This is a genomic window from Lachnoanaerobaculum gingivalis (assembly GCF_003862475.1).
Taxonomy (GTDB): Bacteria; Bacillota; Clostridia; order Lachnospirales; family Lachnospiraceae; genus Lachnoanaerobaculum; species Lachnoanaerobaculum gingivalis.
Genome location: NZ_RRCO01000006.1, coordinates 173,015 through 229,937 on the forward strand (window position 1 = coordinate 173,015; position 56,923 = coordinate 229,937).

General features: G+C 37.8%; 47 protein-coding genes, 1 tRNA gene and 1 rRNA gene (1 of these 49 only partly in view). 22 read left to right on the top strand and 27 right to left on the bottom strand.

The annotated features are described in order from the left end of the window. Both EHV10_RS12620 and EHV10_RS12625 read right to left on the bottom strand, forming a co-directional pair. On the bottom strand, window positions 1–85 hold the start of the coding sequence (locus EHV10_RS12620) for an ABC transporter permease (RefSeq protein WP_128674959.1). It extends 962 nt beyond the left edge of the window; only the first 85 of its 1,047 coding nucleotides appear in the window; its start codon is at window positions 83–85; the stop codon falls past the left edge of the window. A gap of 55 nt (window positions 86–140) precedes the next feature. Further along, on the bottom strand, window positions 141–1,058 hold the full coding sequence (locus tag EHV10_RS12625; protein ID WP_007595201.1) for an ABC transporter permease: 918 nt from the start codon (window positions 1,056–1,058) through the stop codon (window positions 141–143). Between the two features lie 438 nt (window positions 1,059–1,496). Between EHV10_RS12625 and EHV10_RS12630 the strand changes: the two genes are divergently transcribed. The 11 genes from EHV10_RS12630 to EHV10_RS12680 all read left to right on the top strand — a co-directional run bounded on the left by EHV10_RS12630 (window position 1,497) and on the right by EHV10_RS12680 (window position 12,525). After that, the gene (locus EHV10_RS12630) at window positions 1,497–1,808 is read left to right on the top strand and encodes a hypothetical protein (protein ID WP_007595200.1); all 312 of its coding nucleotides are present in this window, start codon (window positions 1,497–1,499) and stop codon (window positions 1,806–1,808) included. 2 nt (window positions 1,809–1,810) lie between these two features. Next, window positions 1,811–2,878 (top strand): V-type ATPase subunit, encoded by a 1,068-nt coding sequence (locus EHV10_RS12635; protein WP_007595199.1) that lies wholly within the window; start codon window positions 1,811–1,813, stop codon window positions 2,876–2,878. After that, the gene (locus EHV10_RS12640) at window positions 2,875–4,800 is read left to right on the top strand and encodes a V-type ATP synthase subunit I (protein WP_128674960.1); all 1,926 of its coding nucleotides are present in this window, start codon (window positions 2,875–2,877) and stop codon (window positions 4,798–4,800) included. The genes EHV10_RS12635 and EHV10_RS12640 overlap by 4 nt, the downstream gene beginning before the upstream one ends. Window positions 4,801–4,834: 34 nt before the next feature. Further along, a complete protein-coding gene (locus EHV10_RS12645) occupies window positions 4,835–5,260 on the top strand; it encodes an ATP synthase subunit C (protein WP_007595196.1) in 426 nt (141 codons plus the stop codon). 10 nt (window positions 5,261–5,270) lie between these two features. After that, a complete protein-coding gene (locus tag EHV10_RS12650) occupies window positions 5,271–5,579 on the top strand; it encodes a V-type ATP synthase subunit F (RefSeq protein WP_007595194.1) in 309 nt (102 codons plus the stop codon). Between the two features lie 65 nt (window positions 5,580–5,644). Then, window positions 5,645–6,226: a V-type ATP synthase subunit E gene (locus tag EHV10_RS12655; protein ID WP_128674961.1), complete on the top strand. Its 582-nt coding sequence runs from the start codon at window positions 5,645–5,647 to the stop codon at window positions 6,224–6,226. Then, entirely contained in the window at window positions 6,226–7,992 is a 1,767-nt protein-coding gene (locus EHV10_RS12660; protein ID WP_128674962.1) for a V-type ATP synthase subunit A, read from the top strand. The genes EHV10_RS12655 and EHV10_RS12660 overlap by 1 nt, the downstream gene beginning before the upstream one ends. Window positions 7,993–8,002: 10 nt before the next feature. Next, the gene (locus EHV10_RS12665) at window positions 8,003–9,430 is read left to right on the top strand and encodes a V-type ATP synthase subunit B (RefSeq protein WP_034214108.1); all 1,428 of its coding nucleotides are present in this window, start codon (window positions 8,003–8,005) and stop codon (window positions 9,428–9,430) included. A gap of 2 nt (window positions 9,431–9,432) precedes the next feature. Then, window positions 9,433–10,050: a V-type ATP synthase subunit D gene (locus tag EHV10_RS12670; protein WP_128674963.1), complete on the top strand. Its 618-nt coding sequence runs from the start codon at window positions 9,433–9,435 to the stop codon at window positions 10,048–10,050. Beyond that, entirely contained in the window at window positions 10,050–10,736 is a 687-nt protein-coding gene (locus EHV10_RS12675) for a TIGR01906 family membrane protein (protein ID WP_128674964.1), read from the top strand. The genes EHV10_RS12670 and EHV10_RS12675 overlap by 1 nt, the downstream gene beginning before the upstream one ends. Before the next feature lie 112 nt (window positions 10,737–10,848). Next, window positions 10,849–12,525: an alpha-glucosidase gene (locus EHV10_RS12680; protein ID WP_128674965.1), complete on the top strand. Its 1,677-nt coding sequence runs from the start codon at window positions 10,849–10,851 to the stop codon at window positions 12,523–12,525. A 65-nt stretch (window positions 12,526–12,590) separates the two neighbouring features. Here EHV10_RS12680 and EHV10_RS12685 read toward each other — a convergent pair whose 3' ends face one another. The 4 genes from EHV10_RS12685 to EHV10_RS12700 all read right to left on the bottom strand — a co-directional run bounded on the left by EHV10_RS12685 (window position 12,591) and on the right by EHV10_RS12700 (window position 15,880). Beyond that, window positions 12,591–13,460, bottom strand: a complete 870-nt coding sequence (locus EHV10_RS12685) for a type II restriction endonuclease (protein ID WP_128674966.1) — start codon at window positions 13,458–13,460, stop codon at window positions 12,591–12,593. Further along, window positions 13,450–14,250 carry a DNA-methyltransferase gene (locus tag EHV10_RS12690; RefSeq protein WP_128674967.1) on the bottom strand — a complete coding sequence of 267 codons (801 nt, stop codon included), beginning with the start codon at window positions 14,248–14,250 and terminating at the stop codon, window positions 13,450–13,452. Before EHV10_RS12690 ends, EHV10_RS12685 begins: the two co-directional genes overlap by 11 nt. Before the next feature lie 12 nt (window positions 14,251–14,262). After that, the gene (locus EHV10_RS12695; protein ID WP_128674968.1) at window positions 14,263–15,096 is read right to left on the bottom strand and encodes a DNA adenine methylase; all 834 of its coding nucleotides are present in this window, start codon (window positions 15,094–15,096) and stop codon (window positions 14,263–14,265) included. Window positions 15,097–15,184: 88 nt separating this feature from the next. After that, entirely contained in the window at window positions 15,185–15,880 is a 696-nt protein-coding gene (locus EHV10_RS12700; protein WP_330508555.1) for a TRM11 family SAM-dependent methyltransferase, read from the bottom strand. Between the two features lie 181 nt (window positions 15,881–16,061). Between EHV10_RS12700 and EHV10_RS12705 the strand changes: the two genes are divergently transcribed. Further along, complete coding sequence (locus EHV10_RS12705; RefSeq protein ID WP_128674970.1) at window positions 16,062–16,298, top strand: helix-turn-helix domain-containing protein; 237 nt, start codon at window positions 16,062–16,064, stop codon at window positions 16,296–16,298. A 3-nt stretch (window positions 16,299–16,301) separates the two neighbouring features. Further along, the gene (locus EHV10_RS12710) at window positions 16,302–16,847 is read left to right on the top strand and encodes a PD-(D/E)XK nuclease superfamily protein (protein WP_128674971.1); all 546 of its coding nucleotides are present in this window, start codon (window positions 16,302–16,304) and stop codon (window positions 16,845–16,847) included. A gap of 998 nt (window positions 16,848–17,845) precedes the next feature. Here the strand turns inward: EHV10_RS12710 and EHV10_RS12715 are convergent. The 6 genes from EHV10_RS12715 to EHV10_RS12740 all read right to left on the bottom strand — a co-directional run bounded on the left by EHV10_RS12715 (window position 17,846) and on the right by EHV10_RS12740 (window position 24,779). Beyond that, window positions 17,846–18,106, bottom strand: a complete 261-nt coding sequence (locus EHV10_RS12715) for a type II toxin-antitoxin system Phd/YefM family antitoxin (protein WP_007595179.1) — start codon at window positions 18,104–18,106, stop codon at window positions 17,846–17,848. A 6-nt stretch (window positions 18,107–18,112) separates the two neighbouring features. Then, window positions 18,113–19,606: a 4-alpha-glucanotransferase gene (malQ, locus tag EHV10_RS12720; RefSeq protein ID WP_128674972.1), complete on the bottom strand. Its 1,494-nt coding sequence runs from the start codon at window positions 19,604–19,606 to the stop codon at window positions 18,113–18,115. 76 nt (window positions 19,607–19,682) lie between these two features. Continuing rightward, complete coding sequence (locus EHV10_RS12725) at window positions 19,683–20,543, bottom strand: carbohydrate ABC transporter permease (protein WP_128674973.1); 861 nt, start codon at window positions 20,541–20,543, stop codon at window positions 19,683–19,685. Continuing rightward, on the bottom strand, window positions 20,543–21,580 hold the full coding sequence (locus EHV10_RS12730) for a carbohydrate ABC transporter permease (protein ID WP_128674974.1): 1,038 nt from the start codon (window positions 21,578–21,580) through the stop codon (window positions 20,543–20,545). Before EHV10_RS12730 ends, EHV10_RS12725 begins: the two co-directional genes overlap by 1 nt. Before the next feature lie 125 nt (window positions 21,581–21,705). Next, window positions 21,706–23,058 (bottom strand): ABC transporter substrate-binding protein, encoded by a 1,353-nt coding sequence (locus tag EHV10_RS12735; RefSeq protein WP_128674975.1) that lies wholly within the window; start codon window positions 23,056–23,058, stop codon window positions 21,706–21,708. A gap of 56 nt (window positions 23,059–23,114) precedes the next feature. Beyond that, window positions 23,115–24,779 carry a glycoside hydrolase family 13 protein gene (locus EHV10_RS12740; RefSeq protein ID WP_128674976.1) on the bottom strand — a complete coding sequence of 555 codons (1,665 nt, stop codon included), beginning with the start codon at window positions 24,777–24,779 and terminating at the stop codon, window positions 23,115–23,117. A gap of 245 nt (window positions 24,780–25,024) precedes the next feature. Between EHV10_RS12740 and EHV10_RS12745 the strand changes: the two genes are divergently transcribed. The 3 genes from EHV10_RS12745 to EHV10_RS12755 all read left to right on the top strand — a co-directional run bounded on the left by EHV10_RS12745 (window position 25,025) and on the right by EHV10_RS12755 (window position 27,567). Then, entirely contained in the window at window positions 25,025–26,137 is a 1,113-nt protein-coding gene (locus EHV10_RS12745; RefSeq protein ID WP_128674977.1) for an ABC transporter ATP-binding protein, read from the top strand. Between the two features lie 94 nt (window positions 26,138–26,231). Further along, entirely contained in the window at window positions 26,232–27,086 is an 855-nt protein-coding gene (locus tag EHV10_RS12750) for a PucR family transcriptional regulator (protein WP_128674978.1), read from the top strand. Then, window positions 27,079–27,567 carry a DUF6106 family protein gene (locus EHV10_RS12755; RefSeq protein ID WP_128674979.1) on the top strand — a complete coding sequence of 163 codons (489 nt, stop codon included), beginning with the start codon at window positions 27,079–27,081 and terminating at the stop codon, window positions 27,565–27,567. The genes EHV10_RS12750 and EHV10_RS12755 overlap by 8 nt, the downstream gene beginning before the upstream one ends. A gap of 44 nt (window positions 27,568–27,611) precedes the next feature. On the opposite strand, the gene EHV10_RS12760 is transcribed toward EHV10_RS12755, so the two are convergent. The 8 genes from EHV10_RS12760 to EHV10_RS12795 all read right to left on the bottom strand — a co-directional run bounded on the left by EHV10_RS12760 (window position 27,612) and on the right by EHV10_RS12795 (window position 38,571). Beyond that, window positions 27,612–29,561, bottom strand: coding sequence for a PTS beta-glucoside transporter subunit IIBCA (locus EHV10_RS12760; RefSeq protein ID WP_128674980.1), 1,950 nt, complete (start codon window positions 29,559–29,561; stop codon window positions 27,612–27,614). Between the two features lie 260 nt (window positions 29,562–29,821). Beyond that, on the bottom strand, window positions 29,822–30,718 hold the full coding sequence (locus EHV10_RS12765; RefSeq protein ID WP_128674981.1) for a sugar ABC transporter substrate-binding protein: 897 nt from the start codon (window positions 30,716–30,718) through the stop codon (window positions 29,822–29,824). Beyond that, the gene (locus tag EHV10_RS12770) at window positions 30,715–31,425 is read right to left on the bottom strand and encodes a response regulator transcription factor (protein WP_128674982.1); all 711 of its coding nucleotides are present in this window, start codon (window positions 31,423–31,425) and stop codon (window positions 30,715–30,717) included. The genes EHV10_RS12765 and EHV10_RS12770 overlap by 4 nt, the downstream gene beginning before the upstream one ends. A gap of 18 nt (window positions 31,426–31,443) precedes the next feature. Further along, window positions 31,444–33,168, bottom strand: coding sequence for a cache domain-containing sensor histidine kinase (locus EHV10_RS12775; protein ID WP_128674983.1), 1,725 nt, complete (start codon window positions 33,166–33,168; stop codon window positions 31,444–31,446). A gap of 161 nt (window positions 33,169–33,329) precedes the next feature. Continuing rightward, complete coding sequence (locus tag EHV10_RS12780) at window positions 33,330–34,379, bottom strand: substrate-binding domain-containing protein (protein ID WP_128674984.1); 1,050 nt, start codon at window positions 34,377–34,379, stop codon at window positions 33,330–33,332. Window positions 34,380–34,453: 74 nt separating this feature from the next. Further along, complete coding sequence (locus EHV10_RS12785) at window positions 34,454–35,449, bottom strand: ABC transporter permease (protein ID WP_128674985.1); 996 nt, start codon at window positions 35,447–35,449, stop codon at window positions 34,454–34,456. Window positions 35,450–35,451: 2 nt separating this feature from the next. After that, a complete protein-coding gene (locus EHV10_RS12790; protein WP_128674986.1) occupies window positions 35,452–36,981 on the bottom strand; it encodes a sugar ABC transporter ATP-binding protein in 1,530 nt (509 codons plus the stop codon). 231 nt (window positions 36,982–37,212) lie between these two features. Beyond that, window positions 37,213–38,571, bottom strand: coding sequence for an MATE family efflux transporter (locus EHV10_RS12795; protein WP_128674987.1), 1,359 nt, complete (start codon window positions 38,569–38,571; stop codon window positions 37,213–37,215). Between the two features lie 288 nt (window positions 38,572–38,859). On the opposite strand from EHV10_RS12795, the gene secA reads away from it, so the two are divergent. From secA to EHV10_RS12820, 5 genes are all read left to right on the top strand, one after another. Further along, entirely contained in the window at window positions 38,860–41,433 is a 2,574-nt protein-coding gene (gene secA, locus EHV10_RS12800; protein ID WP_128674988.1) for a preprotein translocase subunit SecA, read from the top strand. An 18-nt stretch (window positions 41,434–41,451) separates the two neighbouring features. After that, on the top strand, window positions 41,452–42,498 hold the full coding sequence (locus EHV10_RS12805; protein WP_128674989.1) for a hypothetical protein: 1,047 nt from the start codon (window positions 41,452–41,454) through the stop codon (window positions 42,496–42,498). Between the two features lie 151 nt (window positions 42,499–42,649). Next, a complete protein-coding gene (locus EHV10_RS12810) occupies window positions 42,650–45,007 on the top strand; it encodes an endonuclease MutS2 (protein WP_128674990.1) in 2,358 nt (785 codons plus the stop codon). Between the two features lie 14 nt (window positions 45,008–45,021). Next, window positions 45,022–45,729, top strand: coding sequence for a response regulator transcription factor (locus EHV10_RS12815; protein ID WP_128674991.1), 708 nt, complete (start codon window positions 45,022–45,024; stop codon window positions 45,727–45,729). Continuing rightward, a complete protein-coding gene (locus EHV10_RS12820) occupies window positions 45,726–47,126 on the top strand; it encodes a sensor histidine kinase (protein ID WP_128674992.1) in 1,401 nt (466 codons plus the stop codon). The genes EHV10_RS12815 and EHV10_RS12820 overlap by 4 nt, the downstream gene beginning before the upstream one ends. A gap of 51 nt (window positions 47,127–47,177) precedes the next feature. On the opposite strand, the gene EHV10_RS12825 is transcribed toward EHV10_RS12820, so the two are convergent. From EHV10_RS12825 to EHV10_RS12845, 5 genes are all read right to left on the bottom strand, one after another. Then, window positions 47,178–48,089: an SPFH domain-containing protein gene (locus EHV10_RS12825; RefSeq protein WP_128674993.1), complete on the bottom strand. Its 912-nt coding sequence runs from the start codon at window positions 48,087–48,089 to the stop codon at window positions 47,178–47,180. A 23-nt stretch (window positions 48,090–48,112) separates the two neighbouring features. Beyond that, entirely contained in the window at window positions 48,113–48,514 is a 402-nt protein-coding gene (locus EHV10_RS12830) for an NfeD family protein (RefSeq protein ID WP_128674994.1), read from the bottom strand. Between the two features lie 147 nt (window positions 48,515–48,661). Further along, window positions 48,662–49,036, bottom strand: a complete 375-nt coding sequence (locus EHV10_RS15160; RefSeq protein ID WP_128674995.1) for a choline-binding protein A — start codon at window positions 49,034–49,036, stop codon at window positions 48,662–48,664. A gap of 138 nt (window positions 49,037–49,174) precedes the next feature. Beyond that, the gene (locus EHV10_RS12840; RefSeq protein WP_128674996.1) at window positions 49,175–51,571 is read right to left on the bottom strand and encodes a clostripain-related cysteine peptidase; all 2,397 of its coding nucleotides are present in this window, start codon (window positions 51,569–51,571) and stop codon (window positions 49,175–49,177) included. Window positions 51,572–51,671: 100 nt separating this feature from the next. Further along, complete coding sequence (locus tag EHV10_RS12845) at window positions 51,672–52,469, bottom strand: class I SAM-dependent methyltransferase (protein WP_128674997.1); 798 nt, start codon at window positions 52,467–52,469, stop codon at window positions 51,672–51,674. Window positions 52,470–52,887: 418 nt separating this feature from the next. Between EHV10_RS12845 and EHV10_RS12850 the strand changes: the two genes are divergently transcribed. Further along, window positions 52,888–53,721, top strand: coding sequence for a hypothetical protein (locus EHV10_RS12850; RefSeq protein WP_128674998.1), 834 nt, complete (start codon window positions 52,888–52,890; stop codon window positions 53,719–53,721). Window positions 53,722–53,841: 120 nt separating this feature from the next. On the opposite strand, the gene EHV10_RS12855 is transcribed toward EHV10_RS12850, so the two are convergent. Further along, window positions 53,842–53,914, bottom strand: a tRNA-Gly gene (locus tag EHV10_RS12855). A 94-nt stretch (window positions 53,915–54,008) separates the two neighbouring features. Next, window positions 54,009–56,897: ribosomal RNA gene (locus tag EHV10_RS12860) — 23S ribosomal RNA — on the bottom strand. Window positions 56,898–56,923 lie beyond the last annotated feature (26 nt).

Below are 56,923 nucleotides of genomic sequence, written 5' to 3' on the forward strand. Positions count from 1 at the left end.
CCAGACTTTCTTTTTCTTCTTTGCTGGCGGGCAAAAAATCTTCAGGCGATAAATTTAAATGCCCTGAAATAATATGTTTGCTCATTATATATAGGGATGTCACAAAATACTTGTGACAACCTTCTCCTTTCTTATAGGCTTTACTTAAGTTTTATTCTAGGATCTACGATAGTATATGCAATATCTACCACTACGTTCATAAAAATAATAAGAGTTGCCAGGAATATGGTGGTTCCCATGATAACTGTATAGTCCTGATTTATAACAGAACTTACAAATTCACCTCCAAGTCCCGGAATGGTGAATATCTTCTCTACAACAAAGCTTCCTACAAGTGTATACGCTACAAGCGGACCCATATATGTAATGATAGGCAAAATAGCATTTCTGAGTGCATGCTTAAACAAAATAACATTCTCTGAAAGACCCTTTGCTCTTGCTGTTCTCATATAGTCCTGTCCAAGTACGTCAAGCATTGAAGATCTCATCTGTCTTGCAATATAAGCTGTAGGATAAAACGAAAGTGCCAGTACCGGCATGATGTAGTTTAACGGTGATGTAAGACCATATGTAGGCAAAAGTTCAAGCTTTACGCCTAAAAAGTACATTAGAATAGTACAAACAACGAAACTCGGTACCGCTATTCCCAAAGTTGCAAACATTATAATAAGTCTGTCAAGTACCTTTCCTCTGTTAAGTGCGGCAATGGAACCCAAAGGCACTCCGAATATTAATGCAAGGACTATAGATATTCCACCTACTCTGGCAGAAACAGGAAATTTTGTGGATATTATCTGAGCTACATCTCTTCCCCTTTGCTTTATACTTATTCCAAAATCACCTTTCAATGCATTTTTAAAATAATTGATATACTGCACTGTAATAGGCTTATCAAGGCCATATTTTACCTCCAATGCTTTTTGAGCCGCTTTTGAAATTGACTTATCCGCAGCGAAAGGTCCACCCGGAACTTGCTGCATCAGGAAAAAAGTCAAGGTTGATACGATGAATATTGTTGCTATTCCGAATATCAACCTTTTGATAATATACTTTAACACGATTTCCTCTCCTTTACTTTTTATTTTTTCTATAAGTTATTAAAGTATTTTGCCAATATTTTATGCTTTTAGATATTTTCACATAGAAATAAAAGCTTGTACAAAAAATAGTAGGCAAGCACCGTTGCTAAATATTGCCTACTTCCTGCACAATTATACACTATTCTACTATCTTTTTCAAGACTCTGTTCGTATAGCGTGCACTTATGTTTGTCGATAAAATACATGATATTTTTTTTGTAATTTTAGCTTTATATTTCTTTATATTTTTTTATCTTCTTTATGCAATATATCCCTTTACTTTTTTCAAAAAAGGTATATGATATTTAGACAAATGTGTTTCTTCCTATTAAATGTACCACATAAGTAGACTGAAATATATTTGAGTGGTTTGCCTTACATGGTATATCACATAATACTATTTACTAAGGAGGTTTTATGGATGATATAATAAGCAGGCTTTCTGAAATAGAAGACTCATCTCAAGCTTACGTTGATGATGCCGTTCAAAAGAAAAAGGAAATCGCTGCTGAGATTAACGCCAGGAAAGAGCTTTGGAAGCAAGATCTTGATGCTAAGACAAAGGCAAGAATTGCCGAGTTGCAGAAATCTATGAATTTGTCTAAAGAAAAAAAGATTTCAGAACTCAAACAACAGTCTGAGAAGGCCTTTAGGAATCTGCAAGACATGTATGACACTCACCATGATAAATATGTGGATATGCTATTCTCAAATATGATTAAGGAGTAGCCATGGGAAATTTATTTAAATACTCTTCCCTTACCACTAAAATTCGTTCGATGTCAAGTGATTTAATAAGTATTGACGGTTTCAAATCATTATGTGAATGTGAAACCATCACTGATGCAATGAATGAGCTTATGCATTATAAATACTACCGTGATGCATTTAAAAAAGTCGACATCAATACATTACATCGTGAGGATATCGAGCAAATATTATTGTTAAGTAGTCTGGAAGAGTTTTCAAGACTCTGCAAATTCAACTCGGGTACTCCAAGAAAATATCTGAATTTAGTATCTATGTACAATACGATCTATGTCTTAAAGCGTATACTGCGAGACATTCTCAGTCATAGACCGACATCTTTGGATTTAAAATCATATTCCAAGTATATGGGTACAAAAACAAATCTGAACATCGATGAGCTTATATCTGCACAAGATGTATCACAATTCGTTGATTCACTGAAAAATACGGAATATTATGATTGTACAAATCAGGTATTGTCTACCGGAAGTACCAATATATTTGACTATGCACTTGCTCTTGACTCTTATTATTTTGAGATTTGCTTCAAATTTGCGCAAAAAGAGCTTAAAGGTGATGAAAGCAAAGAAGTACTCTCAATCCTTGGAACAAGATGTGATTTCCTTAATATGCAATGGATATACAGAACCAAGAAGTATTATAAAGTAAGTAATACAAGGGTATATGCCACTCTCATCCCACATTATTACAAGATAAGCGTAGATGAAATAAAGCAAATGGTTGAGGCCCAAAATCTTGATGAGTTTTTTGTAATATTTGACAATTCATACTATGGGAAATTGTCTGCAAAGCTTTTCAAGTACAAACCCGGACTGGAAGAATTTTATATGAGGACATTGGAATATCTGTATAATAAACATAAGAAGGATAATCCGTATTCTTTGGCAAGCCTCAGCTACTATCTGTATTCCAGGGAACTTGAGATAAGCAGAGTTATAGAGATAATAGAATCCATAAGATATTCGCTTCCTCCGGAAGATATTGTCTCTAATATTTTAAAACTTGAAACAAGGAGGTCTTTCGCATGATTGAGAGAATGGAATTCTTGAATATCACAGGCCCGAAAGACGATATTGACAGAATCATAGAAACTTATATCAGTAAGTATGATTTTCAGTTGGAAAATGCTCTTTCAGAGCTGAAAAATGTCAAAGAATTGCATGCCTTCAATGAAAGCAATCCTTATAAGGACATCTTGGCAAGATCGCAGGAACTGAAAGAATACTTTAAAGATACCGGTTTACACACGAATCGTCACATGAGTATCGAGGAGGCCGACAAAATAACCCGGAGTATTTCAGATAAGGTCTATTCTTTATCACAAAAAAAGAGTGAACTTGAATCGGAACTTGCGGGATACGAGGAAAAGCTTAAAAATGTCCACTATTTTATAGGACTGGATTATGACACCGAAAAGATTCTGCACTTTAAGTATGTAAACTTCAGATTCGGTTCCATGCCGACGGAATATTACGAAAAGTTTATGACTTTTGTGTATGAAAGTATTGACACTATTTTTTACAAGGCAAGAGAAATAGATGATAAGGTCTGGGGTGTGTATTTTGTACCGGATGCCATTTCGGAGCAAATAGACGCTATATATGCTTCAATGCATTTTGAAAGATTTTTCCTGCCTGATGAGTACCATGGTACACCTGAATATTCAAGTGCCAAGCTTCAGGAAAAAATTAAAGAGTTACAGGATAATATACTTAATATCGACAATAAGATACTAAGTGTACTTGAAAACAGCCGTGAAGATTTTCTTTTGGCAAATCAGGTACTTTATAGATTCAACAAGGTATTTGAAGTCAGAAAGTATGCGGCAGCCACCAGAGATAACAGAAAAGATAAGAAAGTCTTCTATATCATATGCGGATGGCTTAAAAAAGATGATGCCGAAAAACTGGCAAAAGAACTTGAAAATGAGCCGAGTACTTTCTGCCTTGCGGAAAGAAACTTATCAAAAATAAGCAGTACTCCGCCTATAAAGTTAAAGAACAATGCCCTTTTCAAACCTTATGAAATGTTTGTTGAAATGTACGGCTTGCCGAATTATAAGGAATTTGATCCTACAATACTTATAGCTCTGACATATTCCGTTTTATTCGGTTTTATGTTCGGAGATGTCGGACAGGGTCTTGTGCTTTTAATCCTCGGAAGTATTATAGCCCATAAGAAGAAATCAAGGCTTGCGGCAATTATTGCCAGATGCGGATTCTTCTCTACAATCTTCGGATTCTTATTCGGTTCGATATTCGGATTTGAAGATATAATACAACCGCTTTGGGTAAGACCTGCAAAAGCAATGACTGCACTTCCCGTTATCGGAAATTTAAATACGGTCTTTGTGGTAACAATAACTCTGGGTATGTTCATAATAATACTTATGATGATCTTAAGTATTTTGACAAAGCTTAGGTTTAATGAACCCGGTGAAGCATTGTTTGATGCAAACGGTGTTGCAGGACTTGTATTCTATGCGTCGGCACTTATTACAATAATACTTTTTATGACAGGTAATCATATGCCGGCGACAATTGTACTGTTTATAATGTTTGTACTTCCTTTAATTTTAATTTTCTTAAAAGAGCCTTTATCGGCTGTATTGGAAAGGAAAAAGGTACATCTTGAAGGAGGTGTAGGCATGTTTATTCTACAGGGATTCTTTGAGCTTTTTGAAGTGCTTTTAAGCTACTTTTCAAACTCTCTTTCCTTTGTCAGAGTGGGTGCGTTTGCAGTCAGCCATGCGGCAATGATGGAAGTAGTACTTATGCTTTCAGGTGTTGAAAGCGGCAATATCAACTGGATAGTTGTTGTCCTCGGGAATATCTTTGTAATGGGTATGGAAGGTTTAATTGTAGGTATACAGGTATTACGTCTTGAGTATTATGAGTTGTTCTCAAGATTTTATACAGGTGACGGAAGAGAATTTAAACCTTATTCATAGTAAATAATTTTTATGTTTTAGTTAGGAGAAAAAAATGAATACATTAGTAAAAGTAACACTTGCAGCAGCCCTTATTTTAAGTATCGCAGTTCCTTATATCGCATTTATGATAGGCGAAAAGACAAAGGGTCGTTATAAAAAAGCCCTTGCAGGAAATGTTGTTATGTTCTTCGGTGTTATGGCAATTACATGCGTATTTTTCTTATCCGGAAATGCTTACGCAGCTTCTGAAACAGCAGCTTCATCAGCTACAGGTTTAGGATATCTCTCAGCAGCTCTTTCAGTAGGTCTTGCATGTATCGGTGGCGGTATTGCCGTATCTGCTGCAGCTTCAGCAGCACTTGGTGCTATCAGTGAGGACGGTTCAATCCTTGGTAAGTCACTTATCTTCGTAGGTCTTGCAGAAGGTGTTTGCCTTTACGGACTTGTAGTTGCATTCATGATTCTTGGTCGTTTATAAAGGCGATTTTATGAAAATGTATCTTATAAGTGATAATGTGGATACTCTTACAGGTATGAGACTTGCAGGGGTGGAAGGAGTGGTGGTTCATGAAAAACATGAACTTGCAAATGCCCTTGATTTTGTTATAAAAAGCAAAGATATCGGCATTGTGCTTCTCACGGAAAAGTTTTCAAAGGATTATCCCGAGCTTGTAAATAAATATAAGATGGAATCACATATACCACTCTTTATTGATATACCGGATCGACATGGTACCGGAAGATCCGAAAACTTCATTACAGACTATGTAAATGAGGCTATCGGCTTGAAACTGTAACAGTTTGCATGATTACAATCTTGCAAAATGAACTTTAGATTAAGATTAAAAAGGTAGGTATTATCTTGACAATAGAAGAAAAACTACAGCATTTTAAAGAGGCTTGCACTGCTGATGCCATTGCCGCCGCTGAAAAAATACTTTCAGATTATAAAAATGCTTTAGAGAAGGACTTTTTAGACTACCAAAACAGTGAGACGAGACTTGCTGATATGGAAGTCAAAACTGAAACCACAAGGATTGACAAAGAGATGAACAAAGAGCTCGCTCTTGAACAGATAAAACTACGAATGGAGCTTGGCAAAAAGGCTGCCGAGCTCAAGGAAAAGATTTTTGCACAGCTTGAGGAAAGACTCGCAAAGTATCAGGAAACTCCCGAATATGTAGCTTTGATAGATTCACAAATTGAAAGAGCATTGAAATTTGCGGGAAATGATGAGGTGAAAATATATATAGACCCTAATGATGAATCTCTCGCACATGATCTTTCTGTAAGGCATGATATTGATATAGCCATCAGTAAATATCCTTTTCATGGCGGTATGAGAGCCGTTATACCGGCAAAAAATATTCTGATTGACAATTCTTTTGAAAAAAAGATTTCAGAAGCAAAGGAAAAATTTGATGTAGATATGGAGGTACTATAATGGCAACTACAGGTATTATATTTGCAATAAACGGACCTATAGTGAAGACATCAAATGATTCCGGTTTTGAAATGCATGAGATGGTATATGTAGGAGAAGAAAATCTTGTAGGTGAGGTAATCGGACTTACTTCCGATGCAACCGTCATAGAAGTTTATGAGGAAACCGGCGGAATTAAGCCCGGTGAAATTGTAACAGGTACAGACGCTCCCGTTTCCGTAACTCTTGCGCCGGGTATCCTTAACAATATCTTTGACGGTATTGAAAGACCTTTAAGTGAAATTGCAAAGGTTGACGGAACCTATATTTCCAGAGGTGTAAGTGTGGATTCACTTGATACAAAGAAACTTTGGAAAACACATATAACCGTAAAACCGGGACAGGCTATAGACGGCGGAACCATAATTGCCGAGGTGCCTGAAACACCGGCAATATTACATAGAGTAATGCTCTCTCCAAACCTTAAGGGTTATGTTTTGGATGTGGTTGAAGACGGTGAGTATACGATAAATGACAAAATTCTCACTTTGCAGCTTGAAGACGGCAGTGAGATTCCAATCACCATGACACAACACTGGCCTATTCGTGTTCCAAGACCTATAAAAAAGAGATTCCCGGCAAGCGTTCCGCTTATTACCGGTCAGAGAATTCTTGATACCCTCTTCCCTCTTGCAAAGGGAGGTACTGCAGCTGTTCCGGGCGGTTTCGGTACAGGTAAGACTATGACACAGCACCAGATTGCAAAATGGTCCGATGCAAATATTATTATTTATATCGGTTGCGGTGAGCGTGGAAATGAGATGACTCAGGTTCTTGAGGAGTTCTCCGAACTTATCGATCCTAAGACCGGCAATCCTTTGATGGACAGAACAACTCTTATCGCAAACACTTCAAATATGCCGGTTGCAGCCAGAGAGGCATCTCTTTATTCAGGACTGACACTTGCAGAATACTACCGTGATATGGGTTATGATGTTGCAATCATGGCGGACTCAACATCAAGATGGGCTGAGGCTCTTCGTGAGATCTCAGGACGACTTGAGGAAATGCCTGCCGAGGAAGGTTTCCCGGCATATCTGGCTTCCAGACTTTCAGCATTCTATGAGAGAGCCGGCATGATGCAAAACTTAAACGGAAGTGAAGGCTCGGTATCAATTATCGGTGCGGTATCTCCACAGGGTGGTGATTTCTCCGAGCCTGTAACACAAAATACCAAGAGATTTGTACGTTGTTTCTGGGGACTTGATAAGAGACTTGCATATGCAAGACATTTCCCTGCTATACAGTGGCTTGACAGCTATTCCGAATACCTGACAGATCTTGCGCCTTGGTATGCTGAGCATGTGGATAAGAACTTTGTAGAATACAGAAACAGACTTGTATATATACTCAATCAGGAAGCATCTCTGATGGAAATAGTAAAACTTATAGGTGCGGATGTTTTGCCTGACGATCAGAAACTTGTACTTGATATAGCGAAGGTTATAAGAGTAGGTTTCCTTCAGCAAAACGCCTTCCACAAGGATGATACTTGTGTTCCGCTGATAAAACAGTACAAAATGATGGACGTTATACTCTATCTCTATCAGAAATCAAAAGCACTTGTTCATCAGGGTATGCCTATGAGTGTTTTGCATCAGGACAGTATTTGGGACAAAGTTTCTTCCATAAAGTATGATGTTCCTAATGATAAGCTCGAGATGTTGGATCAATACAAAAAAGATATTGACACATTCTACGAAAAAGTACTTGAAAAGAATGCATAGGAGGTAAAACATGTCAATAGAATACCTTGGACTTAGTTCCATAAACGGACCACTGGTAGTTCTTGAGGGTGTCAAGGGTGCTGCCTATGATGAGATTGTAGAAATGACCGTAAACGGTAAAGAAAGACGTCTTGGCAAAATCATTGAAATAAACGGTGACAAAGCGGTAATACAGGTTTTTGAAGGAACCGACGGTATGGCACTTAGAAACACACATACCAAGCTTACAGGAAAGCCTATGGAAATAGGCGTTTCCGAGGCAATGTTCGGAAGAACTTTCAACGGTATCGGAGAACCTATCGACGGACTTGGAAGTGTAGAGGCGGAAAAGACCATAGATGTAAACGGAAAGCCTTTAAATCCTGTCACAAGGGAATATCCGAGAAACTATATCAGAACCGGTATTTCCGCTATCGACGGACTTATGACACTTATCAGAGGTCAGAAGTTACCTATATTCTCAGGAAACGGCCTTCCACATGATGAACTTGCGGCACAGCTTGTTCGTCAATCTTCTTTGGGTGACAGCAACAATGATGATGAGAAGTTTGCGGTTGTATTTGCAGCCATGGGTGTAAAGCATGATGTGGCTGATTTCTTCCAGAGAACATTTGCAGAGAGCGGTGTTAGTGACCATGTTATCACATTCATCAATCTTGCAAACGATCCTGTGGTTGAAAGACTTATTACTCCGAAGGTGGCTCTTACCGTTGCCGAGTATCTTGCCTTTGAAAAGGGCATGCATATACTTGTAATACTTACAGATATGACTTCTTTTGCAGAGGCAATGCGTGAGGTTTCATCTTCAAAGGGTGAGATTCCTTCAAGAAAAGGTTTCCCGGGATATCTTTATTCAGAGCTTGCCACCATATATGAGAGAGCGGGTATTGTAAACGGTGTGAACGGTTCCGTTACACAGATTCCGATACTTACCATGCCGAATGATGATATCACTCACCCGATTCCCGATCTTACCGGGTATATAACCGAAGGACAGATAGTTCTTGACAGAGACTTAAACGGTCAGTCAATCTATCCTCCTATCTCGGTACTTCCGTCTCTTTCAAGACTTATGAAGGACGGTATCGGTGAAGGCTTTACAAGAGCGGACCATCAGGATGTTGCAAATCAGCTCTTCTCTTCCTACTCTAAGGTAGGTGATGCCAGAGCACTTGCATCAGTTATCGGTGAGGATGAATTGTCCGATACGGATAAACAATACCTTATATTCGGTAGAGCCTTTGAGCAGATGTTTATCGGTCAGTCTGTTAATGATAACAGAACAATATTTGATACCTTGGAAATCGGTTGGAAACTTCTGGGTCTGATGCCTAGAGGCGAGCTTGACAGAATAGATACAAAGGTACTTGATCAGTATTATAAGCCAACAGTACTTGATGCAAACGGTGATATAGTTCCTGCTGCAGTAGAGGATTAAATATGAATATTAATACATTCCCGACAAAGGGTAATTTGATAGCCTCAAAAAACTCTCTGGCACTGGCAAGGCAGGGCTATGGCTTGATGGATAAGAAGAGAAATATTCTTATCCGCGAGCTTATGGGATTGATTGATGAGGCTAAGGAAATCCAAAAACAAATAGATACGACCTTCAGTGCCGCTTACAAGGCACTGATGTATGCAAATATCGAATTGGGTATCGACTTCGTATCGGATATCGCAGGTTCGGTGCCTGTTGAAGACAGTATACAGATAAAGACCAGGTCGGTAATGGGTACTGAAATACCTCTTGTAAGATTTGATGATTCTCCCATGGAGCCTACATATGCTTATTACGCTACAAGAGAGTCACTTGATAAAGCCAGAGAATGCTTTAATGAAGTAAAAAGACTTACCGTAAGACTCTCCATGATAGAAAATTCCGCTTATCGTCTGGCAAGAAATATTAAAAAGACTCAAAAAAGAGCCAATGCCTTAAAGAATATCACTATTCCAACCTATGAAAATCTCACAAAGAGTATCACGAATGCTTTGGAAGAAAAGGATCGTGAGGAATTCACCAGGTTGAAGGTTATAAAGTCTTGGAAGGATGCATGATGAAAATACTTAGATTCTTTTTAGGAATTATTTTAAGCTTTTCACTGATGTTTATCGTATTGGTTACATCCATAGAAATTGCGGCATATTCCGACTTCTCTTTTTATGAAAAAGAATATAAGAAATATGCTGTAACAAGCTATGTGGATATTTCAATGCCGGATCTTATGAATGTTACAAAAGAAATGATGAGCTATCTGAAAGGTGACAGAGAAAAGCTCTCCGATATAAATGCAAATATCGCAGGAATCCCCGACACGGCTTTCTTTAATGAAAGAGAGGTTGCACATATGGAGGATGTACGAGGTCTTTTTGTAGGAGCTGTTTATCTTCGATATATACTTATAGCGGTCAGTATTCTTTGCATTATAGCGGCAAAATTATTAAAAGGTAAAGTATTTTCATTTCTGTCAAATGTACTTACATTCGGCACTTTAATTACTCTGGCCATAACTGCCGTTTTGGTATTTCTTATTGCCGGAGATTTTGAAAAATATTTTATAATCTTCCACCATATCTTTTTTAACAATGATTTGTGGATGCTTGACCCGGCTACCGACAATTTGATAAATATAGTGCCACAGGGCTTCTTTATGGATATGTCTAAAAGAATTATGATAGTATTTTCCGCTTTTATCCTGTCTATGATAGGTAGCGGTGTGGTTTTAAAGAAAATTTTTAAATAATTTTTATAATAAGGTGTATGTATCTTACTTACACCTTATTTTTATATTTGCATATAATATGATATTATGATAAATTATGACTTTAGAAAAATATTTTCTTAGGAGGTTATTTATGAAGAAAAAATGGTGGCATGGTAAAGTTGCTTATCAAATATATCCAAAAAGTTTTAATGATACTACAGGAAGCGGTATAGGTGACCTGAGAGGTATTACAGAAAAACTTGACTATTTAAAAGTTCTCGGAGTTGACATAATATGGTTGTCTCCTTGTTACTGCTCTCCTTTTGCAGATCAGGGCTATGATATTTCAGACTACTACAATATAGATCCCGTATTCGGAAATATGGACGATATGGATGAACTTTTGGCAGAAGCTAAAAAAAGAGATATGTACATCCTTATGGACCTTGTAGTAAATCACTGCTCAGACGAGCATGAGTGGTTTAAAAAAGCTATGGAAGATCCTGACGGAGAATATGGAAAGTACTTCTATATCGAAGAAGGTAAGGACGGCAAAGAGCCTAATAACTGGCGCTCTTACTTTGGCGGAAGTGCATGGGAAAAGATCCCCGGTACGAACAAGTACTATCTTCACCTCTTCCATAAAAAGCAACCTGACCTCAACTGGGAAAACAAAAAAGTTCGTGAAGAAATATATACAATGATCAACTGGTGGCTTGAGAGAGGACTTGCAGGCTTTAGAATTGATGCCATTATAAATATAAAGAAGGCTCTACCTATAATTGACTATTGCTACCCACCCGATAGAGAAGACGGCTTTGTGGAGACACATAGAATGCTTGAGGATGCTATAGGTGTAGGTGACTTCCTTACAGAACTTAAAAATGAAACATTTGCCAAGCATGACGCTTTCACAGTCGGTGAAGTATTTGACGAGCGTGAAGAGGATATTCCTCTTTTCATCGGTGATGACGGCTATTTTTCAAGTATGTTTGACTTCAATGAGACAATATTCGGAAAGAGTAGGAACGGTTGGTATGACTGCAAGCCTATCACCCCTGATGACTATAAGAGATGCTGCTTTGAGACTCAGGAAAAAATCGGTGATATCGGAATGATTTCCACCATTATCGAAAACCATGATGAGCCAAGAGGTGTGAGCCACTATATCCCTGCAGACGAGCTTAGCGAAACCGCAAAAAAATTCCTCGGTACAATGCAGTTTATGCTTCGTGGACTTCCGTTTATATATCAGGGCCAGGAAATAGGTATGGAGAATGTAAACTTCACCTCTATGGACCAAATAGATGATATATCAACCCGTGACCAGTATAAAGTAGCAATTGAAGCCGGACTTTCTCCGGAAGAAGCATTTGCGGCCGTAAAGCATTACAGCCGTGACAACAGCCGTACTCCTTTCCAGTGGGATGACAGCAAAAATGCAGGATTTACAACAGGAAACCCATGGCTTATGGTAAGCCCTGACTATAAGAGAATCAATGCGGCATCACAAATAAATGATCCTGACTCCCTGCTCTCTTACTATAAAAAACTTACCGCTCTCAGAAAAAATCCGGAATATTCCGAGACTGTGGTATATGGTAAGACCGTACCGTATCTCCCTGAGGTAGAGAAACTTATGGCATTTAAGAGAGTTTCAGATAATCAGACTTTACTTGTACTCGGCAACTTCCAGACCAAGCCGCAGACTGTAAAACTTCCTTCAAAATGTAAAAAGGTTGTTTTAAACAATGTGGAAAATGTTGACTTTGTATCAGATACAGAGATAAGGCTTGAAGGATACCAGGCACTTGTGATTGAAATCTAAAAAAAAATTTGCTGTTGCACTGTATAAAAGTGCAACAGCCAAATAAGTAAATAAATATAATTATACTATATGAATTTCTTTTTTATTATTCCGTTCTTTAAGTCTGCAATATTATATAAATCTTTCTGTATTAAAAATGTCTCATTTAAGTTTCCCTTTGCTTTTTGCCATCCTGCTCCGTCTGTAAACCAGACAAAGTGAACATTTTCAATTCCATCTGCTTCTAATGATATAGTTTTAAAGCTTCTTGCAGTCTCATTGAGTTTAGAGCCCCCTGAAGAATAGCAATTACATTCACATATATAGACATCTCTACTCCCCTCCGGCTTCACTACAAAGTCAAATCTTTTCTTAGCAATGCCATCAGCACTAATTGTTGAAAGATCATATCCCCATTTTTTCTCTACGTCATGTAGATACATCTCTTTGAAATATGTAATATCCTTTTTAAACCCTGCTTCTTTTATAAAGAACTCGACCAGATCCTCCATCTGATCTCCACCTCTGTTTTTTCTTGCATTACTATCCAAGCCAATATTGATTCCAAGACCCACATCTAATAAATCACCAATAACATGACTCTGTAGGAGCTCAAAAATTCCTGTTTTTCGCATAAATTCAACATACAACTCCACATCATAATTCATATTATTAAAATTAAAATCGAGTCTTCTGTCATTCTCTGTAATCGCAATGGTATCTTCTCTAACTGCCAATAACAATGGTATGGCTTTTATACATTCAGGATATTCCCTAACTAAATCTCTAAACTCATCCTCAATATTCTCAACACCTTTTAATGTATTTAATAAAGCCAATTGTCTTTTAACTTTAGCTGTATTCTTATAAGCGGTACTATAGTTTACATAATAATTCCAACTATTTATATTATCTGTAAATGAATTTAACCACTCTTCAAAATTCCTATTTGTCATTAACCGTCTCCAATCGTAATTTTGTAATATGTAGATATTCCTCTTCTATATCAATTCCTATAAACAATCTGCCCAGCCTGTTTGCTACCACTCCTGTTGTGCCTGACCCACAAAACGGATCTAATATAATATCTCCGGGATGCGTGGATGCTTGTATTATCCTATCCAGTAAATATTCCGGCTTTTGAGTCGGATGTTTACCATATTTTTTCTCTGATGGTTTAGTTAAACCTCCTGTCCAAACATCCTTCATCTGTTTTCCAGCATTATACTCTTTCATTAGTTTATAATTAAAAAAATGATTAGCTTTTTTATCGGCCTTCTGTGCCCACAGTATGGTTTCTGTTGAATGTGTAAAACATTTGCAAGCAAGATTTGGTGGAGGATTTGTTTTTTGCCATGTAATATTATTGATAATTTTAAAACCTTCCTGTTCAAGAGCCATACCGATAGAATAAATATTATGTAATGTACCGGAAATCCAAATACTTCCATCCGGCTTTAAAGCTTTCTTACAAAGTCTAATCCATTTTCTGTTAAATCTATGCTTTTCAGTAACATTTACCGAAGTGTTTCCAATCTTATCCCACTCTCCTTTATTAACTGAAACCATTTTACCACCACTACATGTTACCCCACCACTGCTCAAAAAATATGGAGGATCTGCAAATATCATATCTATACTTTCAGGTTTTACTTTTTTTAATACCTGAAATAAATCTCCTAATATTATTTGAGAATACTCATTTTCATAGAAATACTTCTGGTTCTTACAAAATAATCTTTGCATTTGAAACATCCTTTAATAATTACAAATAATTACCTCTTCCCCGGTCCTTTTAGATGCATCTGAGTTTATCATTCTCTTCACACTGACAATATCTATTTTATAACCCTTATTTCCATATAGACTATTGATAAAATCTGTATTATGATTTGTGAGCATACAATAACAACCTCTATCCGTCAGCTTATCAAACACCTTTGCAAGTCTTTTATGACTCTCTATATCAAAACCCTCTTTAGTATAAGATTCAAATGATGTAGGATTTAATGGCGCATATGGACTGTCCAAAAACACAAAATCACCCTTTCCTGCACCTTGACATGCCACTTCAAAATCTCCTGACATAATGGTTACATTCTTTAAATAATCTGAAACTACCATTATTGATTCTTCATCAATAGATTCCCTCTTACTATTATTGTACGGAACATTAAATAATCCTTTGCCATTAACTCTGTATAATCCATTAAAACAATGCTTATTTATAAATACAAATAGTGCTGCCAATTCTATATCAAACTCATCTTTCATTAATTTATCATTATAATGCTCTCTTAATGAGTAATAATATGTTTTTCCATCTTCTCCTATTTTAGAGTCTATTTCTTTCACACATTCAATAAACTGCTTTGGACTATTCGCTATTACTTTATATGTATTAATTAAAGATTCATTAATATCATTAATTAATGCATTTTTAGGTTGCAGTCCAAATAAAACTGCCCCTCCACCTATAAAAGGCTCAAAATAATTAACATAGCGCTGAGGCATTCTTTCAACTATTCTTTCCAGTAACTGCCTCTTTCCACCTGCCCATTTAACAAATGGTGCTATATTTTTATTTGACATATATATTCCTCTTTTCGTATAACTTGTTTCATTATACGTTAAAAATAGTTCAATATCAATGTAGTTAACTTTTTTATAATATATAGATTTATTTTTCAAAAACAAAGATATACTCATGTGCCAAGAGCAAAAACTTTCTATCCACTTTAAGCCATTTGTCTGTTGAACTACAATTATGTTGTTCTTTTATTATTATCTCTTTATTTTTAAATCCTACATTTAAAAACTTTTCCATTAACATAAAACCTAACGGTATAACGTTACCCTTTTCTCTTTTATCACCCATCATGACAGCACAGTATTTACCTTTTTTCAAAACACGATATGACTCCATTGCAACCTCAGTTATGGCAGTCATGAATTCATGCTTATTTAATAAAGAGATATCACCGTCTATATTATTACTATACTTGATAATATCAGCATACGGAGGATGTGTACAAATAAAATCAATCTTTTCATCTTTGATAAAAGACAGATTCACCGCATTTCCTTCTTTAATAAAAATTTTTGCTTTTGTATCATATTTAAAGTTGATATTTTTTCCCGACAGAGAAATTGATTGTGGGTTAATATCTACACCCACTGCGTTACGATGTAGTAGTTTTGCTTCTACAAGTGTAGTCCCACTACCTAAGAATTGATCCAGAATCCAGTCACCCGGCTTAGAATATAAAAGTATAAGATTTCTTGGAACATATGGAGACCAATTTCCTCGATACTCTCCTGAATGAGTTGCCCATTTGCCACGGTCCGGAAACGACCATATCGTAGACTGTTCCAAGTTAAAGTTACTCGGCTGTAATAATATACTACCCTCCCCCTTTCATATTTAATTTATCTTTATAGTACATTATTTATCACAAAAAATCTATGATTTTATAAATTTTTATTTCACTATAAGTGAATTCATATTTTTAAAATATATACATATAATGTTCTCGGATAGTTGAGGGGGTAGTGATATGAAATTTTATAATGAAACAGAGTTATATAATACCATTGGTGCAAACATAAAATATTTCAGAGAGAAGTCTGGACTTACACAATTGGATCTATCAGAAAAATCTAAAATTAGTATAAGTTACATTTCGAAAATCGAAGCACCAAGCTGTAATAAAAGTATTTCTATAGCTGTCCTAAATCATATTGCCAATACCCTTAATGTTGATATTACAGAATTTTTTGAAAGGAGAATATAATAAATGTCTAGAAAACCAAATACCTTTGGAGGCGGTGCTCGTACCAATGTTAACGGATTATCTTTTGAGCAAACCACTTCCCTTGATGATGCTTTAAAAGATGCAGGATATAGAGTTGAAGAATATGAAGTATATAATAAAAACGATAAAATTGGTCTTTCTGTTGGCAAGATCAACTTCTACAATTTTTTTTTAAAAGAAAATGGGATAGACTATTCAGCTTTTAATTCTAAACAATGGCGTCCGGATGAATGTTTTGTTAATTTCAAAAATAGAACAGTTTACATTATTGAAAAAAAATTTCAACATTGTTCCGGCTCAGTGGATGAAAAATTGCCTAATTGTGATTTTAAGAAAAAAGAATATGAAAAACTATGCCACCCAATTGATTTTAAAGTAGAGTATCTTTATATATTCAATGATTGGTTTACAAGACCAGAGTATAGAGATACTCTCCAATATATTAAAGATGTTGGATGCCACTATTTTTATAACAAAGTTCCTTTAGGATTCTTAGGTCTACAGGAACCAAATATATATAAATTATAAAATAATTATCTATCTTAAAAGGAGACTTTACTATGATTTATAAGCTACCTATAACTTTAGAAGATGGGCAAGTATTTGAATCTCTTCCTATAACTTCTGTCAGTTTTTCAAAAGTAAGTGGATATGATGGTAATGGATTACGAGTCACTAATCTTGTCGGCTTTTCCAATGGTGACTTTTTAAAAGAATGTCCTAATTGTGGTCAGATTAAATACTCCAGATGTTTTGGACTTAGAAAAACTGTTAACAGAGATCAGAGTAACTGTATATCTTGTCGAAGCAATAGTCGAGTATAATTACTAAAAAGCTATGTGCTGTCAGGAAATGATATCAATAAAAACATTATGGAGAGTTTGAATTTTTCCAGACTGTTAGCCAATTATTCGTATAAGAAAAAACTTCGAGAGAAGTTATATGCTAATATACAGATAGAAAAATCCATTCTGAAATGTCCTATATGTTCTATTCAAACAGAGGTAATTTCTGAGATATTAAAGAGAATGAATATTTCCGATGCTTCAATTATCGTTCTCTAAATACGATTTATTAAAAAATTATACTTTTTACAGTAGGAAGAAATATAAATTAATATCATTATTTTCTCTATGTAATTCTAAAGTATTTTGAAGAACAACCACAAGATAAAATAGCATAAGCTAAAATGAAAAAGCTAAATTTTATCCGGTGAATTTTATTCCAAAACGAACTAACATTACAGAGAACCAAAATATCCTAACAAAGTCACAAAGCCAAAACGCATTGTATTTGTCAGGATATTTTTATTTTGTTCTGTAGTAAATAAAATTACTTATTAGCAAACATATTTTTATATAATACTAAAAATCATCTTTTTACAACAAATTCCTATTTTCATAATTTTCTAAAGTATGAAAAATTCCTAATATATAGACATTTTTATCAACGATCTTATATATGATTACATAATCCATTCCGGTAACCTTAGCTTCATGATACTCGAACGATTTCATAAAATAATATTATAAATCATACTTATTCCTCACTGTATTAAGAGCCTCTCTTGCATCACGTACTTTTCCCTCTTTGATTTGCTGTTCTGAGTTTATAAGACTTTGATACATATTCATCTTATTGGATATTCCTTCAAAGGTATCAATACTCATAATTACCATATCACCATATCCATTTTTTGTTATAAAAACAGGTTCTGATGTACTATGGCATAAATCTGAAATCTCTGAAGTGTTTTTCAAATCTTTAATAGGAATAATTTGTGGCATAATCTCTCACCCTCTGCCATACAACTCTGTCAGGTACTTGATATTTTTCCATGTATTCTCATCTATCTCATTCTCGGTAAGTCTGAACATCCAGTTCTTACCTATTGTGGAAGGTGTGTTCATTCTATACCTGTGGTCATAGTGAAGATAGTCCTGTATAGGTATAATACATGTATCCGAAACACTTCCCATAGCCGCTCTGATAAGTGCATCACAGACTTCGGTCTTCTTATCGGACTTCTTTAAATTAAAGTATGCAAGTACCATATCATACTCTTTTTCCGTAATATCATCAAGCCATCCCATCACAGTCTCATTGTCATGAGTACCGGTGTATACCACGCTGTTTCTTGTATAATTGTGAGGCAAGTAGTCGTTTGCGCTTCCCGTGTCTCTGGAATCGAAAGCAAATTCGAGGACTTTCATTCCGGGATATCCGCTGTCATTTACAAGTCTTCTTACACTGTCTGTCACATATCCAAGATCCTCCGCTATAAGCTTACAGTCACCAAGTCTTTCCTTTATCTTATTGAAGAGTTCAATACCCGGACCCTTCTCCCAGTGACCGCCTGCAGCAGTCTCATTCTCTGCAGGGATGGAATAATATTCATCAAATCCTCTGAAATGATCTATCCTTATAACATCATAATTTTCAAAATTTTTTCTCAGTCTCTTTATCCACCATTTAAAACCTGTATCTCTGTGATATCCCCAATTATAAAGCGGATTTCCCCAAAGCTGTCCGTCAGGAGCAAAACCGTCAGGCGGACAACCGGCCACCGCTACAGCCTTACCCTCTTCATCCATTTGGAACAACTCTCTGTGCGCCCAGGTGTCCGCACTGTCCATAGCCACATAAATAGGAATATCACCGATAATCTCTACACCGTTTTCATTGGCATATGCTTTTAATTTCTTCCACTGTTCATCAAACTTATATTGTAGGAACTGATAAAATTCTATATCAAAGTAAAGCTTCTCCCTATAATAATTGATGGCATAATCATATCTTTCTCTTATATCCTTCGGCCAGGTATTAAAAGGCTCTCCGTTAAAATAGTCTTTAAGCGCCATAAAGAGTGCATAATCCCAGAGCCATTTGGAATTCTCATAAACAAAATCTGCAAATTTATCATCTTCGTAGACCTTTGCTCTCTCATATGCCTTATGCAAAAGCTCAAATCTTCCTTCATAGAGCTTTTTATAGTCCACTTTCTTTAGATCCGTACCGAAATCTATGTTGTCACATTCTTTTTTTGTCAAAAGCCCTTCTTCTATAAGCTGTTCAAGATCTATAAAGTACGGATTTCCTGCAAATGTGGAAAATGACTGATATGGTGAGTCTCCATAACTTGTAGGTCCGAGAGGTAATATCTGCCAGTATGATTGCTTTGCCGCTTTTAACTTGTCAACAAAGTGATATGCCGCTTTTCCGAAACTTCCTATTCCGTACTTGCCCGGAAGGCTGCTTATATGAAGTAATATTCCACTTTTTCTCATTTTCTCCTCCTTATTTTTTAAGCCATGCAAAACCGGATTCGCATGGCTTATATTTAGGGTTTACCCCTTTAACATCTTATTTAATGGCTCCGTCTACCATTCCCTGAATGATCTGCTTTTGTGCAATCAGGAATAATAATACTATAGGAATCATAGCAAGGAATGCGGCGCTAAGAATCAAATCCCACTGCTTTACATAAGAGCCTACAAAGCTGCTTACTGCGATAGGCAGTGTTTTGATCTTACCGTTAAGTCCAAGCATAATGGACGGAAGCAAGTAGTCGTTCCATATCCACAAACCGTTCAGTATAAGAACCGTCATCTGTACCGGACGAAGAAGAGGCATTATTATTCTGAAGAATGTGCCTTCAGGAGAGCAACCGTCAATCCATGCAGCCTCCTCAAGCTCCTTTGGAATACCCTTTATAAATCCGTGCAATACAAATATTGACATGGAACCTCCAAAGCCGAGGTAAGCAAATACTACACCCTTATAGCTTGAAAGCATCTGTATTCCTGTAAAGTTTCCTATATTCTTGAAAACTGTAAGTATAGGAAGCATAACTACCTGGAAAGGAATAACCATAGCCGCTACAAACATCATGAAGATAAAGTTTGACCAACCCTCTTTATGATGACGGCTGAGTACCCATGCCGCCATTGATGAGAACAATGTCAAAAGCACAAGTGAAACTACTGTAATTATCAAAGAGCTTCTGAAAGAACTCCAATAACTGAAGTTGTCATTGTTTATAACACCCTTAAAGTTTGCAAGCATCTGTCCCCAGTTCTTAGGTAAAGATATAGGACTTATTACTATATCTGCGCTGGTTTTTGCAGAGTTTATAATTACCAGGAAGAACGGGCACAATATAAAGAATGCAATGATAAAGCCTATAATACTGCCGATTAAATTTCTTGATTTCTGTGCTTTCATTATAGCTCTACCTCCCTCTTCTTACTGATTGCAACCTGTGTCAAAGATACTGCTGCAAGTATTATAAAGAATACAACCGCCTTGGTCTGACCAAGAGCATAATTATTCTTTCTTATAGCTGTATTGTAAATATTAAGAGCCAAAAGCTCTGTAGCCTGGATAATCTTCGGTCCCATAATACGGCTCGGTGCACCGTTTGTTATCGCAAGGTTTAAGTCAAACTGCTTAAATGAATTTACCAATGTAAGGAATATACATACTGTAAATGTATTTGCAATCATAGGTATCTTTATCTTAAACAATGTTGTAAATGCTGAAGCGCCGTCAACTCCCGATGCCTCAAGTACATCCTTGGGCACAGTCTGAAGACCTGTAAGATAAATAAGCATTATATATCCGGCATACTGCCATGTATTTACTATCAAAATAGCAAGCAGTGCGAGGTTGGCATCTGTAAGCATTGACAATGAACCTGCAAATATGGTTGTAAATACCTTATTGAAGATAAACTGCCATACATAACCGAGTACAAGACCACCAATCAGGTTCGGTAAAAAGTAAGCCGAACGGAAGAAAGATGTACCTTTCATCTTTGATGAACACACAAGCGCCAGTGCAAATCCGACAACATTGACCAAAACCATATTTATAACTGTATATATAAGTGTAATTACAAATGAATATACATAGTCCGACTGCTTAAACATTGTAATGTAATTTTCAAATCCGACAAATCTTGTAACCTGTATTCCGTTCCAATCTGTAAATGAATATATAATACCCAAAATAAACGGAATTATAACTGTCACTGCAAAAGTAAATACCATTGGAAATAAAAATACCATATTTACTATCTTTGTGTGCTTCTTGTGCGGCATTTTAAATACGCCTAATATAAGTAAAATAACACCTAAAATAAGTATATATCCTCTAAGCTCTCCTGTAGCCCCGGTCAGGTCCAAAATCAATGCATAAATTGTAAGTATTGCTCCAAGAGCCAGCATTGCCAAAGGAATTATTTTTTTATCTGTATTCAATTTTCACTCCTTTCAATAAACTTAGCTTAAAAAATCTTTCTATAAAAAAATGGCGACTTTAAAAAGTCGCCATCAAAACTTCAAAGACTCGGCTGTTCTATAATTTGCGAAGCATTTTAAAAATATTATTTCTTATTGTTTGCTATGTAGTCAGCCATTGTTGACTTCATCAAAGTTACAAAATCATCTCTTGTAATACTTCCCTTTGCAAATGAATCAAATACAAGTCCAAGTGCGTTCTGTGCAAGTCCTTCAGGCATATTTGACCATGCCCATGAAGATGTCTCACCTGCATCTACATACTTCTTAAGGCTAACCGCAAGTGGAGTCTCAGGCTCTATTGTACTTGTCTTATATGGTGAAATCATACCTGCTTCTTTTACAAGAATCTCCTGTGCATCAGGATCTGTAGCAAGGAAGTCAAGGAAAGCTTTAGCACCTTCTACATTCTTACCGTCCTTATATACACACCACCATGATGGGCAGTCTGCAAGGATTCTTGTCATATCTGACTTTGTGAAAGCAAGTGGTAAAAGACCTGCCTTAAATGTTACATTGTATGTTGGGAGTGAAGGATCAATCCAGTTACCCTGTGTAATAAATGCTGTCTTTCCCTGTGCCCAAAGTGCAAGCTGATCATCATATGTTCCTGAAACAAGTACCTGTGGATCTGCATACTTGAAAAGAAGCTCTGTCATATCGGCAAACTCACCAAGTCTCTCATCATCAAGTTCACCCTTCATTGCCATATCAAAATACTTGTTGTCGCCTCTCTCAAGACCACCTGTATAGTAATAACCGAATAAGTGGTTACCTGTTGACCAATACATCTGTCCTGCCTCTGCAGCAACTGATGCTACAGCCTGAATACCAAGCTCATCCTTCATGCCGTCAAGCTTCTCAAAAGCAGCCTTGAAAGCATCATAATTTGTAAGTGTTGCAGGATCGATACCTGCTTTCTCCAAGATATCGGCATTGTATGTGATTCCATATCCCTCTACCGCATATGGGAAACCTACAACCTTACCTGTTGCCTTATCCTTGTAAGCAAAGTCTGTATTCTTTGCAAACTCTGTATCACTAAGATCTGCAACCATATCTGTCCAGTTAGCGTAATCTCCGTCACCACCGATAACGAACATATCAGGCATATTGTCGGCAGCCTTGTAGCTCTTTATCTGGCCCTGGATATCAACACCGCCACCAAGTGACTCAATAACAACTTCCTGTCCGGTCTTTTCTTTGAACTTCTCGGCAGCTTTCTTTAACTGCGCATCAATCTCAATCTTACCGTTGATAAGTCTGAGGGCATCTTTGCTTGCAGCACTGTCGGCCTTGCTCTCGCCTGCCTTAGTCTCTGCAGCACTGCTCTGATTATCTGCACCGCCGTCACTCTTTGCAGCGCCTGAACCGCAACCTGCCAAAATAGCAGATACAGCTAACACACCTGCTGCAACACTCAAGAATCTTTTTTTCATTTTATCCTCCTCCATTGAGTATCTTTATTATATTTGTCAACATTTTATCACGTTTTTCATGCGTTTTCAAGTAATAAAACAGTCGCTTCATATGGCTTTAATATGCCGTCTTCTCTGACATCTCTGTTATAATTTGATATAAGCACCTTAGCATTTTCATAGTCTGAGAAGTCAAACTTTTGCTCTGCCTTGCTGAAGTTACATACCACTAAAAGCTTTTGATTGTCCAAAGTTCTTACATATGCAAAAATATTTTCATCTTCCGGAAGTAAGAGTTCATAATTTCCGTATACTATTATCTCATTTTCTTTTCTGAGTCTGATAAGTTTCTCATAATAGTTGAATACAGAATCTTCTCTCTTTAGCTGATCGGCAACATTTATCTTTTTATAGTTCGGATTAACGGCAATCCAAGGAGTTCCCGCAGTAAAACCTGCATTCTCGCTTGCATCCCACTGCATAGGAGTTCTTGCATTGTCTCTGCTCTTATGCGCAATCTTGGGGAACATATCCTCCTTAGTATAAAGGCCGCTTTCTATAAGCTCCTTATATGCATTGATTGATTCAAGGTCTCTAAAATCATCTACAGACTTGAACACGGTATTTGTCATACCGAGCTCCTCACCCTGATATACATAAGGTGTACCCTGCATCATATGTAGGCAGGTAGCTATACACTTTGCGGAAACCTCTCTGAACTCGTCACTGTCGTCACCCAGTCTTGATACGATTCTCGGCTGGTCATGATTGCAAAAATACAAGCTGTTCCATGCCACTTCATCAAGCCCCAGCTGCCACTTTGTAAGGTTCTCCTTTAAAGGCACAAGCGGGATGCGCTTTGTTGACCACTTAAAATCCCCTTCACCGTCAAGCCCCATATGTTCAAACTGGAACACCATATTCAGCTCACTGCCCTCACTGTTTGCATATTTTTTTGCCTCTTCAAGAGTAACTCCCGCAGTCTCACCTACAGTCATAATATCAAACTTTGAAAGTACCTTCTCATTCATCTCTTTAAGATAATCATGCACCTTAGGTCCGTTGGCACATATATTCATATCTCCGTAAAGACCTACCACCTTTGCATCAGGATATCCTTCAGGCTTTGATATAAGGCTTATAACATCCATTCTGAAACCGTCGATGCCCTTTTTACACCATCTTGTCATCATATCAAAGACTTCTTTTCTGACCTTAGGATTTTCCCAGTTAAGATCAGGCTGTTTTACAGAGAAAAGATGAAGATAATACATATCTGTTTTATCATCGTACTTCCAAGCCGGACCTGAGAATGCGGAACCCCAGTTGGTAGGCTCCTTGCCGTCCTTGCCTTCCTTCCAGATATAATAATCTCTCTTTTCATTATCCTTTGAACTGCGGCTCTCAACAAACCAAGGATGCTCATCAGATGTATGATTTACTACCAGATCCATCACTATCTTTATGCCCCTTTCATGTGCCGCCGCAAGCATTCTGTCAAAGTCATCCATAGTTCCGAACTCTGTCATGATATCTTCATAATCACTGATATCATATCCGTTGTCATCATTTGGTGACTTATAAACAGGTGAGAGCCATATTACATCTATTCCAAGCTCTTTTAAATAATCAAGTTTACTTGTAATACCGTTTAAATCGCCTATTCCGTCTCCATTGCTGTCGCAAAAGCTTCTGGGATATATTTGATATACTACCGCTTCCTTCCACCATGCCTTCTTCATTTTCTTACCTCGCTATATTATTTACACCTATCGTATACTTCCTTTATCATATCAAGTTTTTTACGGTCGATATATTCTTCTTAGCATAGCACAATGCCTATTTTATGTAAATCATATATGGCACTTTCTCACTTCGTTATTTTGACGAAAGAAGGTATGTATTTTTGGTCATGCATGCGATTGAAAGCCTACACTTTATTTTATATACTTGAAACATAAAATTCGTATAAATTTTAGGAGGCAATATGGCTAGTTTATCATTAAAGAATATTGAAAAAGTTTATCCTAACGGTTTTAAGGCTGTTCAGGATTTCAACCTTGAAATCGCAGACAAAGAGTTCATCATCTTTGTAGGACCTTCAGGTTGCGGTAAGTCTACAACACTTCGTATGATCGCAGGACTTGAGGATATCTCAGGCGGTACACTTGAGATTGACGGCAAGGTAGTTAACGATGTTGAGCCTAAGGACAGAGATATCGCCATGGTTTTCCAGAACTATGCTCTTTATCCACATATGTCTGTATATGACAATATGGCATTCGGTCTTAAACTTCGTAAGAGACCTAAAGATGAAATAGACAGACTTGTTCGTGAAGCTGCAAGAATACTTGACCTTGAGAAGCTCCTTGACAGAAAGCCTAAGGCTCTTTCAGGAGGTCAGAGACAGAGAGTTGCGATGGGACGTGCTATCGTTCGTAACCCTAAGGTATTCCTTATGGATGAGCCTCTTTCAAACCTTGATGCAAAACTTAGAGTACAGATGCGTATCGAGATTTCAAAGCTTCATCAGAGACTCGGTGCTACTATCATCTACGTTACTCATGACCAGACAGAGGCTATGACACTCGGTACAAGAATCGTAGTTATGAAGGACGGTATTGTTCAGCAGGTTGATTCCCCTGCAAATCTTTACAACGCTCCTTGCAATCTCTTCGTTGCAGGATTCATCGGTTCACCACAGATGAACTTCATGGATGCGGTTGTTGAGAACAGAGGTGAAGATGTATTCTTAAAAGTTGGAGCAAATACACTTAAGCTTCCTATCTCAAAGATTGCCAAGTTCAAAGACGGTTCTTACAACGGTAAGACTGTAGTAGTAGGTATTCGCCCTGAGGATATGCATGATTCTGAGCTCTTTATCAACAGCTCTCCTGACAGCGTTATCGAGTCTGATATCAAAGTTTATGAGCTCTTAGGTGCAGAAGTATTCTTATACTTTGATGTGGAAGGATTCCAGATGACAGCAAGAGTAAATCCAAGAACAAATCTTAGAACAGGCGATCACGCTAAGTTCGCTCTTGATATGGAAAAGGTGCATTTATTTGATAAGGAAACAGAGCTTACAATTACAAACTAATTTGTTTTTATGATAAGGGGGTAATTTTTACCCCTTTATTTTATTATGGTAAAATACTTTTGACCAAGGCATTATTTAAAGCTATAATATAGTCATGAATAATGACTTTAAAAACGAATTAAATAAAATATATAAATTGACGGGAATAAAGCTTCGTATTGAAAATGAAGATGAAATAGATCTTACAGATTTAAAAAAACTTTCCACTGCATACAAGGAAAAATATTCAAGCGCAAATCTTCTTTTGAATATACTTAGCGGATTTTATCCTTACAAGGAACAGGTAAATGCAATCAAGGCGCTTGGTATAAAGCCTGAAACCAAAATGCGACTTTATCTTATATATGTGCCGACAAAAGTAGATGATAGTATTGCAAAGATAATCACCTCACTCTATCCGGGAAAGAGTTCGGAATATCTTTGCATAACAGATTCCACTCATATATGCTTTTTATATCTTGGAGAAGACAATATTGCACCCCCTCTTATAGATGTTATCGAGACGGAAGGAATGACCGGCGCATATATTGCATACAGTGATATGTTTACCGATTTATCTCTTTTGACAAAGGAATATTCAGAGCTCAGTCAGGCACTGACTATAAGCCGGATCTTTTATTCCGATAAAAAAATAATCGGTCCGGGTGATCTTGGATCCGGTGAGCTTATTTATAATATTCCGAAATCAGTATGTGAAAAATTTTTAAAAAATCATATCGGTGAAGCAATAGATGATGATACCATGCAGCTTGTGAATACTTTTATACGTCACAATATGAGCATTGCCGAAACTGCGAGATATATGCATATGCATAGAAATACTCTTGTTTACAGAATAGAGCAAATAGAAAAAAAATACGGTATTGATATAAAGACTTTTCAGGGTGCAAATATATTTAATACCGCCATACTTATTACAAATTTTTTGAAGGTGAAAAACGATGAATGATACATTTTATGAATTACTTATAAAAAGGAATAAACCTGATACGAATGCCGTTATACTGTCTGCAATCAATATTGTAGCAATAGTGTTCTTGCTTATACTCTCACTCTACATACAGTTTGCCATAATTCTTGCCGTAGGACTCGGTTTTGTATTTTATTATATGGTTTATCCGAGAATCTCTGTCGAATATGAATATTCTTTATTGAATGCAGATCTTACCATTGATGCTATATACAATAAGACAAAGAGAAAGAATGTACTTAATGTGGATTTAAAGACATTGGAAACCGCTTTCCCTACTTCATCACCTAAGATGAACGGCCAAAGAAACGGCAAGAAAACAGACTGCTCCACAGGAGATATGACATCTTCTTATTGTCTTATCTTCCCGAATAACGGTGAGAACATTTTGCTGTTTGTCACCCCGGATGATCATATGCTGGATATGATAAAGCGTGTAGCTCCAAGAGCGTTTATGTAAAAAAACAACCTCAGATTTTCGGTCTGGGGTTGTTTTTTAATATATTATTTTACGGCAGTCAACACTTTATCACCTACCGACACATCTCCAAGAGGAGCGCAAGTTACATCACTGTATTCAAAGCTGTTTGTTACAAGTACCGGAGTCGTCATAAGATATCCGGCCTCTGAAATTGCTTTGGAGTCAAACTTCATAAGGGCCTGACCCTTCTTTATCTTATCTCCGTTTGCAACCAATGCTTCAAAATGCTTTCCGCCAAGTTCCACCGTATTTACACCTACATGCACTATAAGCTCCACACCGTTGTCAAGCTTCATACCTACGGCATGTCCCATAAGAGCGATTACAGTACCGTCGTCAGGAGCATATACGGTATCACCGTCAGGTATAATACATATTCCCTTTCCAAGTATTCCGGCTATAAAAGTCTCATCCTTAGTCTCTTCCATAGAAACAATCTTTCCACTAAGCGGTGATTCAACTTCTACAGGTGCATTTTCATCCTTCTTAATCTCTACCCTTACTCCTGTATCGACATCTTTAGAGTCTACAACTCCAAGTGCCTTTGCATCCTTATTCTCTTCCACAGGTTCAGTAGCAAGATTTGCATCTATCAGGCTTGACGGAGTAAGTACCCAGCTTGCCGCAAATGCAACCGCCATTGATATAATAAACATCAGTATATATCCTACAGGATTTGAGAGTGTAAGTAAAATTCCGAATATTCCGGTAACACCTGTTCCAGTTGCTCCAAGCTTAATAATGGAAACAAACATGGCACCCACAGCACCACCTAAGCATCCTGCAAGGAAAGGTCTGAAGAATCTGAGGTTAACACCGAATATTGCCGGCTCCGTTATACCCATAAATGCTGAAAGTGATGAAGGGAAACAAAGGCTCTTTATCTTAGGATCCTTTGACTTAACAGCTATTGCAAGACAAGCACCACCCTGTGCTATATTGGCTGCAGATGCAAGAGGTAACCAGTAAGTTACACCGTATTTTGCAATCTGTCCGAGATCTATAATGGTATACATATGATGAATACCCATAACAACTGTAGGAGCATACAAAGCACCCATTATAAATGAACCTATACCAAGAGGTATTGCTATAAGGAGCTGTACCGCATTTAAGAATCCGTTCTCAACAAACACAAACACCGGTCCGATAGCTGCAAGTGCAAGATAACCTGTTGCAAATACCGAAACAAGAGGTGTTACAAACAAATCAAACATTGCAGGTACCACTTTGTGAAGTCTCTTCTCTATCTGACACATTACCCACACCGATATCATAATCGGAATAACATGTCCTTGGTATCCTACCATCTTGATTTTCCAAAGACCGAAAAATACACTTTGAGTTGCTATATCTGTAGCTGTTGCCACATTCCATGCGTTTGTAAGATTTGGATGAATCATTATCATACCGATAACCGCACCGAGGTACTGATTTCCACCAAATACTCCAGCTGCCGAATATCCTATAAGTATAGGCAGGAATATGTAGGCAATATTGGAGAACAGATTTGCAAACACATATATTGATGACGATGTATCAATATTTAAAAATCCGTTAGCCACCATAAAGTCCAATGCATTCATGATTCCCATTAAAAATCCTGAAGCAACGATTGCAGGTATTATCGGAACAAAAATATCTCCAAGAGTCTTTATAAATCTCTGAAATATATTTGTATTGGCTGCAGCCGCCGCCTTAGCCTCTTCTTTTGTAGCTCCGGATATTCCGGCCACATGTATAAACTCGTCATAAACCTTATCTACAGTACCTGTACCGTAGATAATTTGTAACTGTCCGGAAGCTTCAAATACACCTTTTACGCCGTCAATATTTTCAATGGTCTTTTTATCAACCTTCCCATTATCAACAATAACCAAACGCAGTCTTGTAGCACAATGTGCAGCGGAAGCAATATTTGAACTTCCTCCTATCGCCGCCAGTACTTCTGTGGCGGATTTGCGATAATCCATAGATATCCTCCATATTCTAAACTATCATTTTCTTAAATTTCTTTGTACATTATAAATTAAATAAATCCGTAACGCAATCTTACACAATGGCCACATATATAACTTGACGCTTTGTATATTGTTTTCATATTTTTATTAATTTATTTTGTCACTTTGTATTTAGATTTTGTTTTCACCCTCCCTGTAATAGTAAAAACGAATTAGAAGTAAACTATTATCAACGCTAAAATTATATTAGACTTGTTTACAGGTATATACACTTACAACCCACCTATTTCAATCCTTTTTTCAACTTCTTTTCCGAGATACAGCTCTTCTCCCACATCAAGTATTTTCTTTGCCATGCTGTTATATACTATCCAATGAAAGTATCCGTCACTTATCTTCTTTATGCTCATTTCATTATCCATACCGTAAAAATCCATATCAAAATTTCTGAGTTTTACAGCCGCCAGATATGCACCGTATAATGTCTGTGCACTCAGCCCCGCCACCGCTTTTACATCATGATTTGAAATAAGAAAATACTTCATGGCTCTTTCCGCCTCGTCTCTGTTTTTTCCCACTTCAAGTATTGTCAAACTTTCTCTCTGCTCCACAGTAAGGCTGTCTAAAAATGCGGCCTCTCTTTTCCTGCTTACAGGATCATACTCAGGACCTCTTAGCAGTAAAATCCCCTCCGAATGTTCATTCAAAATCATATTACTTAAAGCTCTTCCGCCCCAAACGCTGTCATACTCCATATACACACTGCCCGCATCAAAAAATTTCGGATTTTCCAAGATAATTACCGGCATATTAAGTTCCTTTATTGCCTCTCTTACTGTTTCCGAATCTATCGGTGAAATGACCATCACATCCACACCATAGGCAGCCAACTGCTTAATATCCTTACATTGTTGCAGAAAATCTCCTCCTGCCTCCTTCATTATGACATTAATATCACGATTCTTCATTTCAGAATGTAACTCTTCCATTAAAGCTCCGTGTGAAGGATTCTCCACCTCAGGCAAGCTAAGTCCTATCAGGCAGGAGTATGACTCCACCTTTTCATAAGTTTCGCCGTATAATTTTTCCGATAAAAACAATCCTAAAATGCAAACAAGTATAAAAGCTAAAAGAATCATTTCTTTTGGACGAGCAAGAATCTTTCTCATACTCCTCCTCCATACTGCTTTGGTGATTTTCCCATATATTGTTTAAATACTGTTGAGAAATAATGCTGGTTTGCAAATCCCACCATATCGGCAACAGCATTTACGGAATACTCTCCTGTTTCTAAAAGTTCAACAGCTCTTTGAATCCTAAGCTTTACAAGCCACTGTGTAAAAGGCAGTCCCGTTTCTTCTTTCAGCTTATGAGAAAGATAATCGGGACTTACAAAAAGCTTTTCCGCCACATATTTTAAGTCCATATCTCTGTTTGTATATTGCTCTTTTAAAAGTTCAAGACAGTCTGATACAAAGCCTTTCTTTTGCTTTTTTATCTCCTTAAAAGGCACCTGCAGTCTTTCAAGTACATATTTTAGCTCCTCTTCTTTAACAGGTTTTAAAATGTATTCCCTTACCCCTAAAGAAATAGCTTGTCTGGCATATTCAAATTCATGAAATCCGGAGATAATAATAATGTCTGTTTTTGTTTGTTCGGCTTCACGAAGTTTGCTTATAAAATCCAGTCCTGAAAGCCTCGGCATACAAATATCCGCCAGTATAATATCGGGTCCCAAAGTCTTTGCCATACTAAGTGCTTCCACTCCGTTCTTTGCTTTGCCTACAATATTTAATCCGAGATCAAAGGACATCAGCATCTCTGCCAACCCTTCTCTGATCATAGGCTCATCATCTGCAATCAATACTTTTTTCATTCTCACCTCCGGGCTGTTTTACTCATCTTCTTTTAAAATCAGTAAAGTTGCCACTGTATATCCGTTTTCATCTTTTGAGTAATGCAATCCGCTACCCTTTGCAAAACTGTGCCACAGTCTTCTTCCTACATTTTTTACGCCGAATCCACCCTTCCAGTTTTCCCAGTCATTTGCCTTTAAACAAGAATTTAGCTGCTCCATGATTGTATCTTCCATCTCACAGCCGTTATCTCTTATCTGTATACAAATCCCACCTCTAACCGGCTCTGCAGATATCATTATTTTTGCATGTGGATTGTCCGATTCTTTAATACCGTGATACAAACAGTTCTCAATCAATGGCTGAAGACACATCCTGAGTACAAGCTCATCTCTGATATTTGGTGAGCAGAAAATCTCATAGGAAAAAAGATCCTGATATCTCATACTTTGAATTTCCAAATATGCCTGTATCATTTTAAGTTCCTCTTTTAAAGGAATCATCTCCCTGCCCTTGCTAAGACTTATACGGAAAAACTCGGACATGGTTTCAATCAGATGCACTATATCTCCTGCTCCATGTTTCCTTGCCATCCATGCAATCATATCCAAAGTATTATATAAAAAATGAGGTTTTATCTGTTCCTGCATTACCAAAAGTTCCGCTTCTCGCTTTTGCTTTTGTTCAAGCTTCATCATTTCCATCAGAGTTTTAAGCTTCTCCACCATCTTATTGAAAGCATCTCCAAGGATTCTTATATCCTCTTTCGATTCTCTCTTAAATCTGACATCGAGATTTCCCTCAGAAGCCGACTGCATCAAATCCGAAAGCTCTGTTAAAGGCTTGGTTATTTCCAAAAGATAACACACCGACCATATCATAGCAGCAACAAAGCAGACACCTGCCATAAATATTGAAATCCTGGTCATTCGAAGAGGAATTTTACTTTCCTCTTCCACATCATATGCTCCTACTATCAAAAGCTTTTTATCACGAAAACGATTAAAAACAAATTTATAGTTTTTATCACCGATCGAAGAAACCACCACTCCTTCATCTCCTCTAAACCATTTCGGATCAACTCTATATACTATCCTGTTTACAGGGCTTAGAATGATTTCTCCGCCGTCATCCATTAAAAAGAAAAAGTTTTCCGTATCAGCTTCCAAATTCTGATAGGCCTCTTTGAATTCTCCCACAGAAACATCCACCATCAATACTCCCAGAGTCCTGTCACCTTCCTGTACCGCTCTTGCAATTGAAATGTAGCTGTCACTGTCATAATGTTTCCAACTTTGAAGATTTCTAATCCCACTGTCAAAACGGTAAGCACTACCATCCTGTATAGCCTGTAAAAACCAATCCTCTCCATAGAAGCTTTCATGCACCGGTCTATACATATCATTTGAGATATAATCTTCTCCGTCCCCATATACAAGGATCATATTTAAATAATCAACATGTATCTTTTCATAAGCATCAAAAATATCACGTACAGCCTGCTCACGATAGATCTTGGTTTCTTTATCTCCTGTATAAAGACAGTCTTTTATCTCTGATGTCTCCGCCAGAATCTTTAAAGTATCATCCACAGATTGTATCTTCACCTCAAAAGAATGAGCAAGTTGTCTTTGTAATTCTGTAATATACCCCATTCTTGAACGGAGCATCTCTTTTTTGTAAATATAATTTCCTGCCAAAGTCAGCATTGCCGCCACAAATAAAATCATGGCTCCCTGAAATATTAAAAGATCTCTTTTCATACTTCCACCTCTTATTAATTGTATCATATAAACCGTAAATTTATATCAGTTTTTGAGTACTGAATATGACAGCGAAACCCAAAGATACATAAAAAAGAGGAGCATATCAGTTGCTCCCCCTTTTTGGATTCATTATTTACTTTTAAACCGTCACACTTTTCTTATTTTCCGCCGTATTTTATCAAAAGTTCTTCAGCATTTTCAGGAACTACAACTTCTGACTTCAGAGTGATATTTTTCTCAAGTTCCTTGCCTTCAACGAGTAACTCGTATGCACTCTGAATAGCCTCTGCACCACCTGTAGGATATACCTGTGTCATGCTGATTCTCTTATCGATAACACTCTTGATTCCACCGTCAGGAGTCGGCAAACCGTCAAAACCAACAAACATGATATCCTTTTCTCTTCCTGCCTGCTTTGCGGCAATATAAGCACCCTCAGCCATAGGATCGTTTAATGCTATGAAAAGATCTATTTCCTTATTTGTCTGTAACATTTCTTCAGCTACTGTTATAGCCTTTTCTCTCAACCAGTCCGCATTGTTTACAGCAACGATCTCAACCTTAGGATTTGATGCAATACCTTCTCTAAATCCCTTATCTCTGTCTATTCCGCCTGAAGTACCCTCAAGACCCTTAATTTCACAAACTTTTCCACCATCTTTTAAGAGAGTATTAGCTACGTATTCTCCTGCAACTCTACCCATATCTACATTGTCGGCACCTATAAACTGAGTATATGTGTCTCCGTCAATCTTACGGTCCAAAAGTATTACAGGAATTCCCGCTTCATAAGCTTCCTTAACTACATTTGTAAGTGGAGTTGCCTCATTTGGTGAGGTAATGATAAGATCCACTTTCTGCTGTATAAAGTTTTGAATATCTGCTATCTGCTTTGAGTTATCCTGAGCCGCATCGGCATAGATAACCTTGAATTCAGGATGCTTCTCTGCTGCCATCTTGATCTGGTCATTCATTGCCACACGCCATGGCTCACCCAGATTACACTGTGACATACCTATCACAAATTCCTTCTTAGCTTCTGTTCCTGCAGCCTCACTCTTGCTCTCTCCTGCATCGCTCTTTGCCTCCTGACTTTGAGCTGCTGTTGTAGAAGCACTCTGGCCTCCACCACCACAAGCAGTCAATCCGAATGCACAAACTGCCGCCAAGCCAAGTCCTAACATTCTCTTAAAACCTTTTTTCATCATACTATTCTCCTTCCTATTGTGTCTGTCCTTTTGCAGACTGTATTTTTTAATACCTATTTACGGTATAAAGAGTTCTAATCAGCTTTTCTTTCAGATTGCATAAATACTGCAATGATTATAATAAGTCCCTTTACCATTAACTGTAAATTTGAATTGACTCCCTTAAGTCCAAGCACATTGTCGAGTAATCCGAGGATTATCGCACCTACCAAGGTGCCTATCATTGTTCCTTTTCCGCCGGCAAGTGAAGTGCCACCTATTGCACAAGCCGCTACAGCATTGAGTTCATATCCTATACCCTCATTCGGTCCACCTTGACTTATCTGTGCCGCATGTATCATAGCCGCTACCGCAGATAACATACTGCAAAGCATAAATGCTATTATCTTTATTCTGTCTACAGGTATACCTGCAAGGTAAGATGCATTTTTGTTTCCACCGATTGCATAAACCTTTCTTCCGAAAGATGTCTTTGAAAGCACACATTGGAAAATCAAAAGTAAGCTTATAAATATGATTACCGGTGCAGGTATTACTCCGAAGGCCTTTTCCTGTAATAATCCGAATGCAGGCGGTGCAAAGCCCTCTCCTTCACCATATGACAAAGGGATTCCGACTCCGTTTGACCAAAATCTTGCCAAACCTCTTGCAATATTCATGCTTGCAAGCGTAACTATAAAAGCCTGAAGTTTAAGCTTTGTAACACATAATCCGTTAAATAAACCGTATAAAGCTCCTATAAGTAAACTTAAAAGCACTGCCGGAAACATTCCAAGTCCGTTTCTTACCATAAGTGAGGCACAACCTGTGGAAACCAATCCGACGATTGAGCCTACAGACAAATCGATATCTCCTAAGATAAGTATCATTGTCATACCTATGGCTATAATACCCGTTTCAGAAACTGCACGAAGTACATTCATAAGGTTTGGGACACTTAAGAATACATTTTCTCCGTCCTTAATATTTATAAGTGTAGCCACCACTACTATAATTATCAGCGCAATATAACTTTGAAATTGTTTTAAAAAACTTTCTATTTTTTGAATCTTTAATTTATCAGCATCCATGATTAAGCCTCCACTACTTCCTTTCTATTGGTGGCTGCCGCCAGTAATATTTCCTGAGTAGCCTCTTCTTTTGAAATCTCTCCTGTCAGTCTGCCTTCACAAAGAGTAATGATGCGGTCACAAATTCCTATTACTTCAGGGAGTTCCGAAGATATTACCACTACCGCAAGTCCCGATGCCGCCAGCTCATTAATCAAAAGATAGATTTCCTCTTTTGCTCCTACATCAATACCTCTGGTAGGCTCATCCAATAAAAGCACCTTAGGTTTTGTCAAAAGCCATCTTGCAAGAATTACTTTTTGCTGATTTCCTCCCGATAGCGAACCTACAGCTACCGCCGGAGATTTGGCCTTAACACGAAGTTTTTTCATATATTCCAGCCAGTCTTTTTTCTGTTTGCCGTCTCTCATAAATCCGAAACTTGCATATCTGTCATACAAAGGCAGAGAAATATTATCTCCTATGCTTCTGCCAAGAATAAGTCCTGTTCCTTTTCTGTCCTCCGTTGCAAAAGAAATTCCTGCCGCAATAGCATCTTTAGGTGAACGTATCTGCAAAGCCTTTCCGTCCATAAAAATCTCTCCCGCAGTACAAGTCGCATACTTTCCCACAATACTCTCAAAGACTTCAGAACGTCCTGCACCTGCAAGACCTGCTATTCCAAGTACTTCACCTGACCTTACTTTAAATGAAATATCCTTTAGAGAACGCTTAAAGCTTCCCTTTGGAGGCGTGAAGCTTAGGTTTTTTACCTCAAGAACCACTTCCCCTATTTCTACATTTCTTTTCGGATACTGATCCTCCACCGAGCGACCTACCATCATGGCAATAATTTCCTCATTATTGGTTTCCCCGGCTTCCTTGGTCCCTATGTACTCTCCGTCTCTCATTACACTGAGTCTGTCTGAAATTTTAAATACTTCTTCCATACGATGTGTAATATAGATAATTCCGCATCCTTTTTTCTTTAATTTTTCAATCACATGGAAGAGCTTTTTTGCCTCAGGTTCACTAAGTGCTGATGTCGGCTCATCCATTACTATTATCTTTGCCTCACATGAAATAGCTTTAGCTATTTCTACAAGCTGTTGCTCTCCGATACGCAAATCCTTAAGCTTAGTCTTTGTGTCTATATCCCACTCAAGCATCTTTAAGCATTCTTTAGCCATATCATGCATCTTTTTCTTTTGCACAAATCCTATGCCTGTTGTCTGCCATCTTCCCAGAAAAATATTCTCGGCAATATCAAGTTCAGGTACTATCTGCAATTCCTGATGAATTTTTACTATTCCAAGGCTTCTTGCCTGAATAGGATTTTTTATCTCCCTTTTTACACCTTCAAGTAAAATCTCACCCTCATCCGGGTGCAAAGAACCGCTAAGTACATTCATCAAAGTAGACTTTCCGGCTCCGTTTTCTCCCATTAAAGCCAGCACTTCTCCGCTCTTTAGGTTCAAAGAAGCCCCCTTTAGAGCCTTTACGGCACCGAATGACTTGCTGATCCCTTTCATTTCCAATAAGTAAGATTCCATTCTCCCTCCTACTATCAGTTCTTATAAATAGTCTATAACTTTCTCTTTACTACTATTTGTTATTTACGAATTCCTTCAGATATCTTTTACTATATCCGAATTTTAACGGAATGTATTTGCAAAAATCCAAGATATTTGTATAATTTTCTTTGCTCCAAATCATATTTTCAGACGCAAAAAAGCCACCGGCAAAACCGATGGCAAAATATAAAAATTTAACCTGAAATTATACTATAAATTTGCAATTTTCTTGTCATATATCTTCTTCATTAAATAGATATCAAAAAATGCACATCCAAGTTCCGCAAGCGGAATGGAGTACCATACAGCCTCAAGGCCGAACATCTTTGAAAGTACATAGGCAAGAGGAAGTATCAAAACCAATTGTCTGAGGAATGAAGCATACAGTGCATACATACCGTTTCCAAGCGATTGGAAGCTTGCAATAGCTATTACATCAAATGCCGCCAAAATAAAACAAAGACTGCATATTCTAAGTGCCGGTATTCCAAGTCTAAGCATTTCCTCATTCGGACTGAAAAGTATCATGAGCTCTTTTGGGAATATCCAAAATATTGCGGTTCCTATCACCATTATCACAATAGATGATAAAAACGAATATTTTAGCGCCTTCATTATTCTGTCTTTATTTCTTGCTCCGTAATTGTATGCAACAATCGGTGTCATCCCGTTATTTAATCCGAATATAGGCATAAATACAAAGCTTTGAAGCTTATAGTATATTCCAAGTACATTTACAGCCATGTCCGAATATCTTACAAGTATTTTGTTTAACCCAAGCATCATAAGAGTCGACATTGACTGCATTGCTATTGAAGGTATTCCTACCTTATAAATATCCTTTATTATGATTAAATCAGGTTTAAATATATGCTTTCCGAAAGTTATATCAACCTCTTCATTGTATTTCATGTTAAAAACAAATGATAAAATCATCGCAAATATCTGTCCTGCCACAGTGGCTATTGCCGCACCTGCTACTCCCATTTTCGGTGCTCCCAACAGTCCGAAAATAAGTATCGGATCCAGAATTATATTTATAATTGCTCCTATACCCTGAGTAATCATATTGTAAATAGTCTTTCCTGTAGACTGCAAAATTCTCTCATATGTAACTTCCAAAATAAGTCCGAATGAAAATATAGTTACAATTGAAAGGTATGAGTATCCCAGTCTTCTTATACTCTCACTGTTTGTCTGTGCATCAAAAAATGCCTTTGTAGCAATTGCCCCGAATATCGCAAATGCTATAGATGCCATTATTGCAAGCAATACAGCATTATCGGCAGTCACTTTCGCTCTGTCTTTTTTACCCTCTCCAAGCAATCTTGAGAGCAATGCATTTACTCCAACTCCCGTACCTACAGATACCGCTATCATAAGTATCTGTATCGGATATGCCAAAGATACCGCCGCGAGTGCATCCGGGCTGTATCTTGCCACAAATATGCTGTCTACTATATTGTAAAGTGATTGCACCAAGAATGAGATTACCATCGGCGTACTCATAGAAAAAAGAAGTTTGCCTACCGGCATAACTCCCATACGGTTTTCTTTTTCTTCTATCATATCGTCTCCTAAAAATTTTTATCTTATTATTGTACAACGTATCCTCTTGATTTTCTATGCAAAATTATTTTCTACCTATTTTATAGCTTCTATTTTTTACTTTTATTTTACATTACACCGTCTATATGTGAACATAATATGAATATTTCACCTAAAAGTTGCTAAAGTATTCGCTAAGTGCTAAAATAATTTGATTGATAGGCGCTTTTACAATAATCTCTATTTGATGTATCTTCTTATATGATGTATTATTGTAGTGTAGTCTAATTTATTTTTGGAGAAACCATAATGAATTTTATAGAAAAGATATTTGGTACACATAGTGAAAGAGAGCTTAAGATAATTGATCCTATTATTGATAAGATAGAAAGCTTACGCCCCACTATGCAGGCCATGAGTGATGAGGAATTAAAAGAACTTACACCAAAGTTCAAACAAAGACTGGCAGACGGAGAAACACTTGATGATATCTTGCCTGAAGCATTTGCAGCTGTAAGAGAGGCTTCAGTAAGAGTTACAGGTATGGAGCACTTTAGAGTACAGCTTATAGGTGGTATGGTGCTTCACCAAGGTCGTATTGCCGAGATGAGAACCGGTGAGGGTAAAACTCTTGTTTCTACCTGTCCGGCTTATTTGAATGCCCTTACAGGTAATGGTGTACTTATAGTAACAGTTAACGACTATCTTGCACAGCGTGATGCCGATGAGATGGGACAGATTCACAGATTCTTGGGACTTAGCGTAGGATGTGTCTTAAACTCTATGAATTCTGAGCAAAGACAGGAACAGTATGCCTGTGATATCACATATGTAACCAACAATGAGCTTGGTTTTGACTATCTTCGTGATAACATGGCTATATATAAGAAGGATCAGGTTTTGCGTTCACTTGATTACGCCATCATCGATGAGGTTGACTCAATCCTTATAGATGAGGCCAGAACACCTCTTATTATTTCAGGTCAGTCAGGCAAATCCACAAAGCTCTATGAGATTTGTGATATGCTTGCAAAGCAACTTGAAAGAGGTGAGGCAAGTGCCGAGTTTACAAAGATGGGTGCTCTTATGGGCGATGAAATCGAAGAGACCGGTGATTTTATTGTAAATGAGAAGGACAAAGTCGTAAACCTTACAGAAGAGGGTATCAAAAAAGTAGAGAAATACTTCAATATAGAAAACCTTGCAGATCCTGAAAATCTTGAAATACAGCATTGTATTATCCTTGCGCTCAGAGCCAACAATCTTATGTTCAGAGATAAGGATTATGTTGTAAAAGAGGACGAAGTTCTTATCGTAGATGAGTTCACAGGTCGTATAATGCCGGGTAGAAGATATTCAGACGGTTTACACCAGGCTATAGAGGCTAAGGAGCATGTAAATGTTCAAAGAGAGTCAAGAACTTTGGCTACCATCACATTCCAGAACTTCTTCAACAAGTTCAAAAAGAAAGCAGGTATGACCGGTACCGCTCTTACTGAGGAGAAGGAGTTTAGAAATACTTACGGTATGGACGTTATCGCTATACCTACCAATAAGCCTATACAAAGAATTGACCACGAGGATGCGGTTTATAAATCTAAAAAAGAAAAGTTCAATGCTGTTGTTGAAGATATCAAAGAAACTCATAAAAAGGGACAGCCTGTACTTGTAGGTACAATTACAATTGAAACTTCCGAGATGCTCTCAAAGATGCTTAAAAAAGAGGGAATACATCATGAAGTACTTAATGCTAAATTCCATGAAAAAGAGGCTGAGATTGTAGCAAAGGCAGGTTTGCATGGTGCCGTTACCATAGCTACCAACATGGCAGGTCGTGGTACCGATATCAAGCTTGACCCTGAGTCTGTTAAAGCCGGCGGTCTTAAGATAATCGGTACTGAAAGACATGAAAGTAGACGTATCGACAACCAGCTTAGAGGTCGTTCAGGTCGTCAGGGTGATCCGGGTGAGTCAAAGTTTTATATTTCACTTGAAGATGACCTTATGAGACTCTTCGCTTCGGAAAGACTTATAAAGATTTTTAATGCCATAGGTGTTCCTGAAAATGAAGAAATTCAACACAGTATGCTTACAAGAGCTATTGAAAAAGCTCAGATGAAGATAGAGAGCAACAACTACGGTATAAGAGAAAACCTCTTAAAGTACGATGAAGTAAATAACGAACAAAGAGAAGTTATCTATGAAGAAAGAAACAAGGTACTTGAAGGCGACAATATGCGCGATACCATTCTTCGTATGATAAATGATGTAATAGAACGTTCTGTAAATATGGCTATCTCAGATGAAGTACCTTCTTCCGAGTGGAATATTACGGAGTTACATGAAATTTTATTGCCGATCATTCCTCTGACTCCGGCTGACTACAGCACTGTAGACAATATGAAAAAGGATGAACTTATTCATAAGCTGAAAGAAGAGGCTGTTAAACTTTATGAGGCCAAGGAAGCTGAATTCCCTGATGCTGAAAAAATTCGTGAGCTTGAGCGTGTAGTTTTATTAAAGGCTATCGATAACAAATGGATGAATCATATTGACGATATGGAACAGCTTCGTCAAGGTATCGGATTGCAGGCACTTGGTCAAAGAGACCCTCTCGTAGAATACAAGATGGCCGCCTATGATATGTTTGATGAGATGACTGTCGGTATCGCTGAGGATACCGTACGTATTCTTTACCATGTCAAGGTGGAGCAGAAAGTAGAGAGAGAATCCGTTGCTAAAGTAACCGGTACAAATAAAGATGACAGTACCGTAAAGAAGCCTATTCGTATCGAAGCAAAGGTTTATCCCAACGATCCATGCCCATGCGGAAGCGGAAAGAAGTATAAACAATGCCATGGTAGAAAGGGAATGACATTATAAAATTTTTTGGGAGAGATTATGAATTTTAAAAGCAAGTCAACATTTATATCCTATATCTTGATAGGTATTGCACTGATACTTGGCGGTATTTTCTATGCCATGTACAACAAAGAGGTTTTACTAACCTTTAACTCGGCTGAAAAGATGTACCATGACGGTTACTACTTTACTTCAGCAGCCTCTAACGACACGGAAAGTATCTATTCTCTAGCCATATACGATATGATTGATACAGGATATGGAACTGATGACGGTAAATCGGAAGTCTACACCGTATTTGGAGATGACGGGTTGTATTTTTTGGAGGCAAATCCGAATAATGCAAAGATAAAATCAATGTTGGAATTCTTTGACAAATATGCAAGCGAGGAACATCCTGATGATGAACCGCTTCCTGTAAGATATTTGATTGTGGAGCCTCATACTGACAGCACCTCTATCCTCTCCACTATAGCGGATAAAGTAGATCCTGATTCCACTTTCAGAAATAGAGAAGAAGGAAAACTCTATGACGACTTCTATATTTCACAGACCTCTCTTACAAAGAATATAGCTTTCCATTTGGCTGTAACTTTGGTTATAATGGTAGTCGGTGTCGGAATGATAATAGTCGCTTTTACAAGAAAGTCTAAAAATGCCGATACATATGAGAAACTTTGCGAACTCGATGAAAGACTTAGAGATAATATAAATGAACTTGACAATATCGCAGACTATGTGGATAAATCTCTTGGAGCTTATGTATATAAGAACCATTTGATACTTAATACAAAGTTCGGATTTGATATGTTCAATTTAAACAATCTCGTTTGGTTATATCACAATATAACAAGGCATAAGATGTATGCTGTTATAACTGTAGGTATCGACTATGCACTTCAGATAAATATGTTTGAAGACGGAAGATGCCGTGAGCAAAGAGTTATGTTGACAAATAATAAAAAAGCAGAGGATGCAGTTGTATCTCTTATAACCTATATAGGTATGAATTATCCGAATACACTTATCGGATTCACACCTGAAACAAAGCAGGCTTATCGAGAGTTTAAACAATCACACAGATAATTTAACCGGTCTTAAAATCATAAGTAAATCTTATGATTTTAAGGCTGTTTTTTTGTCATAAATAATATTTTTTGATATAATGTCTCTGAGATTGTAAAAAGACTTTTAAAGCTGTTATCTCTCACTTACAGTGAAAATTTAAGGACATATTATGAATAAAAAAACTTTAAAAATACTTGAATATGAAAAAATAATAAATATGCTTGTAGATATGGCAAGCAGCGAGCCTGCAAAAAGGCTTTGTAATAAATTACAGCCATCTACAGATATATCGGAAATACAAAAAAATCAGGCTTATACCACTGCTGCTGTGGATAGAATAAGGCTTAAAGGAAATCTTACTTTATCGGAAGTAAAGGATATATCGGACTCTTTAAAAAGACTTGAGATAGGATCCTCCCTTTCTCAACCTGAGCTTATGAAAGTTCTATCAATCCTCAATGCGGCTTCAAAGGCCATTACCTATGGCCTGCACTCTGAAGAAGAGGACTATGATGTACTTGAAGAGTATTTCAGATCACTTGATGAAATTAAGGATCTTAAAAAGGAACTTTCAAGATGTATAATTTCGGAAGAAATAATGGCAGACAATGCCTCTCCGGAGCTTAGTCATATCAGAAGAAAAATAAAGCAGATAAACTCAAAGATGCATACGGAGTTAAACAATATTCTTAATGCGCACAGAGAATATCTTATGGATGCTGTAATTACCCAAAGAGACGGTGCTTACTGTCTTCCTATAAAAAGTGAGTATAAAAACAAGGTTTCAGGTGTTGTACATGACCAGTCATCTACCGGTTCCACAGTGTTTATTGAGCCGATAGCTGTAATTAGAATGAACAATGAGCTGAAGTCTTTAGCTATGGACGAGAAAAAAGAGATAGAAAAAATACTTGAAAACTTAAGTCTTTTGGCTGCACAATATATTGAGCCTCTTAGAGAAAATGCAAAAACTCTCATCTTCCTTGACTTTGTATATGCCAAGGCAAATCTTTCAAAGAAGATGAATGCAAGTGAGCCTAAGTTTAACTCAAAACATTATATAAATATAAAAGAAGGCAGACATCCTTTGCTTGATGCAAAAAAGGTGGTACCTATCAATATCTCATTAGGTGATAACTATGATCTGCTTATTATCACAGGACCTAATACCGGCGGTAAAACTGTATCTCTTAAAACAGTGGGCCTGTTCACTCTTATGGGACAGTCGGGACTTCATATACCTGCTTTTGAAGGAAGTGAGCTTTCAGTATTTAGTGATGTATTTGCCGATATAGGCGATGAGCAGAGCATAGAGCAATCCCTCTCCACCTTCTCAGGCCATATGAAAAATATTGTTTATATTTTAAATCATGCAGATGCCAATTCACTCTGTCTTTTTGATGAGCTCTGTGCAGGTACCGACCCTACAGAAGGTGCGGCACTGGCCATATCAATACTCTCATTCCTTCACAGAATGCAAAGCAGATGTATTGCCACTACTCACTACAGCGAGCTTAAAGTGTTTGCACTGAATGAGCCCGGTGTTGAAAATGCCTCATGTGAGTTTGATGTTGCCACACTCTCTCCTACTTACAGAATTCTTATAGGAGTGCCGGGAAAATCAAATGCCTTTGCCATAGCCGGCAAGCTTGGGCTTCCGGATTATATAATTGCGGAAGCGGATACTCATCTTGAAAAGGATGCAAAGGACTTTGAGGATCTGCTTACAAGGCTTGAAAATGACAGACAGATAATAGAGAAGGATAAATTATCCATTCAAAAATATAAAAGAGAAATTGAAAGCCTGAAAAGGCATTATGATAAGCAGGAAGAAAATCTTGCCGCAAGAAAAGAAAAGATTTTGGAAGAGGCAAAAGAAGCAGCCAGAAAAATCTTGGAGGAAGCAAAGGAAACCGCTGATGATACTATTAAAAATATAAATAAAATAGCATCAGGCGCAGGTCTCGGCTCGGCTCTTGAAGAGCAAAGAACAAGGCTTCGAGAATCTATAAATAAAAATACCAAAGTAACCGAGATAAAACAAAATACTGTAAAGGCCAAAAAGCCTAAGGAACTTAAGCTTGGTGACAGTGTACATGTTATAAGTCTCAATCTTGACGGTATAGTATCTTCTCTTCCAAATCAAAGCGGTAACTTCTTTGTACAGATGGGTATACTCAGATCTCAAGTAAATATATCCGATGTAGCTTTGGTTGAAGAGCCAAGCAATAAACCTGAGAATAAGACAAGAACAAGAAGTTCTTCAATGGTAAAATCCGCTACAATATCCACAGAGATAAATGTAATAGGTAAAAATGTGGATGAGGCATGCTCCGAACTTGATAAGTATTTGGATGACGCTTTGCTTGCCCATCTTCCGGGCGTAAGAATTATTCACGGAAGAGGTACAGGTGCATTGCAAAAGGGTATACATGCCTATCTGAAAAGGCAGACCTTTATCAAGAGCTATTCTCTTGCCGACTTTAACGAAGGCGGTAATGCTGTAACTATCGTACGTTTTAAATAATTTATAGGTGTAAAATGGCAGAAAAACAAAGAATTTTAATTGTAGATGATGATGAGAATATTGCGGAACTTATTTCATTATATTTGATGAAGGAATGTTACGAAACAAAAATAGTGGGTGACGGCGAATCGGCCCTTGCAGATTTTGATGAGTTTAAACCTCATTTGATCCTTCTTGACCTTATGCTGCCCGGTATTGACGGCTATCAGGTTTGCAGGGAGATAAGGGCAAAGTCCGGTACTCCTATAATAATGTTATCAGCCAAAGGTGAAGTATTTGATAAAGTACTCGGCCTTGAACTAGGTGCCGATGACTATATGATAAAACCTTTTGATTCAAAAGAACTTATCGCCAGAGTAAAGGCGGTAATAAGGCGATACAACAGCAGCACAATCTCATTGCCTGAGGTACATACCGGCGGTGAGTATGTGGAATATCCCGACTTAAACGTAAATATGACAAATTATGCGGTGACATACCTTGGAAAGAATGTTGAAATGCCCCCAAAGGAGCTGGAGCTTTTATACTTCCTCTCCTCCCATCCCAATCAGGTTTTTACAAGAGAACAATTACTTGATAATATCTGGGGATATGAATATATAGGTGACACCAGAACTGTAGATGTACATATCAAAAGATTGCGTGAAAAAATACATGACAATAAATTTTGGTCGATATCAACCGTATGGGGTATCGGATATAAATTTGAGGTTAAAAAATGAAACTCTCTCTATATCTAAAATTTATTTTAGCTTATATAGTTTTCGGTATAGCAGGTTTTGTGGCAATAGCAACTATTTCCAGCCATTTGACCTATTCATATCTGGTCGATTCCAGAAGCCAGACGCTTTATGATGAGGCTAATCTTATCGCCTCTACCTATTCTACAGTATATGAAGGTCAAAATATCTCACTGGCAGAAAGCTATCCGCAGCTAAAGGCTGTAGCAACTTTCCTCAATGCCAAGATATGGGTAATGGACAGAAACGGCAAGATAATAGTGGATGCCGAAAATAAAAGAGTGTCGGACATTATCTCGGATTTTGATCCTACCGCTACCGGTAATAAGTCATATATGGTCGGAAATTACTTTAACTCATTTGATGAGGATTATCTGAGTGTTTCCGCACCTATTACAGGTAATTTTCGTACTTACGGTTATGTGGTCATCCACCTTCCTATGGTAAATGTTACAAAGAGCCAGTACCATATCTTAAATATAGTATATGTGACCTCTCTGATAGTATTCTTACTTTCACTGATTATTTTAATAGTATTTCAGCGTATTGTTTATTCGCCCCTAAAAAAGATAACAGACGGTGCAAAGGCCTATGCCGAGGGGGATTTAAAATATGAAATAAAGGTACATTCAAATGACGAGATGGGTTATCTTGCGGCAACGCTAAACTATATGTCGGATAAACTTGATGATACCGAAAATTATCAAAAAAAGTTTATTTCAAATGTATCTCATGATTTTCGCTCACCTTTAACATCTATAAAGGGATATCTTGAGGCTATTTTGGACGGTACCATTCCCCCCGAGATGCAGGAAAAATACCTTACAAGAGTTATTGATGAGACAAACAGACTTACAAAGCTTACGGAAAGCATTCTTTCACTGGATTCAATTGAAAGTGTAAAGCTTAATAAAACAAGCTTTGATATAAACAAGATGATCAGAGATACCGCCGGCAGCTTTGAAGTACAGTGTAACAGTAAAAATATTACCATTGAACTGATATTTTCCAATGTCTCACAATATGTTATCGGCGACTATACAAAGATACAGCAGGTACTCTATAATCTTATTGATAATGCCATAAAATTTTCCTCTCAAAACTCTTCTATCATTGTGCAGACCAGTTTAAAAAAAGAGAAAATTTTTATTTCAGTTAAGGATACCGGAATAGGTATTGCAAAGAATGAACAGTCCAAGGTCTTTGACAGATTCTATAAATCAGACCTCTCCAGAGGTAAGGATAAGAAGGGTACCGGACTTGGACTTGCAATAGTAAAGGAAATATTACAGACTCATGGCGAGAATATAGATGTTATAAGTACCGTAGGTGTAGGTACTGAATTTATCTTCTCTTTACCCGCGGGAAAAGAAAATTAATATGATTTTTAAAAAGGAACTTTTGCGCAAAACAAAAGTTCCTTTCTTTTATTACTGTTCTTTTTTCAATTCAACTTTTTGATTTAGCTCGGCAAAGCTTGTAGCTAATGAAGCAAGTCCGCTAAGTTCTGTAGGAATGATAATCTTTGTCGCTTTTCCGTCAGCTACCTTCTGGAATGCCTCAAGCCCCTTAAGTGTAAGTACCTTCTGGCTTGGATCCGCCTCTGAAAGCACTCTTAAAGACTCTGCCTGAGCCTTCTGGATTGCAAGTATTGCCTGTGCCTGTCCTTCAGCTCTCTTAATAGCGGTTTCCTTTTCAGCCTCTGCATTAAGTATTGCAGCCTGCTTATTACCCTCTGCTACAAGTATCGCACTCTCCTTCTTAGCCTGAGCCTCAAGAATATTTGCTCTCTTCTCACGCTCGGCCTTCATCTCCTTCTCCATTGCAACTCTGATATCCTCAGGTGGCAAAATACTCTTTAACTCCACACGATTTACCTTGATGCCCCATGGATCTGTAGCTTCATCAAGCTCTGATCTCATAGCTGTGTTTATTGTATCTCTTGATGTAAGAGTCTGGTCTACAGTCATATCACCTATGATATTTCTAAGAGTGGTCGCTGTAAGGTTCTCTATAGCTGATATAGGTCTCTCAACACCATAAGTATAAAGCTTAGGATCGGTTATCTGGAAATACACTATAGTATCTATCTGCATAGTAGCATTATCCTTTGTAATAACCGGCTGTGGCGGGAAATCCACTACCTGCTCTTTTAATGAAATAACCTTTGATATTTTATCAAAGAAAGGGTTGATAAAATGTAATCCTGAACGAAGTCCTTGTGAATACTTTCCAAGTCTCTCAACTACATATACTTTTGACTCAGGTACTATCTTTATTGCCTTTACCGTAATCACGAATATAATAGCCAATAAAACAACAATAATTCCATAGCCTATCATTTGTTATGTCTCCTTTAAATAAATTAATTTCTGCCTATAATTATCTTATTGCCTTCAAATTTATCTATGTCGGCAATATCTCCGGGCTTGAGTTCCAAATTTGCAATTGCTGTCCATATGCCGCCTTTAAATCTCACATCATAAATATAATTGTTATCTTCAACAGATGTAAGCTTTACTATCTTTACCTTCTCAGTATCCATACTCTCCTTACCCTTCATAAAGGATTTGAAAATACTTCTAAAGAATACAATAAAGATCAATGACAGTACACAGAATATGATGACTTGTATCTCAAGTGGTTTAACAAACAAGGATATCGGCATCATAATGAGTGCCGCAATGGCCAGCCACACTGAAACCAGTCCGGGAATTATAATTTCTCCAATGGCAAATATAGCAAATAAAACACCCCAATAAAACATATTTCCTCCTTTCGCTTATAAGTAATTCTACTAAAGCCTATTAGAAATATAACACTATATTATCACCTTTATTATAGCACAAATTATACTTATATGCTAATAAAAACCTCAAGGATATCCTTGAGGCTCTTATTTTTATAATATAGATTATCTAACCCACTTGCCGTTGCTGTCTACCCAGTATCCGTCAGGAGTTCTGGCATTATACCACATTGCTCCGTCAGCACCTACATAGTAAGAACTACCCTGGTAGTTGATCCAAGCGTTTCTGTACATATAGCCCCAGTGATCAAAGTAATACCACTTACCGTTGTCCTTGATCCAGCTGTCTGCTACATATGAAGTACCTGCATTAACGTTCAACTGATAATACCATCCGTGCTCGTCTCTACGCCACTCACCTCTGTCTCCAGGCATACGCTCTAAAATTGCTGCCTGCGCTGTCACAGGGGGAACTACCACACCGCCAAGACTGAATGCTGCAAATAAAATTGCTGCTGATTTGATTAAACCTTTTTTCATCATTCCTCCTTCTCTCCTATACCATCGTTAATCTGACAGATTAACTGTCTTTATATAGTATAAACTAATTTTGTATTTTATATCTTACATTGTGTTTACAAAATATTTGCTAATTACATACATTATGTATAAGAATATCTATTTACTCTTTAAAGCCGGAGTCCAGTAGCTGTTATTGTATATATCTGTGAATTTATAAGTAATTTGATTGTCATCCTTCACAAGAACATATGATACCTTCGGAGCAGTCTTTCCAACCACATACTCTTCATCCAGTTTATAATCATCCAGGTATGTACCGTCATATCCGTAATAAGCATATATAAACTGTATTCTGTCTCCCTCGACTATATCTGTTATATTCTTTGCAATGGTTTCTGTTTGTGTTGCTTTATAATCTGTATTTGCTCCTGCAAGATATCCGTTAGGATGCTCGCCGTCAAATATAATTATAAGATTGGCTCTGTCTCCGTTTAAAATAACAGGTACACGTCCTATAGTAACCGTCTCATCTCCGTTTTGTGTTGTTGAAAGATGATAATATGCAACAGGTTGCTGATCTATAGCAATCCATGCTCTTTGAGTATCTGCAAGCATATCTCCGTTTTCATCAAACTCAAAGAAATTGTCAAGTCCCATATCTATATATCCGCTTCCCTCGTCCAAAAGCATATTTTCTTCTATACTTGATACCATATTCCACTCTTCCTCAGATAAATGAACCTTAGGTGTGGAATAACGATCTGTCCACTGAAGCTTTGAAGCGTCAAGCCTGTTTGATAAAACATAGTTTCTTATTGTTTCATCAGACATATTTCTGTTTTGTAAAAATCCTATACTTGAAGTATCAAGCCCTATATTTGCAAGGCTCTCTGATGATAAACTTCCTGATATAAGACTTGCTATCAAACTGTCAATATCTGCCGCCGAAAATGAACCTGAAGTACTTCCTTGATAGTTTCCCGTTACCGTATTTGCAGGAGTCGTCTCTCCTCCGCCTACAATCTGTCCGCTCGCCTGCAATGTCGCAAACTGCTGTATCATCTTGGTGTACTCACTGTCCATACCGATGTCACCATAGGTCTGAACCATTCTGTCAACCTTTGACAATTTCTTATATGGGAAATAGATTGAGAGCCCATATGAGTTTGACATATTTGAAGACGTTCTGTTGTACTTTACAGCACCAAGTATTGACTGTATTGTAGGGTCGTTTTCATTCTGCTCCAGATTATACACAAGGTTTACCAAATCTACCTGATCTATATTTGATGATTTTGCAAACTCTCTGCTTGCAGTTCTTGCATAAGATACCTTACTGTATTCATTATTTTCTATATATGATGCTGTATCTCTTGCAAAGCTTGAAAGGCTGCTTGGGACTGTAGCCTTAAGCTCGGCCAAATCCACCAAGGAAAGAGTTGTAGACTGTCCTCTTGCACTTCTGTTACTCTCATCTATGAAATCATCCACAATCTTTTTACCCAGATCAAGAGTGGAAATTGCAGTATTACTGCTAAGATTACTTAGCCAATTTGTATAATACCATCCTGTTCCCGGCTCTGTTTCCTCAGATGCAATCAAATAATCCGCATAATCTGAAAGTGCAAGTGCAGTCTCTGTAGTAGCCATAAGACAGGCATCAAATCCTATAAAGTCATACTTTATACCTGTCTGCGCAACAGCGGCTTTTATTTTTGCAAGATTCATTGATCCCGAGTTAGGATTTTTTTCATCATATCCATATCCTGTTACAGAACCGCCGCCATGATCCCAGAGAATAAGCTGATATCTGTTAGCCGAAAAATTATTCTTACAATAGTCGATAAATCTAACCAATGTATTAGGGTCTGTCATTGAAGTATTTAAATTATCATCTGCAAGCTTATTCATTTTTCCGTCCGCTATCCGATATATCTCATTATTTGATGATGAAACTACCGAGTTTTGCCAGGTATTTGTTCCTCCTGTATATACAAGCAAATTAACATTACTTGAAATATTGGCCTTTGTCATCTCAATCAGATCTTTCGTAGCCATTCCGTGCTTGCTCTCCAAGTCGGTACCGCACATATATACCATTACGGTTACACTGTCACCGCCTGTAGGCCTGTAAAATTTCTCTCTGGCACTTTCATGCACTGAGGTATCCAGTTGTCCTCTGTTATCGGCAACTCCGCTCCATGCACTTCCCACACCGCTTATACTTGATGCCGCCGTGCTTCCGATTGATGAAGGCAAAGTCGGTATACTGATCATCGGAGCTGTTCCGCTACTTGTACTATTTGTACTATTTGTACTGCTGCTTAATCCTCCAAGTATTGAACTTAATATATTACTTTTTTTACCTGTGGCAATACTTATTATTACGAAAACTACGACTATCAATAGGCTGAAAGGCGAACGTCCTCCGCCTCCACCTCTTCCGTATGAATTCCTGTTTCCTCCACCGGAACCTCCCACAAACGATCCTCTACCCAAAACACTTCTACCTGTTCCGGTAACCTCTCTTCCATGCGATGTTGGTCTACCCATCTACTCTCCTCCTGTTTGTTATTTATGCCGACAATACTTTAAGCATAGTTTATTCTAACAATAATCTCAGCATACCGCAATAAATCATTACAAACAGTTATTATTTTGCATCATATTTGCATATTACAAGCCTGTTATTCATAAGACATATGATTGGAAGAAAGATTTTGCCATACCATTTCATCTGCTTTGCTATTTGTTTTGTAAAGTTTATAAATCCGATTTGCTTCAGTTTAGGATTAAGTTCTATAATCTCTTTGCCGTTTGTAACTCCAAAATGATACTCGGACTTGGTTCGTTTTACAGCCTTGTTCGTTTTTGCCTTATTCACAAGTCTTTTGGAAAGACAGTCCAGATGAAGTACAAAATGTTCAAAATTATCTGTCAGTATATTTAAAAACTCCTTCACCTGCTTAGGATAAAAATACATAATCATCCCCTCTGAAATAATCAAAAGCTTCTCTCCCTTTGTATCTATCTCCTTTGTCCATGACTTATCAAGGGCTGATTTTTCGATATTTTTTACTCTGTCATTTTCCTCAAAGAATTTTTTTCTTAAACTTATTATCTCCGGAAAATCTATATCATACCAATGTATTCTACCGTTATCTACGCGGAAAAATCTTGTATCCAGCCCTGAGCCAAGTGAAACTATATGACAATCAGGGTATTTGTCTATAAACTTTTTCACCTCATCATCCATAACCTTGGCTCTCGCAATAATACCTAAAAGATTCACTTTTTCATTACTGAAAGAGCCAAAATCATAGTCAATCATATCCACCATTTCAGCCGACTTTTTATCCTTTAATATAGATTTTTCAGATCTGTAATCCCTTGCCCTTGCATCCAAAGTTATAAGCATAGTCTCCATAACACCTTCAAGTTTTATCTTCATAAAAGCCTCCATTTACCGCTATACCTACGGTATAAAAATATATATAATCTGATTATGTTAGTTTTTACTAACTTAGGTTATATCATACTTCTATTTTATGGAAAACTCAATAAATTCATCTTTTTAATAAATTTATAAGAATTGTAAAGAATCATATCTTTATAATTTAACGATCCGCCTTTTACTTTACATCTTTAAACCGTTAAAATTTTTGAATTTTTTTATTATTTTCACATATACAAGAGGTTATAAAAATTGTTTTTTTCTTAGTATATGAATATTATTTAATTAAAAGAGTATATTTTTTGTTTACATTTTGCAATATTATGTTTGGTAATTGACCTATTCTTTATTTGTGATAAAATAATATTCAGCAAATATATTTGTAATATTATTTTTAATATTTTGGGAGGAATATATGTATAAACTAAAAAAGATACCCTTACTGCTTTCTGTTTTATTACTGTCCTTACAAGGATGTTCAGGAAGTAAAGTTACATCTTCAGATATGCAGGGGAAAAAGTTTTTTTATCAGGTTTCAGATGCTTCTTGTTCTACAGGTAAATATACTTTGGATGAACTTGCAGAACGTAGAAAAAACCCTTTATTCATTGATAATTTGCAGAAATTTAATGCGGAACTGAATTCAACAGATACTGTAGATTTTTATAATATGAAACATGCGTATGTAGATTTTATAGGTAAGTGGAATAAGCCGGAAGATTTGACATATGGTTATAAAGAAAAACTGGATTTAATAGATAAAAAGATGCTTGTCAATAAAAAGCTTGAGTATATAACTCCGGTAGATGCATTTATTCTAAATCAAAAAACAATGCAAAAACTGGGACTGGATTATTTATCAGATCAAGATTTTATATATAACGGTGAGTTTCCCATGGTACTTGGCTACGGCTTTAAAGAGTATTATAATATCGGTGATACAATTCCTATAAGATATTCAGGAGAAAGATTTAACGGTAAGGTGGTAGGTTTTTATGATAAAGATTTAGTCTTTGATGAATTTTCACATTGTGACAGCTATTCCACTGTTATAATTCCATATATGGATAATCTTGAAAGCAAGGATGATTACGAAAACAAAGAGAGCTTTCTTGATGCTTATAAATCACTTGAAAATTTAGGCTATATCTATTTCCCAAATACCGGAGATTATAAAAAAAATAAAGATGCTGTGGAAGAATTAGCTCAAAAATATAATTTAGATTACACTGTACTGAGAGGTTATTAAAATGATAATACCGGTTAGATGTCGGCTTGTAAAAACAGGTCGGCATATTTTATTTTTGAATTATGGTATGTATTGATTAACTAAAAAAAGCCCTGAAAACAAGGCTTAAAAATAAAAAAGAGCGCGAGACGGGACTCGAACCCGCGACCCCGACCTTGGCAAGGTCGTACTCCACCAACTGAGCCACTCGCGCATAAATATATTCTATCACTATAATTAAAAATTGTAAAGATGTACCTTCAAAACTGCCTACCAAACTGCATTTCTTATAAATTTTTTCCTATCTTTTGGTTAAACCCTCGACCTATTAGTAACCATCAACTTAATACATTACTGTACTTACATCTTGGCCCTATCTACCTCGTAGTCTTCAAGGGGTCTTACTGTTTTCACATGAGATATCCCATCTTGAGGGGGGCTTCACGCTTAGATGCCTTCAGCGTTTATCCCGTCCCGACATAGCTACCCTGCCATGGAGTTACTCTCCAACAGGTACACCAGCGGTCAGTCCGTCCCGGTCCTCTCGTACTAAGGACGGCTCCTCTCAAATATCTTACGCCCACGCCGGATAGGGACCGAACTGTCTCACGACGTTCTGAACCCAGCTCGCGTACCGCTTTAATGGGCGAACAGCCCAACCCTTGGGACCTGCTACAGCCCCAGGATGCGATGAGCCGACATCGAGGTGCCAAACCACTCCGTCGATGTGAACTCTTGGGAGTGATAAGCCTGTTATCCCCAGGGTAGCTTTTATCCGTTGAGCGATGGCAATCCCACTTTATGCCACCGGATCACTAAGTCCTACTTTCGTACCTGCTCCACCCGTCGGTGTCGCAGTCAAGCTCCCTTCTGCCTTTGCACTCTTTGAATGGTTTCCGACCATTCTGAGGGAACCTTCGAGCGCCTCCGATACTCTTTCGGAGGCGACCGCCCCAGTCAAACTCCCCGTCTGGCATTGTCCCCCGGCCGGATTACGGCCGCAGGTTAGAAATCCAGCAATACAGGGGTGGTATCCCAACGGCGACTCTGCATAAACTGGCGTCCATGCTTCTATGTCTCCCACCTATCCTGTACGAGTATTACCGAATCCCAGTACCAAACTGGAGTAAAGCTCCATGGGGTCTTTCCGTCCTGGCGCGGGTAACCAGCATCTTCACTGGTACTTCAATTTCACCGGGTGCATTGTTGAGACAGCGCTCAAATCATTACGCCTTTCGTGCGGGTCGGAACTTACCCGACAAGGAATTTCGCTACCTTAGGACCGTTATAGTTACGGCCGCCGTTTACCGGGGCTTCAATTCAAAGCTTCGTTTCCTGACTTCTCCTCTTAACCTTCCGGCACCGGGCAGGCGTCAGCCCATATACTTCACCTTGCGGTTTCGCATAGACCTGTGTTTTTGCTAAACAGTTGCTTGAGCCTTTTTTCTGCGACCACTATTCCTAGTGGCACCCCTTCTCCCGAAGTTACGGGGTCATTTTGCCGAGTTCCTTAACAATGCTTCTCCCGCCGGCCTTAGGATTCTCTCCTCATCTACCTGTGTCGGTTTGCGGTACGGGTACATATAACACAATAGCGGCTTTTCTTGACGGCTCCCTAACCGACTTCCCTACTAATTTTCGGTACGCATCACGTTTTCCCCTTGCATGGTGGTTTTTCCTCCCATACAGGTACTTCGCTTGCCCCGGTTTTTGTCCTCCCGGGTTCGGTTTTTAGTCTCCGTGTCCCCACAGTTCTGATTATATGTAGTACAGGAATCTGTACCTGTTATCCATCGACTACGTCTTTCGACCTTGCCTTAGGCCCCGACTTACCCTGAGTAGATCAGCTTTACTCAGGAAACCTTAGATATTCGGCCAAGAGGATTCTCACCTCTTTCTCGCTACTCATTCCGGCATTCTCTCTTCTTATTACTCCACCATTCCTTCCGGTATGGCTTCTACGCCTCTAAGAATGCTCCTCTACCAATGTATAATATACATTCCTAGGCTTCGGTGTTGTGTTTAGCCCCGGACATTTTCGGCGCAGGACCTCTCGACTAGTGAGCTGTTACGCACTCTTTTAATGTATGGCTGCTTCTAAGCCAACATCCTAGCTGTCTTCGAAATCCCACATCCTTTTCCACTTAACACACACTTTGGGACCTTAGCCGTAGGTCTGGGCTCTTTCCCTTTTGACTACCCAACTTATCTCGTGTAGTCTGACTCCCGTCAATCATCTAGCCGGCATTCGGAGTTTGATATCTCTTGGTAGGCTTTGACGCCCCCGCAAAAATTCAGTGCTCTACCTCCGGTAGACTAATAACGAGGCTAGTCCTAAAACTATTTCGAGGAGAACCAGCTATCTCCGGGTTCGATTGGAATTTCTCCCCTATCCACACCTCATCGCCACCCTTTTCAACGGATGTGCGTTCGGTCCTCCATTCACTTTTACGCGAACTTCAACCTGGACATGGATAGATCACCCGGTTTCGGGTCTACACATACTGACTAAACTCGCCCTATTAAGACTTGGTTTCCCTTCGGCTCCGTATCTTTAATACTTAACCTCGCCTGTACATGTAACTCGCCGGACCGTTCTACAAAAAGTACGCGGTTCACCTTTCGGTGTTCCACAGTTTGTAAACATAGGGTTTCAGGTTCTTTTTCACTCCCCTCCCGGGGTTCTTTTCACCTTTCCTTCACAGTACTATACGCTATCGGTCACTGACTAGTATTTAGCCTTGGGGGGTGGTCCCCCCTGCTTCCCACAAGGTTTCTCGTGTCTCGTGGTACTCCGGATACTGCTGGATTCAATATATTTTCCCTTACACGGCTCTCACGCTCTTTGGCCCGCTTTTCCAAAACGGTTCAGGTAATATATCTTACTCGTGTTGCAGTCCTCTACCCCGCAGTGCACGCACCACGGTTTGGGCTCTTACGATTTCGCTCGCCGCTACTTTCGCAATCACTGTTGTTTTCTTTTCCTCCGGCTACTTAGATGTTTCAGTTCACCGGGTTCCCCTCTGTACGTTATGTATTGGCGTACAGATACTTGGAGTTCTTCCAAGTGGGTTTCCCCATTCAGACATCTGCGGATCACTGAATATGTGCTTCTCCCCGCAGCTTTTCGCAGCTTGTCACGTCTTTCTTCGGCTGTCAGTGCCTAGGCATCCACCCTACGCTCTTTATGTTTAACCTCTTAAATCATTTAGATTTAGTGTTT

Bases quoted from the DNA above. Each gene is read 5' to 3' on its own strand.
- EHV10_RS12850 (WP_128674998.1), top strand. From the start codon at position 52,888: ATGTATAAACTAAAAAAGATACCCTTACTGCTTTCTGTTTTATTACTG.
- secA (WP_128674988.1), top strand. From the start codon at position 38,860: ATGAATTTTATAGAAAAGATATTTGGTACACATAGTGAAAGAGAGCTT.
- EHV10_RS12815 (WP_128674991.1), top strand. From the start codon at position 45,022: ATGGCAGAAAAACAAAGAATTTTAATTGTAGATGATGATGAGAATATT.
- EHV10_RS12710 (WP_128674971.1), top strand. From the start codon at position 16,302: ATGTCTAGAAAACCAAATACCTTTGGAGGCGGTGCTCGTACCAATGTT.
- EHV10_RS12635 (WP_007595199.1), top strand. From the start codon at position 1,811: ATGGGAAATTTATTTAAATACTCTTCCCTTACCACTAAAATTCGTTCG.
- EHV10_RS12770 (WP_128674982.1), bottom strand. From the start codon at position 31,425: ATGAAAAAAGTATTGATTGCAGATGATGAGCCTATGATCAGAGAAGGG.
- EHV10_RS12675 (WP_128674964.1), top strand. From the start codon at position 10,050: ATGAAAATACTTAGATTCTTTTTAGGAATTATTTTAAGCTTTTCACTG.
- EHV10_RS12795 (WP_128674987.1), bottom strand. From the start codon at position 38,571: ATGATAGAAGAAAAAGAAAACCGTATGGGAGTTATGCCGGTAGGCAAA.
- EHV10_RS12630 (WP_007595200.1), top strand. From the start codon at position 1,497: ATGGATGATATAATAAGCAGGCTTTCTGAAATAGAAGACTCATCTCAA.
- EHV10_RS12640 (WP_128674960.1), top strand. From the start codon at position 2,875: ATGATTGAGAGAATGGAATTCTTGAATATCACAGGCCCGAAAGACGAT.
- EHV10_RS12695 (WP_128674968.1), bottom strand. From the start codon at position 15,096: ATGTCAAATAAAAATATAGCACCATTTGTTAAATGGGCAGGTGGAAAG.
- EHV10_RS12780 (WP_128674984.1), bottom strand. From the start codon at position 34,379: ATGATGAAAAAAGGTTTTAAGAGAATGTTAGGACTTGGCTTGGCGGCA.
- EHV10_RS12810 (WP_128674990.1), top strand. From the start codon at position 42,650: ATGAATAAAAAAACTTTAAAAATACTTGAATATGAAAAAATAATAAAT.
- EHV10_RS12680 (WP_128674965.1), top strand. From the start codon at position 10,849: ATGAAGAAAAAATGGTGGCATGGTAAAGTTGCTTATCAAATATATCCA.
- EHV10_RS12775 (WP_128674983.1), bottom strand. From the start codon at position 33,168: ATGAAAAGAGATCTTTTAATATTTCAGGGAGCCATGATTTTATTTGTG.
- EHV10_RS12760 (WP_128674980.1), bottom strand. From the start codon at position 29,561: ATGGATTATCGCAAATCCGCCACAGAAGTACTGGCGGCGATAGGAGGA.
- EHV10_RS12650 (WP_007595194.1), top strand. From the start codon at position 5,271: ATGAAAATGTATCTTATAAGTGATAATGTGGATACTCTTACAGGTATG.
- EHV10_RS15160 (WP_128674995.1), bottom strand. From the start codon at position 49,036: ATGAAAAAAGGTTTAATCAAATCAGCAGCAATTTTATTTGCAGCATTC.
- EHV10_RS12840 (WP_128674996.1), bottom strand. From the start codon at position 51,571: ATGGGTAGACCAACATCGCATGGAAGAGAGGTTACCGGAACAGGTAGA.
- EHV10_RS12845 (WP_128674997.1), bottom strand. From the start codon at position 52,469: ATGAAGATAAAACTTGAAGGTGTTATGGAGACTATGCTTATAACTTTG.
- EHV10_RS12660 (WP_128674962.1), top strand. From the start codon at position 6,226: ATGGCAACTACAGGTATTATATTTGCAATAAACGGACCTATAGTGAAG.
- EHV10_RS12750 (WP_128674978.1), top strand. From the start codon at position 26,232: ATGAATAATGACTTTAAAAACGAATTAAATAAAATATATAAATTGACG.
- EHV10_RS12715 (WP_007595179.1), bottom strand. From the start codon at position 18,106: ATGCCACAAATTATTCCTATTAAAGATTTGAAAAACACTTCAGAGATT.
- EHV10_RS12745 (WP_128674977.1), top strand. From the start codon at position 25,025: ATGGCTAGTTTATCATTAAAGAATATTGAAAAAGTTTATCCTAACGGT.
- EHV10_RS12670 (WP_128674963.1), top strand. From the start codon at position 9,433: ATGAATATTAATACATTCCCGACAAAGGGTAATTTGATAGCCTCAAAA.
- EHV10_RS12825 (WP_128674993.1), bottom strand. From the start codon at position 48,089: ATGATAGGCTATGGAATTATTGTTGTTTTATTGGCTATTATATTCGTG.
- EHV10_RS12690 (WP_128674967.1), bottom strand. From the start codon at position 14,250: ATGCAAAGATTATTTTGTAAGAACCAGAAGTATTTCTATGAAAATGAG.
- EHV10_RS12725 (WP_128674973.1), bottom strand. From the start codon at position 20,543: ATGAAAGCACAGAAATCAAGAAATTTAATCGGCAGTATTATAGGCTTT.
- EHV10_RS12790 (WP_128674986.1), bottom strand. From the start codon at position 36,981: ATGGAATCTTACTTATTGGAAATGAAAGGGATCAGCAAGTCATTCGGT.
- EHV10_RS12645 (WP_007595196.1), top strand. From the start codon at position 4,835: ATGAATACATTAGTAAAAGTAACACTTGCAGCAGCCCTTATTTTAAGT.
- malQ (WP_128674972.1), bottom strand. From the start codon at position 19,606: ATGAGAAAAAGTGGAATATTACTTCATATAAGCAGCCTTCCGGGCAAG.
- EHV10_RS12685 (WP_128674966.1), bottom strand. From the start codon at position 13,460: ATGACAAATAGGAATTTTGAAGAGTGGTTAAATTCATTTACAGATAAT.
- EHV10_RS12705 (WP_128674970.1), top strand. From the start codon at position 16,062: ATGAAATTTTATAATGAAACAGAGTTATATAATACCATTGGTGCAAAC.
- EHV10_RS12820 (WP_128674992.1), top strand. From the start codon at position 45,726: ATGAAACTCTCTCTATATCTAAAATTTATTTTAGCTTATATAGTTTTC.
- EHV10_RS12740 (WP_128674976.1), bottom strand. From the start codon at position 24,779: ATGAAGAAGGCATGGTGGAAGGAAGCGGTAGTATATCAAATATATCCC.
- EHV10_RS12785 (WP_128674985.1), bottom strand. From the start codon at position 35,449: ATGGATGCTGATAAATTAAAGATTCAAAAAATAGAAAGTTTTTTAAAA.
- EHV10_RS12830 (WP_128674994.1), bottom strand. From the start codon at position 48,514: ATGTTTTATTGGGGTGTTTTATTTGCTATATTTGCCATTGGAGAAATT.
- EHV10_RS12755 (WP_128674979.1), top strand. From the start codon at position 27,079: ATGAATGATACATTTTATGAATTACTTATAAAAAGGAATAAACCTGAT.
- EHV10_RS12735 (WP_128674975.1), bottom strand. From the start codon at position 23,058: ATGAAAAAAAGATTCTTGAGTGTTGCAGCAGGTGTGTTAGCTGTATCT.
- EHV10_RS12805 (WP_128674989.1), top strand. From the start codon at position 41,452: ATGAATTTTAAAAGCAAGTCAACATTTATATCCTATATCTTGATAGGT.
- EHV10_RS12665 (WP_034214108.1), top strand. From the start codon at position 8,003: ATGTCAATAGAATACCTTGGACTTAGTTCCATAAACGGACCACTGGTA.
- EHV10_RS12765 (WP_128674981.1), bottom strand. From the start codon at position 30,718: ATGAGAAAGATTCTTGCTCGTCCAAAAGAAATGATTCTTTTAGCTTTT.